Source organism: Streptomyces sp. NPDC008238 (assembly GCF_042956445.1).
Lineage (GTDB): Bacteria > Actinomycetota > Actinomycetes > Streptomycetales > Streptomycetaceae > Actinacidiphila.
The window spans coordinates 1-55,509 of record NZ_JBIBGK010000002.1 but is presented as its reverse complement, the minus strand read 5'-3'; the positions used below and the strand labels follow the sequence as shown (position 1 = coordinate 55,509).

General features: G+C 74.7%; 42 protein-coding genes and 1 pseudogene. 41 read left to right on the top strand and 2 right to left on the bottom strand.

Annotation, left to right across the window (positions count from 1 at the left end; all coding sequences use genetic code 11):
* From ACFZAU_RS05030 to ACFZAU_RS04840, 39 genes and pseudogenes are all read left to right on the top strand, one after another.
* Nucleotides 1-2,635, top strand: a 2,635-nt coding sequence (locus tag ACFZAU_RS05030; protein ID WP_500551153.1) for an SDR family NAD(P)-dependent oxidoreductase, incomplete at its 5' end; no start/stop codon positions are given.
* Nucleotides 2,636-2,685: 50 nt separating this feature from the next.
* Nucleotides 2,686-10,161 (top strand): beta-ketoacyl synthase N-terminal-like domain-containing protein, encoded by a 7,476-nt coding sequence (locus ACFZAU_RS05025; protein ID WP_500551152.1) that lies wholly within the window; start codon nucleotides 2,686-2,688, stop codon nucleotides 10,159-10,161.
* A gap of 28 nt (nucleotides 10,162-10,189) precedes the next feature.
* Nucleotides 10,190-11,812 carry a PfaD family polyunsaturated fatty acid/polyketide biosynthesis protein gene (locus ACFZAU_RS05020; RefSeq protein ID WP_500551151.1) on the top strand — a complete coding sequence of 541 codons (1,623 nt, stop codon included), beginning with the start codon at nucleotides 10,190-10,192 and terminating at the stop codon, nucleotides 11,810-11,812.
* 131 nt (nucleotides 11,813-11,943) lie between these two features.
* On the top strand, nucleotides 11,944-13,788 hold the full coding sequence (locus ACFZAU_RS05015; RefSeq protein ID WP_500551150.1) for an acyl-CoA dehydrogenase family protein: 1,845 nt from the start codon (nucleotides 11,944-11,946) through the stop codon (nucleotides 13,786-13,788).
* On the top strand, nucleotides 13,785-15,542 hold the full coding sequence (locus ACFZAU_RS05010) for an acyl-CoA dehydrogenase family protein (RefSeq protein ID WP_500551149.1): 1,758 nt from the start codon (nucleotides 13,785-13,787) through the stop codon (nucleotides 15,540-15,542). Before ACFZAU_RS05015 ends, ACFZAU_RS05010 begins: the two co-directional genes overlap by 4 nt.
* Nucleotides 15,543-15,564: 22 nt before the next feature.
* Nucleotides 15,565-16,335 (top strand): 4'-phosphopantetheinyl transferase family protein, encoded by a 771-nt coding sequence (locus ACFZAU_RS05005; RefSeq protein ID WP_500551148.1) that lies wholly within the window; start codon nucleotides 15,565-15,567, stop codon nucleotides 16,333-16,335.
* Complete coding sequence (locus tag ACFZAU_RS05000) at nucleotides 16,332-20,669, top strand: non-ribosomal peptide synthetase (RefSeq protein WP_500551147.1); 4,338 nt, start codon at nucleotides 16,332-16,334, stop codon at nucleotides 20,667-20,669. The genes ACFZAU_RS05005 and ACFZAU_RS05000 overlap by 4 nt, the downstream gene beginning before the upstream one ends.
* Nucleotides 20,666-20,926 carry an acyl carrier protein gene (locus ACFZAU_RS04995; RefSeq protein ID WP_499602618.1) on the top strand — a complete coding sequence of 87 codons (261 nt, stop codon included), beginning with the start codon at nucleotides 20,666-20,668 and terminating at the stop codon, nucleotides 20,924-20,926. Before ACFZAU_RS05000 ends, ACFZAU_RS04995 begins: the two co-directional genes overlap by 4 nt.
* Nucleotides 20,923-21,668: pseudogene (locus ACFZAU_RS04990) on the top strand (thioesterase II family protein). The gene ACFZAU_RS04995 and the pseudogene ACFZAU_RS04990 overlap by 4 nt, the downstream one beginning before the upstream one ends.
* Nucleotides 21,662-22,267 carry a LysE family translocator gene (locus ACFZAU_RS04985; RefSeq protein WP_500551146.1) on the top strand — a complete coding sequence of 202 codons (606 nt, stop codon included), beginning with the start codon at nucleotides 21,662-21,664 and terminating at the stop codon, nucleotides 22,265-22,267. The pseudogene ACFZAU_RS04990 and the gene ACFZAU_RS04985 overlap by 7 nt, the downstream one beginning before the upstream one ends.
* Nucleotides 22,268-22,542: 275 nt before the next feature.
* Entirely contained in the window at nucleotides 22,543-22,731 is a 189-nt protein-coding gene (locus tag ACFZAU_RS04980) for a lysine biosynthesis protein LysW (protein WP_499602613.1), read from the top strand.
* Nucleotides 22,728-23,618, top strand: coding sequence for a RimK family alpha-L-glutamate ligase (locus ACFZAU_RS04975; protein ID WP_499602611.1), 891 nt, complete (start codon nucleotides 22,728-22,730; stop codon nucleotides 23,616-23,618). The genes ACFZAU_RS04980 and ACFZAU_RS04975 overlap by 4 nt, the downstream gene beginning before the upstream one ends.
* A 26-nt stretch (nucleotides 23,619-23,644) precedes the next feature.
* Entirely contained in the window at nucleotides 23,645-24,280 is a 636-nt protein-coding gene (locus tag ACFZAU_RS04970) for a degT/DnrJ/EryC1/StrS aminotransferase (RefSeq protein ID WP_500551145.1), read from the top strand.
* Complete coding sequence (locus ACFZAU_RS04965) at nucleotides 24,277-25,596, top strand: DegT/DnrJ/EryC1/StrS aminotransferase family protein (RefSeq protein ID WP_500551144.1); 1,320 nt, start codon at nucleotides 24,277-24,279, stop codon at nucleotides 25,594-25,596. The genes ACFZAU_RS04970 and ACFZAU_RS04965 overlap by 4 nt, the downstream gene beginning before the upstream one ends.
* On the top strand, nucleotides 25,589-26,653 hold the full coding sequence (argC, locus tag ACFZAU_RS04960) for an N-acetyl-gamma-glutamyl-phosphate reductase (protein ID WP_499602607.1): 1,065 nt from the start codon (nucleotides 25,589-25,591) through the stop codon (nucleotides 26,651-26,653). Before ACFZAU_RS04965 ends, argC begins: the two co-directional genes overlap by 8 nt.
* A complete protein-coding gene (locus ACFZAU_RS04955; RefSeq protein ID WP_500551143.1) occupies nucleotides 26,650-28,512 on the top strand; it encodes a M20/M25/M40 family metallo-hydrolase in 1,863 nt (620 codons plus the stop codon). The genes argC and ACFZAU_RS04955 overlap by 4 nt, the downstream gene beginning before the upstream one ends.
* Nucleotides 28,509-29,321, top strand: coding sequence for a thiamine pyrophosphate-binding protein (locus ACFZAU_RS04950; protein ID WP_500551142.1), 813 nt, complete (start codon nucleotides 28,509-28,511; stop codon nucleotides 29,319-29,321). Before ACFZAU_RS04955 ends, ACFZAU_RS04950 begins: the two co-directional genes overlap by 4 nt.
* A 439-nt stretch (nucleotides 29,322-29,760) precedes the next feature.
* A complete protein-coding gene (locus ACFZAU_RS04945) occupies nucleotides 29,761-30,705 on the top strand; it encodes a transketolase family protein (RefSeq protein ID WP_500551141.1) in 945 nt (314 codons plus the stop codon).
* Nucleotides 30,693-31,946, top strand: coding sequence for an ATP-grasp domain-containing protein (locus ACFZAU_RS04940; protein ID WP_499602601.1), 1,254 nt, complete (start codon nucleotides 30,693-30,695; stop codon nucleotides 31,944-31,946). Before ACFZAU_RS04945 ends, ACFZAU_RS04940 begins: the two co-directional genes overlap by 13 nt.
* Nucleotides 31,943-33,292, top strand: coding sequence for a hydrolase (locus ACFZAU_RS04935; protein WP_500551140.1), 1,350 nt, complete (start codon nucleotides 31,943-31,945; stop codon nucleotides 33,290-33,292). Before ACFZAU_RS04940 ends, ACFZAU_RS04935 begins: the two co-directional genes overlap by 4 nt.
* Complete coding sequence (locus ACFZAU_RS04930) at nucleotides 33,289-34,512, top strand: MFS transporter (RefSeq protein ID WP_500551139.1); 1,224 nt, start codon at nucleotides 33,289-33,291, stop codon at nucleotides 34,510-34,512. Before ACFZAU_RS04935 ends, ACFZAU_RS04930 begins: the two co-directional genes overlap by 4 nt.
* Nucleotides 34,513-34,677: 165 nt before the next feature.
* Nucleotides 34,678-35,367 (top strand): RNA polymerase sigma factor, encoded by a 690-nt coding sequence (locus tag ACFZAU_RS04925; protein WP_499602596.1) that lies wholly within the window; start codon nucleotides 34,678-34,680, stop codon nucleotides 35,365-35,367.
* Between the two features lie 5 nt (nucleotides 35,368-35,372).
* Nucleotides 35,373-35,783, top strand: coding sequence for an acyl carrier protein (locus ACFZAU_RS04920; protein ID WP_500551138.1), 411 nt, complete (start codon nucleotides 35,373-35,375; stop codon nucleotides 35,781-35,783).
* On the top strand, nucleotides 35,776-36,198 hold the full coding sequence (locus ACFZAU_RS04915; RefSeq protein ID WP_500464650.1) for a hypothetical protein: 423 nt from the start codon (nucleotides 35,776-35,778) through the stop codon (nucleotides 36,196-36,198). Before ACFZAU_RS04920 ends, ACFZAU_RS04915 begins: the two co-directional genes overlap by 8 nt.
* The gene (locus tag ACFZAU_RS04910) at nucleotides 36,195-37,607 is read left to right on the top strand and encodes an aldehyde dehydrogenase family protein (RefSeq protein ID WP_500464651.1); all 1,413 of its coding nucleotides are present in this window, start codon (nucleotides 36,195-36,197) and stop codon (nucleotides 37,605-37,607) included. Before ACFZAU_RS04915 ends, ACFZAU_RS04910 begins: the two co-directional genes overlap by 4 nt.
* Before the next feature lie 75 nt (nucleotides 37,608-37,682).
* Nucleotides 37,683-38,147, top strand: a complete 465-nt coding sequence (locus ACFZAU_RS04905) for a DUF4188 domain-containing protein (RefSeq protein WP_500464652.1) — start codon at nucleotides 37,683-37,685, stop codon at nucleotides 38,145-38,147.
* A 17-nt stretch (nucleotides 38,148-38,164) separates the two neighbouring features.
* Entirely contained in the window at nucleotides 38,165-39,877 is a 1,713-nt protein-coding gene (locus ACFZAU_RS04900) for an acetyl-CoA carboxylase carboxyltransferase subunit alpha (protein ID WP_500551137.1), read from the top strand.
* Nucleotides 39,861-40,445, top strand: a complete 585-nt coding sequence (locus ACFZAU_RS04895; RefSeq protein WP_500551136.1) for an acetyl-CoA carboxylase biotin carboxyl carrier protein — start codon at nucleotides 39,861-39,863, stop codon at nucleotides 40,443-40,445. The genes ACFZAU_RS04900 and ACFZAU_RS04895 overlap by 17 nt, the downstream gene beginning before the upstream one ends.
* Before the next feature lie 12 nt (nucleotides 40,446-40,457).
* Nucleotides 40,458-41,831 carry an acetyl-CoA carboxylase biotin carboxylase subunit gene (gene accC / locus ACFZAU_RS04890; protein ID WP_500551135.1) on the top strand — a complete coding sequence of 458 codons (1,374 nt, stop codon included), beginning with the start codon at nucleotides 40,458-40,460 and terminating at the stop codon, nucleotides 41,829-41,831.
* Between the two features lie 28 nt (nucleotides 41,832-41,859).
* Nucleotides 41,860-42,846 (top strand): helix-turn-helix transcriptional regulator, encoded by a 987-nt coding sequence (locus ACFZAU_RS04885; RefSeq protein WP_500551134.1) that lies wholly within the window; start codon nucleotides 41,860-41,862, stop codon nucleotides 42,844-42,846.
* A 68-nt stretch (nucleotides 42,847-42,914) separates the two neighbouring features.
* Nucleotides 42,915-43,571 (top strand): cobalamin B12-binding domain-containing protein, encoded by a 657-nt coding sequence (locus tag ACFZAU_RS04880; protein WP_500551133.1) that lies wholly within the window; start codon nucleotides 42,915-42,917, stop codon nucleotides 43,569-43,571.
* The gene (locus tag ACFZAU_RS04875) at nucleotides 43,571-44,875 is read left to right on the top strand and encodes a methylaspartate mutase (protein ID WP_500551132.1); all 1,305 of its coding nucleotides are present in this window, start codon (nucleotides 43,571-43,573) and stop codon (nucleotides 44,873-44,875) included. Before ACFZAU_RS04880 ends, ACFZAU_RS04875 begins: the two co-directional genes overlap by 1 nt.
* A complete protein-coding gene (locus tag ACFZAU_RS04870; protein ID WP_500551131.1) occupies nucleotides 44,872-45,798 on the top strand; it encodes an amino acid ABC transporter substrate-binding protein in 927 nt (308 codons plus the stop codon). Before ACFZAU_RS04875 ends, ACFZAU_RS04870 begins: the two co-directional genes overlap by 4 nt.
* Nucleotides 45,799-45,830: 32 nt before the next feature.
* On the top strand, nucleotides 45,831-46,808 hold the full coding sequence (locus ACFZAU_RS04865; RefSeq protein WP_500551130.1) for a DMT family transporter: 978 nt from the start codon (nucleotides 45,831-45,833) through the stop codon (nucleotides 46,806-46,808).
* Nucleotides 46,805-47,863: an aspartate-semialdehyde dehydrogenase gene (locus ACFZAU_RS04860; RefSeq protein ID WP_499602578.1), complete on the top strand. Its 1,059-nt coding sequence runs from the start codon at nucleotides 46,805-46,807 to the stop codon at nucleotides 47,861-47,863. The genes ACFZAU_RS04865 and ACFZAU_RS04860 overlap by 4 nt, the downstream gene beginning before the upstream one ends.
* Nucleotides 47,860-48,963 carry an amino acid kinase family protein gene (locus tag ACFZAU_RS04855; protein ID WP_499602577.1) on the top strand — a complete coding sequence of 368 codons (1,104 nt, stop codon included), beginning with the start codon at nucleotides 47,860-47,862 and terminating at the stop codon, nucleotides 48,961-48,963. The genes ACFZAU_RS04860 and ACFZAU_RS04855 overlap by 4 nt, the downstream gene beginning before the upstream one ends.
* 3 nt (nucleotides 48,964-48,966) lie before the next feature.
* Nucleotides 48,967-49,962: a TauD/TfdA family dioxygenase gene (locus ACFZAU_RS04850; protein WP_500551129.1), complete on the top strand. Its 996-nt coding sequence runs from the start codon at nucleotides 48,967-48,969 to the stop codon at nucleotides 49,960-49,962.
* 495 nt (nucleotides 49,963-50,457) lie between these two features.
* Entirely contained in the window at nucleotides 50,458-51,501 is a 1,044-nt protein-coding gene (locus tag ACFZAU_RS04845) for a helix-turn-helix transcriptional regulator (RefSeq protein ID WP_500551128.1), read from the top strand.
* Between the two features lie 111 nt (nucleotides 51,502-51,612).
* Nucleotides 51,613-52,509, top strand: a complete 897-nt coding sequence (locus tag ACFZAU_RS04840; protein WP_499602571.1) for a LysR family transcriptional regulator — start codon at nucleotides 51,613-51,615, stop codon at nucleotides 52,507-52,509.
* A gap of 267 nt (nucleotides 52,510-52,776) precedes the next feature.
* Here ACFZAU_RS04840 and ACFZAU_RS04835 read toward each other — a convergent pair whose 3' ends face one another.
* Together ACFZAU_RS04835 and ACFZAU_RS04830 are read right to left on the bottom strand one after the other, a co-directional pair.
* Entirely contained in the window at nucleotides 52,777-53,481 is a 705-nt protein-coding gene (locus ACFZAU_RS04835) for a 4'-phosphopantetheinyl transferase family protein (RefSeq protein ID WP_500551127.1), read from the bottom strand.
* On the bottom strand, nucleotides 53,478-53,927 hold the full coding sequence (locus ACFZAU_RS04830; protein WP_499602567.1) for a RidA family protein: 450 nt from the start codon (nucleotides 53,925-53,927) through the stop codon (nucleotides 53,478-53,480). The genes ACFZAU_RS04835 and ACFZAU_RS04830 overlap by 4 nt, the downstream gene beginning before the upstream one ends.
* 119 nt (nucleotides 53,928-54,046) lie before the next feature.
* On the opposite strand from ACFZAU_RS04830, the gene ACFZAU_RS04825 reads away from it, so the two are divergent.
* Together ACFZAU_RS04825 and ACFZAU_RS04820 are read left to right on the top strand one after the other, a co-directional pair.
* Nucleotides 54,047-54,262 carry a DUF6296 family protein gene (locus ACFZAU_RS04825; protein ID WP_499514004.1) on the top strand — a complete coding sequence of 72 codons (216 nt, stop codon included), beginning with the start codon at nucleotides 54,047-54,049 and terminating at the stop codon, nucleotides 54,260-54,262.
* Nucleotides 54,263-54,447: 185 nt separating this feature from the next.
* Nucleotides 54,448-55,290: an acyl-CoA thioesterase gene (locus ACFZAU_RS04820; RefSeq protein ID WP_500551126.1), complete on the top strand. Its 843-nt coding sequence runs from the start codon at nucleotides 54,448-54,450 to the stop codon at nucleotides 55,288-55,290.
* Nucleotides 55,291-55,509: the final 219 nt, after the last annotated feature.

The window sequence follows — 55,509 nt, the reverse complement described above, 5'->3', positions numbered from 1 at the left end:
CATGGGGGCGTTGCAGGAGCGGTTCCCGGTGTCGGGGGACATCGATCCGGAGCGTCTGGGTGAGCTGCGGACCCTGGATGACATCGCCGGGTTCCTCGCCGGCGCGTCCGCCTCTGCCCCCGCCGCCCCGAGCCGTCCGGAGGCGCCGCTGACGGTGACGTACCCCGCCGCGCCCGGGATCGGCCGGACGTTCGCGGCGTTGCGCGAACTGCCCGCGCCGTACGCGGTCGTGGGGGCGTACGCAGAGCAGCGGACCGCGCTCGTGGTGGACGACGGGTCGACGCTGACCCGGCCGGTGGTGGCCGCGCTGCGCGCGGACGGCTGGCGGGTGGAGGTCGTGGGGCTGCCCGACGGGGTGGCGACGGCCGCCGAGGCCGACGACGTACGGTCGCTGCGGACCTGGGACGCCGGTGAGCTGGCCCGCGTCGTGACGGCGGACAGGCTCGACCTCGTCGTCCAGGTGGCGGCGGCGTCCGGGGTGGAGTGGGCCGACGCCGCCCGGCGGCTGGCGCACACCGTGCTCGTCGCCCGGCAGACGCAGCCCGCGCTGAAGGCCGCGGCCGCCGGTGGCACACGGGCCGCGTTCGTCGCGGTCACGCGGCTGGACGGGGCCGGCGGCTACCGCGGCGGCGCGTCCGGCGCGTCCGGCTCGGCGCTGCTGGGCGGGGTGAGCGGACTGGTGAAGACCCTCGCCATAGAGGTGCCCGAACTCTTCACCCGGACCGTGGACTTCGCGCCCGGCCTGGACGACCACGCGGTCGCGGCCCGCTTCCTGGGCGAGATCAAGGACCTGGCCGCCGACCTCACCGACGTCGGGCACGACGCCCAGGGCCGCCGCACCGTCGTGCCGTCCGCGGAGGCACCCGCCGGGCCCGCGGCGGCCGTGCCGGAGATCGGCGCGGACGACCTGCTCGTGGTGACCGGCGGGGCGCGCGGGATCACGGCGGACTGCCTGCGCGCGCTGGTGAAGGCCCGCCCGGCCGGGCTGCTGCTGCTCGGCCGCAGCGAGGCCGCCCCGGAGCCCGGCTGGGCGACGGGGCTGGAGGGCGCGGCGCTGAAGGGCGCGATCGCCCGGCGGATCGCCGACCGCGGCGAGAAGCCGACCCCGCGCGGGGTGGAGGCGGTCTACCGGGAGGTGGCGGGCAGCCGCGAGATCGCGGAGAACCTGCGCCGGCTGCGGGACTGCGGCGGCAGCGTCGAGTACGTCGCGGTCGACATCACCGACGTCGCCGCCGTGCGGACCGCCCTGGCCCCGTACGCGTCCCGGGTCACCGGGGTCGTGCACGGCGCGGGTGTGCTGGCCGACCGGCTGATCGCGGACAAGACGGCGGAGGAGGTCGACCGGGTCATCGGCACCAAGGTCGTGGGCCTGGGCAACGTGCTGGACGCGCTGCGCGGCACCGCCGACCTGCGGCACCTGGTGTTCTTCTCCTCCGTCGCCGGGTTCTTCGGCAACCGCGGCCAGTCCGACTACGCCGCGGCCAACGAGGCGCTGAACCGGCTCGCCGTGCGGCTCAAGCGGGAGCTGCCGTCGGCCCGGGTGACCTCGGTCAACTGGGGCGCCTGGGACGGCGGGATGGTCACCGACGACCTGCGCCGGATGTTCGCCTCGCGCGGGGTGGAGCTGGTGCCGGTCGCGACCGGCGCGGGCATGTTCGCCGAGCAGTTCACCGCGGGGCGCGGTCACGACACGGTCGTCGTGGCGGGCCCGCTGAAGCCGCTGTCGGCGCCGCCCGCGACCGGGTCGGACGCGCCGGTGTCGCTGCTGGTGGACCGCGGGCTGGACCGGCTGGCCGCGGAGGCGGTGCTGGCCGACCACGCGATCGGCGGCAGGCGGGTGCTGCCCGCCACCGCCGCGGTGGGCGCCCTGCTCAACGCCGTCGAGACGGCGACCGGCGGGACGGCCGGCGAGGTGAGCGGGTTCAAGGTCTTCAAGGGGGTCGTCCTGGACGGCGCCGAGGGCGAGGTCCCCGAGCGGCTGCGGCTGTTCGTGGAGCCCGGCCGCGACGCCGGCCCCGGCACCCTGGACGTGCTGGCCTCCGCCGTCGACACCACCGGGCGCAGCCGTCCCGCGTACGGCGGCACCGTCGGCACGGCCGGACCGGGCCCGCGTCCCGCGGACCGTACCGACCTGGCGCAGGCGGCCCGCGCGACGGGCGGCACCGACGCCGGCTACCTCTACCGCGACGGCACCCTCTTCCACGGTCCGACGCTGCGCGGACTGCGCAGGATCATCGCCTCGGACGAGCACCGGCTGCTGCTCGGCGCGCGTCTGGGCGACCCCGTCCCGGCGCACGGCGCGTACCACGGCCTGCGGCACAGCCCCGTCCTGGCCGACCTGCTGCTGCAGGCCGGGCTGGTGTGGGTGCGGCTGTTCCGCGGCCGGGCGAGCCTGCCGATGGAGGTCTCCCGGATCCGGTTCTTCGCCCCCCTCCCCGCCGACGAGGACTTCCTGGTCGCGGTGGAGGACGTCCGGCCGGCCACGACCGGGGTCACCTGCACGATCACCGCGCTGGACCGCGAGGGCCGGGTCCTGCAGGTGCTCGACGGGGTGACGTTGGTCGAGGACCCGGAACTGGAGGGCAAGTTCGGGCCGTCCGCACGGACCGGCGCGACCGCCGTCGTCCCGGTCTGACGACCGCCGACCCGACCGGACCGACTCGGACACTCGGAGGCTGACCCACCATGGGCAAGTACGCGATCGTCGGCCTGGCCTGCCTCTTCCCGGGGGCGGCGACACCCGACGACTACTGGCGGAACCTGACCGGCGGCGTGGACTCGCGCACCGACGGGGACAGCCGGATCTTCGGGCAGGACCCGCGGGTCCGCGAGACCGACCCCGACGACCGGCACCGCATCTACTGCACCCGGGGCGGGTTCCTCGCGGAGGGGGACGCGACGGCCTTTGACCCGAACGGATACCTGCTCCCGCCCGACTACCTGGCCCACCTGGACCGCTCGTTCCACTGGGCGCTCCGGGTGGCCGGGGACGCCCTGGCCGACGCGGGCTCTCCCCCCGGCGCCGCGGCCGGCCGGAGCGGACGGAGGACCGGGGTGGTGTTCGGGAACTACCCGTTCCCCACCCCGGCCTCCGGCAGGGTCGCCGGCGAGTTGTGGGACTCGGCGGTGGCCCGGGGACTGGCGGACGCCGGTCTCCCCACGGCGGCTCCCGGCGGCGACCCCGCCGGGGCCGCCGGCCCGGCGGGCACCGCCACCGCCCACAACCTGTGGGCGGGCGGCATGCCCGCCCAGGTGGTGGCCGCGGCCCTCGGCCTCGACGGTCCGCGCTTCACCCTGGACGCCGCCTGCTCCTCCGCGCTGTACGCGCTGAAGCTGGCCTGCGCCCACCTGGAGACGGGCCGCGCCGACCTGATGCTGGCGGGCGGTGTCTGCGCCCCCGACCCGACCGTCATCCACCTGTCCTTCTCCGACCTGCGGGCCTATCCGCCGGACGGGTTCAGCCAGCCCTTCGACGCCCGCTCGCGGGGCATCGTCACCGGTCAGGGCGCCGCCATGGTCGCCGTGAAGCGGCTGGCCGACGCCCGGCGCGACGGCGACCGGGTGTACGCCGTCGTCGACGCGCTGGCGCTCACCAACGACGGCCCCGGCAAGCACATGCTGGTGCCCAACGCCGCCGGGCAGCTCGCCGCGTACGAACTCGCCTACCGCGAGGCGGGCGTGGACCCCTCGGCCGTCCAGTACCTGGAGTGCCACGCCACCGGCACCCCGCTCGGCGACAGCACCGAACTCGGCGGCGTCGAGGCGTTCTTCGGGCGCGGGCCGCTGCTGGGCTCGGTCAAGTCCAACATCGGCCACCTGCTGACCGTCGCCGGCATGACCAGCCTCATCAAGGTCGTCCTGGGCCTGACGCACGGCGCGATCCCGCCGACCATCGGTGTCGGGCAGCCCCTGCCGGGCACCGTGGCCGACCGGGTCGTCCGCGAGGCGGTGGCCTGGCCGGAGCCCGCGGGCGGCGGTCCGCGCCGGGCCGGCGTCTCCGCCTTCGGCTTCGGCGGCACGAACGCGCACGTCGTCCTCTCGGCCCCCGGCCCCGACCGCGCCGTGGAGCCGGCACCCCCGGCGACGCCGGTGCCGCCGCTCGCCGTCATCGGCATGGGCGCGCACTTCGGCTCGTTCACCACCCTGGACGCCTTCGAACGCGCCGGGTACGAGGGCCTGGACGCCGTGCGCGCCCTGCCCGGACAGCGGTGGCGCGGCTTCGAGGACGTCGGGGGCGGCCCCCTGGACCGGGCCGGGCTCGCCGGCGCGCACGCTCCGCGGGCCGCGTACGTCGAGGAGTTCGAGGTCGACGCGACCTCGTACCGGATCCCGCCCAGGGACCTCGACCACTTCAACCAGCAGCACCTGCTGATGATGCGCGTCGCCGAGGAGGCGCTGCGCGACGCCGGGTACGAGCGGCCGCGCCCCGGCGCCGGCACGGACGCGGGGCCGCGCCGGGTCGCCGTCGTCGTCGGCATGGAGATGGAACCGAGCGCGCACGGCCACGGCTCCCGCTACGAACTGGGCCGCAAGATCGCGGACTGGTGCGCGGAGGCCGGTGTGGAGCCCGCCCCCGGGCAGCTCGCCGAGCTCACCCGGGCCGCCCGCAACGGCGTCCACGACTCCATCGAGCCCAACGAGGTGCTCAGCTACATCGGCAACATCATGGCCAGCCGGGTCTCCTCGCTGTGGAACCTGACGGGCCCCTCCTTCACGCTCTCCTCCGACAGCTCCGTGGGCGTCGACGCCCTCGACGTGGCCCGGCTGCTGCTGCTCGACCCGACCGTCGAGGCCGTCCTCGTCGGCGCCGTCGACCTCGCGGCCGGCCCCGAGAACACCCTCGCCCGCGAGCTGCTGGAACCCGGCTCGGTCCGGGACGGGCTGCGGGTGCTCGGCGAGGGTGCCGGGGCCGTCGTCGTCACCCGGCCCGCGTCGGTGCCGCGGGGACGGACCGTGTACGCCACCGTCGAGTCCGTCGCCGTCCACCACTCCGGCGACGTGACCCCCGGCGCCCGCCCCGAACTGGTCGCCCGCGCCGCCGAGGACGCGCTCGCCGCCGCCGGGCTCACCCCGGCCGACGTCGAACTCGTCGAGGCGGGCGCCGCCAGCGCCGCCGAACTCGACGGCCTGGCCGGGGTCTGGACCCGCGAGCGGGCCGGCGGCGAACTGCGCACCGCACTGTCCGGCGTCCACGCCTGCGTCGGCGACACCGGCTGCGCCTCCGCGCTCGCCTCCGTCATCCGGGCCGCGCTGTGCCTGCACCACGCCTACCTGCCGGCCGCCCCGGGCGGCGGATCCGTCCCGGCGCCTCCGGACGGCTCCGCCTTCTTCCTCCCCGCCGACTCCCGGCCCTGGCTGCGGGCCCGGCGCGAGGGACGACGCGCGGCGTCGGTGAGCGTCACCGGCACGGCGGGCAGCCACGCCCACGTCGTCCTGGGCGGCGCCACGGTGCGCGGCGAGGTCACCGGGACCGACTGGGCCCGCTCCGGCGGCGGCCTGGTCGTCCCCGTCGGCGCCGACGACATCGACGGACTGCTGCGCGGGCTCGGCGAACTGCGTGCCGCCCTCGACGGCGACTGGACGGCCCTCGCCGAGGACCGCCCGGTCCGGCTCAAGGCCGTCCTCGTCGCCGACGACACCGCCGGGCTCGCCCGGCAGATCGACCAGGCCGTCAAGGACCTGCCGCAGGTGTGGCGGTCGGGCGGGGAGTGGACCTCGCCCTCCGGCAGCCACTTCACCTCCCGGCCGATCGGCGCCGGGGCAGAGGCCGGGGCAGGGGCAGGAGCAGGAGCAGGGGCCGGCCCGGGGGCGGGCTCCGGCCCGGCGGCCAAGGTCGCCCTGGTCTTCCCCGGTGCCTTCAACTCCTACCTGGGACTGGGACGTTCCCTCTTCCGCGCCTTCCCCGGGCTGCTGCCCCGCTTCGAGGCCCAGGCCGAACTCCCGGCCGAACTCCTGCGCAGCGCCGCCCTCTACCCGCGCTCCCGCGAGCCCCTCGGGCGCCGCGAAATGATGCGGCGGGAAGGCGAACTCGTCGAGGACATCCCGCTGATGCTGGCCGCCGGCACCAGCTACGCGCTGCTCTCGACGGACCTGGTGCGGGAGGTCCTGGGCGTCCCCGTGCAGGGCGCGTTCGGCTACAGCCTCGGCGAGAGCAGCATGCTCTTCGCCACCGGCGGCTGGATCAAGAGCGCCCGCGGCGACGCGAAGATCAGCGCCTCACCGCTCTTCGACGACATGCTGCGCGGGCCCAAGCGCACGGTGCGCGAACTGTGGGGACTCGGCGACGACGTCCCCGACGCGCGGGTGTGGGCCACCCATGTGCTGCTGGCCCCGGCCGACGACGTACGGGCGGCCGTCGAGCGCTTCGACCGGGTCTTCATCACCCACGTCAACACCCCGCAGGAGGTCGTGGTCGCCGGCGACCCCGCGCAGTGCGAGGAGCTGATCGCCGCCCTGGCCTGCCGCAGCGCCCGCTCCCCGGCCAACCACGTCATGCACTGCCCGGTCGTCGACGGCGTCCTCGGCGAACTCGCCGACCTCAACCGCTACCCGACGGGCGACGTCGGCGGCCTGACGCTCTACAGCAGCCGGCACTACGCGCCCGTGACCGACCTCGGCGCGGACGCCGTCGCGGCCAACATCGCCGTCACGCTGCGGGAGACCGTCGACTTCCCGCGGCTGGTGCGGCGGGCGTACGAGGACGGCTTCCGCTGCTTCATCGAGGTCGGGCCGAGCAGCACGTGCGCCCGCTGGATCCACGAGACGCTCGGGGACCTGCCGCACGTGGCGGTCTCCGTCGACCGGCGCGGGGCACGCGGCGCCACCGACATCGCCCGCCTCGTGGCCCGTCTCGCCTCCCACGGCGTCCCCGTCGACCTCGGCGCGTTCGCGCCCCCGCCGTCCGTGTCCGCGTCCGCCGGGCGGCGCCCGGTCGGGCTGCGCACCTTCACCGTGGGCGGCGCGCCCGTCGCGCCGCTCGTCGCGGAGGGGGCCCGCCCGGTGGTGGCGGGGCTGCGGCGGGGTGCGGTCGCGGCCGCCGCTGGGGGGTCTCCCGCCCGGTCGCCCCTTCCCGGTGAGCGGGTGCCGGATGGCGGTGGACCCGTTCCGGTCGCCGCGGCAGGTCCTGCCGACCCGCCTGTGCCCGTCGCGGTGGAGCGCGTGTCCGTCGTGGCCTCGCCCGGGGGCCGGGCGCTTCCCGGTGCGCAGGCGCCGGACGCCGACGCCTCCGTGCCCACCGACGTGGGGCGCGTCGCACCCGCTTCCGCCGAGGCGCCCGTGCCCGTCGCGGGCAATACGCACGGCGGGACGGCCGGGCCGTCCGCCGAGAACGTCATCCCTGCCCCGGCGAACGCCGTGGGTGCCGAACCCGCCACGGAATGGGACACCGCGATGCCGATCAGCCCCGCCGCACAGCCGCCCGCACCAGCGCTCGTGCTGGAGCGGGAACCGATCACGATGATCCCGGCCGCCGCGACCGCGACCGCGGCCCCGGCCGCCCCGCGCCGGGAGCCGCACGAGCCGCCGGGGCCCGCCATCTTCGGGGCGCCGCTGCCCGTGCAGCCGCCGAAGCAGGAGACCACCGCCGCACTCGTGCGGGGGCTGCGCAGCGAGATGCTGGAGGCCCACCGCGAGGTGCTGGACGCCCAGCGGGCGCTGCGCGACCAACTGGCCGCCCTGCTGGCCGCCCCGGCCGCTCCCGCCGCGGTGGCCCCCGCCACCCCCACCGTCACGCCCCCCGCTCCCGCGCGTCCGCCCAAGCCGGAGGGCGTCGTCTGGGACGAGCACGACCTCCTGGAGTTCGCCACCGGGAAGATCGGCAACGTCTTCGGCCCGCGCTTCGCCGAGATCGACGCCCACCGCCGCCGCGTCCGGCTGCCCGCCCCGCCCTACCACTTCGCCACCCGCGTGACCGCGCTGGAGGCCGAACCCGGCGAGTTCAAGCCCTCGTTCATCCGCACCGAGTACGACGTGCCGCTCGACGCCTGGTACGCCGTCGACGGCCAGGTGCCCCCGGCGGTGACGATCGAGGCGGGCCAGTGCGACCTGCTGCTGATCAGCTACCTCGGCATCGACCTCACCAACCGCGGCGACCGCGTCTACCGCCTGCTCGACAGCAGCCTCAGCTTCGTCGGCGACCTGCCGCGCGTCGGCCAGACCCTGCGCTACGACATCTGGATCGACCAGTTCGTGCGGCAGGGCGACACGACGCTGTTCTTCTTCCACTACGACTGCTACGCCGACGGCGAGCTGATCCTGAAGCTGAACAACGCCTGCGCGGGCTTCTTCACCGACGACGAGCTGGAGAACTCGCTCGGCATCATCCAGGGCAGGGCCGTGCCGCCCAGGGGCGACGCCGCGTTCTCCGGGGCGAGCTCCTTCAAGCCCGTGCAGCCCACCTCCCGCACCACCCTGACCGCCGGCGACCTCGCCGCGCTCGCCGAGGGCCGGATCGCGGACGTGTTCGGCCCCGGCCACCGGCAGCCCGCGGGGTGCAACACCTCGCTGCGCCTGCCCGGCGAGCGGCTGCGCATGGCCGACGAGGTCACCCTGCTCGACCGCAGGGGCGGTACGCACGGGCTCGGCCGGATCGAGGCCGTCAAGCACCTCGTCCCCGACGGCTGGTACTTCACCTGCCACTTCCCGGACGACCCGGTGCTCGCCGGCTCACTGGTCGCCGAGGGCGCGGTGCAGCTGCTGGAGGTGTACGCGATGTCCCTCGGCCTGCACCTGTGCTTCCCCGACGCCCGCTTCCAGCCCGTCCAGGGCCTCACCACGGAGGTCAAGGTCCGCGGCCAGATCACCCCGGCCACCGAGCGCATCGAGTACCGCATCGACGTCACCGGGCTGACCCTGCTGCCCCGTCCGGCCGTCACCGCGGACGTGGTCGTGCTGCGCGACGGCAAGCCCTCGATCGGCGTCACCGGCCTCGGGATCCGCCTGGTCGAGAAGCCCGGCACCCCGTACCGCCCGGAGACCGGCGGCACGGTGCCGCACTTCCTCGGCCGGCTCAGCCCCGCGAGCGGGAGGCCCGCGCTGCTCAACGAGTTCCACATGGCGCACGCCGCCAAGGGCGACCTGGCCGTCGCGATGGGCCCCGAGTTCGAGGTGTACGCCGACAGCCGGGCCCCGTACATCCCCAACGGCGACTTCCTCTTCGTCGACCGCGTCATGGAGCTGGAGGGGACCCGCGGCGTGCTGAAGAAGGGCGCCGTCATGGTCACCGAGTACGACGTGCCGGAGGACGCCTGGTACTACGCGCACAACGGGCACCCCTACATGCCGAACTGCGTCTACATGGAGTCCAGCCTCCAGGCCGCCATCCTCCTCGGCTACTACCTGGGCGCCACGCTGCCCTTCCCCGAAGAGCAGTTCAGCATCCGCAACCTCGACGGCCGCGCCACCCTCGTCAAGGACGTCGACCTGCGCGGCAAGACGGTCCGGCACCGCTCGACGCTGCTGTCCAGCGACCGGATGCCCGGCTCGATCCTGCAGAACTACGCGTACGAACTCTCCGCCGACGGCGAGGTCTTCTACCGCGGCGAGTCCCTCTTCGGCTACTTCAACGCCAAGGCCCTGGAGAACCAGGTCGGCCTCGACAAGGGCGCCCACGTCCTGCCCTGGCTGGACCGGCAGCCGGCCCGCCCGGCCGGCGTCCGCCGCGTCGGCCTGGCCGCCCACCGCGCCGCCGAGGCCGCCCGCGGCACGACCCGGCTGGCCGGCGGCCACCTCGACCTCGTCGAGTGGGTCGACGTGCTGCCCGGCGGCGGCGAGCACGGCCGGGGCTACCTGCGCGGCCACCGCTCCATCCGCCCCGACGAGTGGTACTTCAGCTGCCACTTCCACCGCGACCCGGTGATGCCCGGATCGCTGGGCGTGGAGGCGCTGCTGCAGGGCCTGCAGGTGTACGCCGTCGAGGCCGGGCTCACCGACGGGCTGGTCAACCCGCGCTTCGCGCTCGCCGCCGGGACCGAGACGACCTGGAGCTACCGCGGCCAGATCCTGCGCACCGACCCGGACATGGAGTTCGACGTGCACGTCAAGGAGGTGCGCCGCGAACCGGGCCGGATCCTGCTGCTCGGCGACGCGAGCGTCTGGAAGTCGACCCTGCGGATCTACCGGCTGGGCGGCATCGGCATCGAGATCCACCACGACCAGGCCTGAGCAAGCGGCGAGCGACAGGAGACGCAGCATGACCACCGACCTCCACCGGCCGCGGTGGACCGGACCCCAGCCGCCCGCGGTCGGCGACACCGGGGTCTATGAAGCCCTGATGCGGCTCGACGAGCCCGTCTACATCCTCCGCGGCCCCCACGGCCTGGGCGCCGCCACCGGCGGCACCGTGGGCGCCGACGGCGAGCACGAGGTCGTCGCCGCCGCGCCCCCGCTCGGGCCCGAACGCCTGGGCAGCGCCGCCTTCCTGAAGGCGCACGGCCTGCGCTACGCCTACATGAGCGGGGCCATGGCCAACGGCATCGCCTCCGCCGACATGGTCGTCGCCATGGCCCGGGCCGGCTTCCTCGGCTCGTACGGCGCGGCCGGGCTGCTCCCGGAGGCCGTGGAGAAGGCCCTGGTCCGCTTCCGCGACGAGATCCCCGGCCTTCCCTACGCCTGCAACCTCATCCACAGCCCGAGCGAGGAGCGCCTGGAGCGCACCGCCGTCGACCTGTTCCTGACGTACGGCGTGCCCTGCGTGGAGGCCTCCGCCTTCCTCTCCCTCACCCCGCACCTGGTGCGCTACCGCCTGGCCGGGCTGCGAGCCGGCGGGCCCGGCGGCGTGACCGCGGGCAACCGGGTCATCGCCAAGATCTCCCGCCCCGAACTCGCCGAGCTGTTCATGCGGCCCGCCCCCGAGGCCATGGTGCGCGCGCTCGTCGCCCAGGGCGCGATCACGCAGGAGCAGGCCCGGCTCGCCGAACGCGTCCCGCTCGCCGACGACATCACCGTCGAGGCCGACTCCGGCGGGCACACCGACCGCCGCCCGCTGCCCGCGCTGCTGCCCGTCATCATCCGGCAGCGCGACGCCGTCCAGCAGGAGGAGGGCTACGCCGAGCGCATCCGCGTGGGAGCCGCCGGCGGCATCGGCACGCCCGAGGCGGCGGCCGCCGCCTTCGCCATGGGCGCCGACTACGTGGTGACGGGCTCGGTCAACCAGTCCTGCCTGGAGGCCGACACCTCGCCCCGCGTCAAGGAGATGCTGGCCCAGGCGGGCATCGCCGACTGCGAGATGGCGCCGGCGGCCGACATGTTCGAGATGGGCGTCGAGCTCCAGGTGCTCAAGCGGGGCACCTTCTTCCCGATGCGGGCCAAGCAGCTCCACGAGCTGTACCGGACGTACGACGGCATCGAGGCGATCCCGGCGGCGGTGCGGCAGAAGGTGGAGCAGCAGGTCTTCCGGCGCCCGCTGGACACGGTGTGGGACGAGACCGTCGCCTACTTCCGGCGGCGAGACCCCGACCAGCTGGCCCGCGCCGAGGGCAACCCCAAGCGGCGCGCCGCGCTGGTCTTCCGCTGGTACCTGGGCATGGCCTCGCGCTGGGCCAAGACCGGCGAGGCCGACCGCGCCGTCGACTACCAGATCTGGTGCGGGCCGGCCATGGGCAGCTTCAACGCGTGGGTCCGCGGGACGTATTTGGCGGCCCCCGAGCACCGGCGGGTCGCGGACGTGGCCCGGCAGATCATGACCGGCGCCGCCTTCCACCAGCGCCTCGCGTTCCTGCGGGCGGCGGGGATCGCCTTCCCGGCGGGCATCGCGACCCGTCCCGCCCCGGACGACGCGAACGCGCCCGGGCCCGCGGTGGAGGCCCGGCCGTGACGGCCCCCTCGCCCTCGCCGGGCGGTACCCCCGCGGCCCCGCACGCCGCCCCGCCGCCGTCCGCGTCCGCGGGGAACACCCGTGAGGCCGGACGGGGGACGGGGCGCGGCTTCCGGGCGGGCCTGCCTGGCGTGGCTTCTGTGTCCGGGCCGGACGGCCTCGCGGCGGCCTCGCCGGATGCGGGGGCCTCCGGCCCGGTGTCCGGAGCCGGGGACGTACCCGCGGAGCGCCCGCACGGGCCGTTCGCCGCCGCCGAGGTGCTGGACGCCGCGCTCGGGGACCCGTGGGAGCGGGGCAACCCGTACGGGTTCGCCGCGGGGGCGGCGCGGGACGCCGAGGAGGCGTACCCGGCGGGGTGGGAGGCACGGCTGCGGGGGGAGGACTTCCACGTCGCCTACCTCCCCGCGGCGCTGGGCGGGAGCCTGCGCACGCTGGAGGACACCCACGTCCTGGTCCGCGTCGCCGCCCGGCGGGACGTGAACGTCATGCCCGCCACCATGTTCGGCATCTCCGCCGTCATGACCGTGCTGGCCGCCGGCACGCCGGAGCAGCGCAAGACCGTCGCCGCGTGGGCGTGCGAGGGCCGGACCGTCGCGTTCGGGCTGTCCGAGGAGCACGCGGGCAGCGACGTGCTGGCGAACACCTGCCGCCTGGACACCGCCACCATGACGCTGACCGGCACCAAGTGGCTCGTGGGGCGCGGCGCGAGCGCCGACGCGGCCGTCGTGGTGGCGAGGACCGCCGACCGGGGTCCGGCGGCGTTCACGGCGCTGCTGCTGGGCCCGGAGACCATGGCGGACGCCCGCGTACGGCGGCTGCCCGCGTGCCGCACCACCGGGATGCGGGGGATCGACTTCGCGGACCTGGCCTTCGACGGCGTGCCCGTGCCCGCGGAGGCGGTGGTCGGCGGAGCCGGCGCCGGGCTCGCCGCGGCCATGCGGGCCCAGCAGATCGTCCGGCTGATGAGCACCGCGGGCTGCCTGGCGACCGCGGACACCGCGCTGCGCACCGCGCTGCGGTTCGCGCGGGCGCACCGCACGGGCGGCGAGCCCGTCGCGGACACCCCGTACGGGGCGCGGGAACTGGCGGTCGCCGCGGCGGAGTTGATCGCCGCCGACCTGACCGCGCTGGTCGCGGCCCGGTACGCCCACCTCGCCCCGGGCACCTTCGGCCTGGCCTCCTCCGTCGTCAAGCGGGTGGCGACCCGGCTCACCGCCGACTGCGCGGCCCGCGCCCGCGCCCTCGTGGGCGCCCGCGCGGTGCTGCGGGACGGCGGCGGCCCGGGCGCCGTCCTCGACAAGGCCGTCCGGGACAACGCCATGGTCGAGGTCATCGACACCAGCGCCCCGGCCACCCTGCGGGCGGTCGCGATGTTCCTGCCGGCGTACGCAACGCCCCGGGACCCGCAGCCCGGGCGGGAGCGCCGGCTCGCCGCCCTCTTCGGCCTCGGCGGCGCCGCCCTGCCGGAACTCGACCCCGCCGCCCTCGACCTGGGGGCCCGGCCCGGCGACGACGTCCTGCTCGGCTTCGCCTCGCACGCCGACACCATCGCCGCCGAGCTCCACCGCAGGGGCGCGACGCGCGCCGCCACGCTGGTCACCGGGGTGCAGACGTCCCTGGCCGGCACCTTCCGGGAGGCCGCCGCCGCGCCCCGGCAGCGGACCGCCCCCGACCTGCTCGACCTGGCCGACCGCCTGTGCCCGCTGTACGCGGCCGCGACCGCGGCCCTGGCCTGGTGGCACCACCGCGACCGCGGCGGGCTGTACGGCGAGCCGGAGCCCGGCGGCGCCGGATGGCTCACCGCCGTGACGGCGCTGCTGCTCGCGCTGGCCGAGGGCCGCGACCCGCGCACCGCCGGCCGGGACCTCGCGCCCGCGGGCCGGCTGATCACCCGACTCGACGCCGCAGGAGAGCTGTTCACCGCGCTGCCGGTACGGCTGTGCGACCGGCCGGGACCGGAGGACGAGGAGACATGACCGATCTGCCCGCGCTCATGGCCGGCCTGGAGCACCACCTGGGGAACCCCAACGACCCCGCCGGCCCGATGCCGTTCGCCCGCGTCCTCGACCTGGACGAACGTGAGGCGTACCCGCACGAGTTCGTCGACCTGCTCGCCTCCTGGGGCCTGTACGACTGGATCGTGCCCGCCGCCCACGGCGGCAAGGCCGTCGACGTCCAGGACGGCTACCACCTGTTCCGGCTCGTCGCCCGCCGCGACCCCACCACCGCCACCGCCATGGTGATCACCAGCATCAGCTACATGCCGCTGTGGATCGCGGGCAGCGACGAGCAGCGCACGGCCTTCGCCGGCCACGTCCGTGCCGGCGGCAAGATGGCCTGGGGCCTGTCGGAACGCCGGCACGGCAGCGACGTGCTCGCGGGCGAGCTGGCCGCGCGGCCCGTCGAGGGCGGCTGGCTGCTCGACGGGGAGAAGTGGACGATCGGCAACGCCACCCAGGCCGACGTCGTGATGCTCTTCGCCCGCACCTCGCCGCAGGGCGGCCCCGGCGGCTACTCGATCCTCGCCCTGGACAAGCGCGCCCTGACCCGGGGCAGCTGCGAGCCGCTGCGCGACGAGCCGCTGCACGGCCTGCGCGGACTGGACATGAGCGGGGTGCGGCTGCGGGACTGCTTCGTACCGTCCGCCGCGCTCGTCGGCAGGGAGGGGCAGGGCCTGGAGATCGCGCTGAAGGCGGGGCAGTTCGCGCGTGTCCTGATCAACCTGATCGCGCTGAGCACGGTGGACACCGCCCTGCGGACCACCCTGGACTTCGCCACGACCCGGGAGATCTTCGGCACGACGGTCGCGGCGATCCCGTACTCGCGGCGGCAGCTCGCGGAGTCCTACGCCGAGCTGCTGATCGCCGACGCCATGACCTCCACCGCGGTGCGCGCCCTGCAGTCGGCCCCGGCGCAGATCAGCATCTGGTCGTCGGCGGTCAAGTACTTCGTGCCCACCCTGCTGGAGGGCACGCTCGCCCGGCTGGGCGTGGTGCTCGGCGCCCGCCACTGGCTGCGCGACCACCCCCGGCACGGCATCTTCCAGAAGGCGCGGCGCGACTTCGGCGTGGCGGGGTTCGCCGACGGCAACACCGTGGTCAACCTGAAGAACATCGCGCTGCAGCTGGGACCGCTGCTCGCCTCCGCCGTCAGCCCGCCGCCGGGGCTGGTCGAGGAGGCCGCGGACAGGGTCGCCGCGCTCTTCGACCCGGACTCTCCCATGGAGCCCTACCGGCCCGCCGGCCAGCAGCTGTTCAGCCGCGGCGTCGACGACCCGGTGGTCACGCTGCGCGCCGCCGTGGCAGAGCTGCGGCGGGCGGCGGCGGCCGGGAGCGGCCGCGAGGCGGCCGGGCTCGCGGCCTGCGCGACGACGGCGGACGCCCTCGCCGGCGAGCTCGACCGGATCGCCGAGGAGCACCGCAAGCTGACCTCCGCCCTCGGCAAGGCCGCCGGCCAGTCGGCCGAGCTGTTCGACCTGGCCGAGCAGTACACCACGGTGTCCGCGGCCGCGGCCGTCGTCCACCTGCACCTGCGCGGCCGGGAGAGCCTGAGCCCGCCGCTGCGCTCCCCGGCGGTGCTGCTGCTCTGCCTGGAACGGCTGCTGCGGCGGTTCCACCCCACGCGCCGGGTGACCGGCCCCGAGGAGGTCGACGAGGTGGCCGCGGCACTGGAGGCGGCGCACCGCGACGGCCTGCTCTTCTCGTTCCGCGCGTTCCCCGTCAACTGGTGACCCACCGATGGAGGCAGTGCTCATGGACACCGCGGTACCGTCCGCCGACCCGCTCGCCGACAGCGCCGACGTGTGGCTGCTGGCCGAGGAGGACGTGGACCGGTTCGCCGAGGCGACGGGCGGTCTGGAACTGCTGACCGACGAGGAGCGCGCCCGGCACGACCGGCTGCTGTTCCCCGCCGCCAGGCGCCGCTTCCTCGGCGCCCGGCTGCTGTCCCGTCAGGTCCTGTCGCTCTACACCGACGAGCCACCGGACTCGTGGCGCTTCCGCAAGGGCAAGTACGGCCGGCCCGTGGTCGACGGCGCCGACTGGGGGCTGGACTTCAACATCACCCACACCAACGGGCTGATCGCCGCCATCGTCGTGCGCGGCCGCACCGCTGGAGTGGACGCCGAGACGACCCCCGCCCGGCCCGAGGCGATGCAGTTCGCGCCGAAGGTCTTCACCCCGCTGGAGAACGAGGTGCTGCGGCGCGACCGCGAGGACCAGCGCGGTCGCGCCTTCGCCGACTCCTGGGTCGCCAAGGAGGCGTACACCAAGGCCACCGGCATGGGCATGTGCCGGGGCTTCGACGCCTTCTCCGTGCACCGACTGCGCGACGGCGGCCTGGCCGTCGTCGACGACGAGATCCCCGAACCCGAGCGCCCCCTGTGGCAGGTGCAGGTGCTCCAGGTGTGGGACCGGTTCGCGCTCGGCGTGGCCATCCGCGCCAGCGAGGACGACCAGGGGCCGCTGCCGGTACGGCTGCGCTCCGCCATGGCAGAACTCCTCCCGGAGGGGACACCCCGATGACCGCGAACGACGACGCCAACGCCCCCTTCCCGCTGACCGAGATCCAGTACGCGTACTGGGTCGGCCGCGGCCCCAACTTCGTGCTCGGCAACGTCGCCCCGCACGCCTACTTCGAGCTGGAGGGCCGCCGCCTGGACCCGGCGCTGCTCTCCCGCGCCTGGACCCGGCTCGTCGCGCGGCACGGCATGCTGCGCTGCGTCGTCGGCCAGGACGGCCGGCAGCGCGTCCTGCCCGAGGTCCCCGCGTACGAGGTCCGCTGCACCGACCTGCGCGAGGCGCCGCCGGAGGAGGCGGAACGGCACCTGGCCGAGGTGCGCGAGCAGATGTCGCACCACGTCTACACCGCCGCCGACTGGCCGCTGTTCGACATCCGCATGTCCCGGCTGCCCGGCCACGACCGGCTGCACGTCAGCCTCGACCTGCTCATGGTCGACCTGGCCAGCATCACCGTGCTGTTCAGCGAGTGGGCGCAGCTGTGCCAGGACGAGGAGCGGGAGCTGCCGCCGGTCGAGGTGGGCTTCCGCGAGTACGCGCTCGCCCTGGAGCGCGGCGACGAGTCGCCGCGGCACCGCAGGTCCCGGGAGTACTGGACGGCGCGCGCCGCCACGCTGGCCCCGCCGCCCGACCTGCCGCTGGCGAAGTCGCCGGTCGCCGTCCACAAGCCGGTCTTCACGCACCGCGAGTTCCACCTGCCGCCGGAGGAGTGGAAGCGGCTGCAGGGGCGCTGCGAGGAACGCGGCCTCACCCCGACCGCGCTGCTGGCCACCGTGTTCTCCGAGGTCCTGGCGATGTGGAGCGGCACCCGCCGGTTCACCCTCAACCTCACCCTCTTCAACCGGCTCCCGCTGGTGCTCGCCGGGGACGGGGCCGGGCACCGCGGCGTCCACCCCCATCTGCGCCGGGTGGTCGGCGACTTCACGTCCATCTGCCTGCTGGAGACGGACGCGGGCGGCGGCGTCCCGCTGGCCGAGCGCGTCGGCCGGCTCCAGCGGCAGCTGCGCAAGGACCTGCGGCACCGGCACGTCAGCGCCCTCCAGGCCCTGCGCGAACGCCGCCGCCTCGGCCTGCAGAACGGCTTCGAGACGATGCCGGTCGTCTTCACCAGCGGCCTGGGCACCGCCGCGGACGTCTCGTCGGCGATGGACCACTTCGGCTCCATCACGTACCGGATCAGCCAGACCCCGCAGGTCTGGCTCGACCACCAGGTCGTGGACATCACCGGGAGCCTGGACCTGACCTGGGACGCCGTCGAGGAGCTCTTCCCCGAGGGCATGCTCGACGACATGTTCGCGGCCTACACCGGCGCCGTGGCGCGGCTCGCCGCCGACGACTCCCCGTGGGACGAGGAGCTGGTGATCACCCTCCCCGCGCACCAGCTCGCCGCGCGGGAGGCCGCCAACGCCACCGAGGGCGAACTGCCGTCCGGGCTGCTGCACTCCGCGCTGCTCGACCGGGCCGCGCGGCACCCCGCGCGGCCCGCCGTGATCAGCGGCGGCGGCACCGTGACGTACGGCGAACTCGCCGCGTGGGCCGCCTCCGTCGCCGGCGCGCTCCCGGGCGGCGACCTGCGCGACCGCACCGTCGGCATCACCCTCGACAAGGGCCCCGCCCAGGTCGCCGCGGCATACGGGGTGCTCATGGCGGGCGGCGCCTACCTCCCGGTCGGGCCGCAACTGCCCGCCCTGCGCCGCGAGCGCATCCTCACCGACGCCGGGGCGGTCGCGGTCGTCACGGACACCGGGGTGGACGCCCGGCTGGAGTGGCCCGCCGGCCTGCCACGCGTCCTCACCCGCCCGCCCGCCGGCACCCCCGGCGACGCCGCCGCGGGCGCCGCCGGGCCGCAGGGCCCGGCCGAGCCCGCCGACCTGGCGTACGTCCTCTACACCTCGGGTTCGACCGGCACCCCCAAGGGCGTGATGATCGAGCACCGGGCGGCCCTCAACACCGTCGTCGACATCAACGAGCGCTTCGGCATCGGCCCCTCGGACCGCCTCTTCGGCCTCGCCGACCTCGGCTTCGACCTGTCCGTGCACGACCTGTTCGGCACCTTCGCCGCGGGCGCCGCCCTGGTGCTGCCCGAGCCGGACCAGCGGGCCGAACCCGCGCACTGGGCCGAGGTGATGGCCGCGCACGGGGTGACGGTGTGGAACTCGGTGCCCGCGCAGATGCAGATGCTGGTGGAGCATCTGGAGGCCGTGGACGGCGGCGCGGACATCCCGCGGGACCTGCGGCTGGTGCTGCTCAGCGGCGACTGGATCCCCGTCGACCTGCCGGGCCGCATCCGGGCGCTGTGGCCGGACGCCCGGGTGGTCAGCCTGGGCGGCGCCACCGAGGTGTCGATCTGGTCGATCTTCCACCCGGTGGAGGAGGTCCCGGCGGGCGCGACGAGCGTGCCGTACGGCAAACCGCTGCGGAACCAGACCTTCCACGTCCTCGACGAGCGGTACGCGCCCTGCCCGGTGTGGACGGCCGGCGAGCTGTACATCGGCGGCCACGGCCTCGCCCGCGGCTACCGGGACGACGCCGAGCGCACCGCTGCCGCCTTCGTCACCCACCCGGTCACCGGCGAACGGCTCTACCGGACCGGTGACTTCGGCCGCTACCTGCCGGACGGCGGCATCGAGTTCCTGGGCCGCAGGGACGGCCAGGTCAAGATCAACGGGCACCGGGTGGAGCTGGGGGAGATCGAGGCGACCCTCGCCCGGCACCCGGGCGTGGACAGCGCGGTGGTGGTCAAGGCCGAGGGCGAGGCGGGCGCGGCACGGCTGCTGGGCTACGTCGTCCCGGCCAGGGACTCCGCCGGGGCCGGCGGGCTCTTCGTCACCGAGCACGCCGACCCCGACCGCGCCGGGGCCGACTGGCGGGCCCTGTGCTCCGCCGCCGAGGTGCCCGCCCCCGGCCCCTCCCCGCAGGAGTTGCGCACCGCCTGGGACGTGCTGGACGAGGTCTACGCGACCGCCGCCGGCACCGCCTTCCGCCGGCTGGGCCTGCCCGACAACGCCGCCGCGGGCGTCGCCCCGCGCTACGGGCGCTGGCTGGCCCGGGCCGCCGCGGCGCACCCGCCCGCCGCGGACGGCATCCCGGACGCGCTCGCCGCCCGCAGCCGCACCGTGCTGCGCGAGGTGCTCGGCATCCCCGAGGACGTCACCGACTGGATGCTCGCCCTCGCCGGGGACGTCGCCGGGGTCCTCACCCAGAGCGTGCACTCCGCCGAGCTGTACGCCTCCGACCGCACCCCCGGCGTCTACGAGCGGCTCTTCGGCCCGACGTACGCCGTCGCCACCGAGGCGGTGCGCCGCCTCGCCGCCGGATGGCCGGACGACCGGCCGCTGCGCGTGCTGGAGGTCGGCGCGGGCTACGGCTCGCTCACCCGCCACCTGCTGCCGCTGCTGCCCGCCGGCCGCACGGCGCCCACCGAGTACCTGTTCACCGACATCTCCCGCTACTTCACCGACCGGGCCCGCGAGGTCCTGGGCGCGCGGTACCCCTTCCTGCGCTGCGACCTGCTCGACCTGGACGTGCCCCCGCAGACCCAGGGCTTCGAGGACCACTCCGCCGACCTGATCGTCGCCGCGAGCGTGCTGCACGACACCCGCCACGTACGCCGTACGCTGCGCACCCTGCGGGGGCTGCTCGCGCCCGGCGGGACCTTGCTGATCGTCGAGCAGACCGCCTTCCACCCCTGGTTCGGCCTGGTGATGGGGCTCCAGCAGGGCTTCGACACCTTCGAGGACACCGAGCTGCGCACCACGCACCCGCTGCTCGACCGCGCGCAGTGGGCGGCCGAACTCGCCGCCGCGGGCTTCACCGGCAGCGCCGTGCTCACACCCGCCGACGGCGGCCCCGGCTCGGTCGGCTTCGATGTCCTCGTGGCACGCGGCCCCGACCGGTGCGGCCGCTTCGCCCCCGACGCGCTGCGCGACTTCGCCGCCGGTCACCTGGCTGCCCACATGGTGCCGGCCCAGCTGTTCGCCCTGCCGGAGCTGCCGCTCAGCGGCACCGGCAAGGTCGACCGCGCGGCGCTGGCGAAGGCCGGCGCCCGCACCGCCGCACGCGGGAGGCCCGCGAAGCCGCCGCGCACCGACCGGCAGCGCAAGCTCGTCGAGATCTGGCGCGAGGTGCTCGGCCTCGGCAGCGCCGACCTCGCCGACGACTTCCTGGAGGCGGGCGGCGACTCGCTGCTGGCGGCCCGGCTGGTCGCCGGCCTGCGGACCGCGTTCGGGATCACCGTGCCCGTCGGCACGGTCCTGCAGTACACGACGGTGGAGGCGCTCGACGGCCACCTGGAGGGGCTGCTCGGCCCGTCCGAGCCGCTGACGGAGGAGACACGATGACGCACGAGCAGATGCGGGAGTGGATCGTCGCCTTCCTGGCGGAACTCCTGGACGTCGCACCGCACGAGATCGACCCGGAACTGCCGCTGGACCAGCTGGGCTTCGACTCGGCCACCACCCTCGACCTGTGCGGGCGGCTGGAGGAGGAGCTCGGGATCGACACGACGCCCAAGGCGATCGCCGACCACCCGACGGCCGACGCCCTCGCGGCCCATCTCGTCGCCCGCCCGGCCGTCCTGGGGAGGCAGTCGCCGTGATCACCCGACTCTCGGCCCGCTGGCTGGTCAGCGGACCCGCCCGGCCCGGCGCCCCGAAGCTGTACTGCTTCGCCCACGGCGGCGGTTCCGCCGCCGAGTACGTCCGCTGGGCGCGCGCCCTGACCGGCGCCGAGCTGCACGCCGTACAACTGCCCGGACGCGGCTCGCGGTTCGGGGAGCCCCGCTGACCTCGATGGAGACCCTGGTCGAGGCGCTCGCCGGGCAGGTGGAGTTCGGCGCCCCGTACACGTTCTTCGGGCACAGCCTCGGCGCGCTGGTCGCGTACGAACTGACCTGCGCCCTGCGCGAGGCCGGCCACCGGCCGCCGGAGCGGCTGGTCCTGTCCGGCTTCCCGGCGCCCCACCTGCCGCGCACCTCTCGGGGGCTGCACCTGCTGCCGGACGACGAACTGCTGGCGGAGGTCTCCCGGCTGCACGGCGGCATCCCCCGGGAGGTGCTGGACGAGCCCGAGATGCGGGCGCTGGTCGCGGTGCCGCTGCGCGCGGACTACACGGTCGTGGAGACGTACCGGTGGCGGGACCGCCCGCCGCTGGACGTCCCGGTGACCGTCTTCGGCGGCCGCGACGACCGGGTCGGCGAGGACCGACTGGCGGCCTGGCAGGAGCTGACGACGGCCCCCGTGGACGTGCGCACGTTCCCCGGCGGCCACTTCTACCTGCGCGAGCACAACGCGGTCGTGCTCCGCGCGCTCGCCGCCCGGCTGCGGACGCCGTCGTGCTGACCTTCGCCGCCGCCTCGCTCGTCCTCATCGTGATCCCCGGCCCCGACCAGGCGCTGATCACCAGGAACGCCCTGGCAGCGGGGCGGACGGGCGGGCTGCTGACGATGGTGGGCGGGGTGCTCGGGCTCGGGGTGCACATCGCCTCGGCCGCGCTCGGCGTCTCGGCACTGCTGACGGCCTCGACGGTCGCCTTCACGGTCCTGCGGACCGCGGGCGCGGGCTACCTGCTGTACCTGGGCTTCACCACCCTGCGCGCCGCCCGCCGCGCCGGCCCCGCGGAGCCTTCGGACGCCGGATCGCCGCCGGCCTGCGCGGCCCAGCTGCGGCAGGGCTTCCTGTCCAACTCGCTCAACCCGAAGGTCGCGCTGTTCTTCGTGACCTTCCTCCCGCAGTTCCTGCCCTCCCAGGGCAGCGCCCTGCCGCGCGCGCTCCTGCTCTCCCTCGTCTTCGCCGTGCTGTACGTGACCTGGTTCGGCGCCTACGTCCTGGTGGTCGACCGGGTCGGCGCGGTGCTGCGCCGGCCCCGGGTGCGGGCCCGCGTCGAGCGGGTCACCGGTCTGCTGCTCATCGGCTTCGCGCTGCGGCTCGCGGTGCACTGAACACGCGGTGCACTGAACACGCGGTGCACTGAACACGCGGTGCACCGCGAGCGCCGTCCGCGCTGTTCCGGACACGCGGTGATTTCCCGTTCCCCATTGCGCGGGAACGGGAAATCCCGCGTGTCCGCATGCGTTCGGGACGGTCCGCTCCGTCATTGAGAATCCCGATGGCCGTATCACGAGAAGGGCGCCGATCCGGCTGGACCGCCGAGTTGTCGGCAGGGGATTCTGAAGTTGCTTTTTCCGCCCGGTAATTCAGTGGAAAGGAAAGAGAAATGACTGCTCCTGTCGCCGCGCTCCAGTGCCTGGTGTGCGACACGGACATCCCGGTCCAGCAGGACTGGCTGAGGGGCGAGATCACCGAGTGCGCGGCCTGCGGCCAGGAGCACGAGGTCGTCGAGAAGTCCGAGGCCGGCGCCCGCATCGAGCTCGCGCCCGAGGTCGAGGAGGACTGGGGCGAGTGACCGGGTCCGACGCCGGGTTCGAGGTGCTGCTGTCGGCCACCGTCCTGCGCCCCGACGAGAAACTCCTCCTGGAGGCGCTGCGTTCACGGGGGCTCGCCGTCCGCCCGGTCCTCCTGGAGGACCTGGCGGGTCTGGTCACGGGCCGCAAGAAACCGCCCGCCCTCGCGCTCATCCGCAATCTCTCGCACCGCGAGGCCGTCAATGTGGCGCGCCGGCTGGAATTCAGCGGAGTGCCCGCGCTGAATCGCGCGACGACGATCGAGACCTGCAACGACAAGGGCCTGCAGGCCCTCCTTTTCGGCCGCCACGGCGTACCGCACCCGGAGTCCTTCCACGCGTTCAGCTACGCGCAGGTCCGGGAGTCGGTCGGTCAGGTCGGGCTGCCCGCCGTCATCAAGCCGGTGAGCGGCTCCTGGGGCCGCGGCGTCTCCCGGATGACCAGCGGCGAGTGCGTCGAGGCCTGGATCGGCGGCCGGGAGTCCGCGGACGCCGCGGGCAAGCTCTTCCCCGTCCTCGTCCAGCGGTACGTCGACAAGCCCGGCCACGACCTGCGGGTCGTGGTCGTCGGCCGCACGCCCGTCGTCGCCATCCGGCGGGTCTCGCCGGACTGGCGCACCAACACCCACCTCGGTGCCGAGGTCGTACGGGTCCCGGTGACCCGCGAGATGGAGAAGCGCTGCAGCCAGGTCGTGGACGTGCTCGGCGAGGGCTTCTACGGGGTCGACCTCGTCGAGGACCGCACCACCGGCGAGCTGATGGTCCTGGAGGTCAACGCGAACCCCGAGTTCGCCCGCTCCTCCGCCAAGCACGGCGTGGACGTGGCCGGCCACCTCGCGGACTACGTCGCCGAGACCTACCGGCCCGAGTCCGCCGCCCCCGCCGCGTAGCCGGCAGACGGAGGAGAACCCCACCCATGGAAGCGTTCGACACCGCCACGGTGCTCACCCGGGTCCTCACCTCGGGCGTCGTGATGAGCATCGAGAAGAGCGACCGGGAACTGCCCGGCCTGGAGCGGTTGCTCACCAAGCGCACCGGCCGGGCCAGGGCGGCGCTGTTCAACAGCCGCAGCGGCGCCCTGCACGGGGCGCTCGCCGGCCAGGGCATCGGCCACGGCGACCGGGTCGCCGCCCGGGCCGGCGCCGGCGACCGGGAACGCGCGTTCCTGGACTGGCTGGGCGTCACCGCCGACGCCGCCGCCCCGGGCCCGGCGCCGTACGACCTGGTCGCACTCGACCCGGGCAACACCCACGACCTGACCCGGCTGGCCGCCGCGGGCACCGCGCCGGTGCTCGTCGCCGACCTCACCGGCCTCGGCTTCGGCCCGGCCGCCGCGGTCCTCACCGACGACCCCGCCGTGTGGGCGCGCGCCGAACGCCTCAAGATCTTCGGCGCGTACGACCTGCGCACCATGTGGACGCAGGAGGAGGCCGACCCGCGGCTGGTGCCCGGCGTGCAGTTCAACTACCGGCTGAGCCCGCTCGTCGCCGCCTGCGTCCGGATGGCGCTCACCCAGGCCGCCCGGCCGGCCCTCTCGGGAGCTGACTCATGATCACCGACTTCCCCGCGGCCCCCCTGCCGCTGCCGCGACCCGGCGACGTGACCGCCGAACTGGCCGCCCTCGGCGGCGAGGCGATCATCCCCGGCGACCTGCGCCGCACCCTGTTCCCGGTCATCACCAAGGAGGACGTCTTCAACCTCCTGCTGGCCCAGCGGCAGGACCCGGACAAGGTCGTCGCCGACTTCGCCGAGGCCTACCGGTCCTACGTGGGCGCGGCCTTCGCCCTGCCCACCGCCAGCGGCACCTCCAGCCTCCACATGGCGCTGGTCGGTGCCGGGGTGCGGCCCGGCGACGAGGTGATCGTCCCGGCGTTCACCTTCATCGCCACCGCGCAGGCCGTCGTCGCCGCGCACGCGATCCCCGTCTTCGTCGACGTCGACCCGCGTACGTACTGCATGGACCCGGCCGCGGCCGAGGCGGCCGTCACCGAGCGCACCCGCGCCCTGATGCCCGTCCACGTCCACGGTCTGCCCGCCGACGTGGCCGCGCTGCGCGCCCTCGCCGACCGCCGCGGCCTCGCCCTGGTCGAGGACGCCTCGCACGCCCACTCCGCCCGCGTCGGCGACCGCGTCGCCGGCTCCATCGGGGACGCCGCAGGGCAGAGCTTGATGGCCGACAAGAACTTCCCGCTGGGCGGCGAGGGCGGCATCGCCTTCTTCGCCGAGCGGGAGTCCCACGACCGGGCCGCGGACTACCTGGAGCGGCACGGCATCGACTACGGCATGGCCTGGATCGCCGCCGCCTTCGGCGCGAGCCAGCTGCAGCGGCTGCCGTACTACGACGCGGTCCGCGCCCGCAACGCGGCGCTGCTCGGCGAGGCGCTGGCCGGCACCGGCCTGTTCACCCCGCCGTACGTGCCGGACGGCCACGTCCACGCCTACAACATGTACCGGGTCACCCTGCACCCCGAGGCGGTCGGCCTGGCGGACCTGCCCGCGTACGCGGTCAAGGAGGCCGTGCACGAACTGCTGGTCGCCGAGGGCGTGCCCGCCCGCGAGTGGCAGAACACGCCCATCCCCTGCCACCTGCCCTTCGTCCACCGGGCCGGCTTCGGCGGCGGCCACCCCTTCACGCTCAACCCGGACGCCGTGCGCGACCACACCCCGCAGGACTTCCCGGTGGTCCGGCACATGCTCGACACCACGCTCGTGCTCTGCCGCGAACTGCGCTCCCCGGTCGAGTACGAGCGCATCCTGCGCTACGCCGACGCCTTCGCCAAGGTGGCCCGGCGCCCCGACGCGATCCGCAAGCTCGTCCAGGAGGGCGACTTCCGCCGCCCCTACGAGAAGGCGGCCCGCCTTGGCTGACACCACGCCCGGCACGGTCCGGGTCGCCGTCGTCGGGGCCAGCGGCTACAGCGGGGGAGAGGTCGTCCGGCTGCTGCTGGACCACCCCGGTGTGGAGCTCGCCTTCCTGTCCGCCGAGCGCGCCGCGGGAGCCGCGCTCGGCGCCGTCCACCCGTGGCTGCGCAACCACCCCCGCGCCGCCGGGCTGACCCTGCGCCCGCTGCGGGAGCTCGCCGACGCCGGCACGGACGTCGACGTCGCCATCTGCTGCCTGCCCACCGGCACACTGCCCGGACTGCTGCCGCTGCTGTCCGGGCACGCCAAGCGGATCCTCAACGTCGCCGGCGACTTCCGGCTGCGCGACCCCGGCGAGATCCGCGCCCACTACCCGCGCACCGCCGAGCACCCGGCCGCCGAGGACTTCGCGTACTACGTCCCCGAGCTGTCCCCGGCACTTCCCGAGAGCCGCTTCGTCAACCTGCCCGGCTGTATGGCCGTCGCGTCCGTCTACGCCCTGCACCCGCTCTTCGCGGACGGGCTCGCGCTGCCCGAGGTCGTCGTCGACGCCAAGACCGGCTCCACCGGCGGCGGACGCGACAGCGGCGAGCACCCGGCGGAACGGGCCGGGAACTTCCGCATCCACAAGCCCTTCGGGCACCGGCACGCCCCCGAGATCCGGCAGGCCCTCGCCGACCTCACCGGCACCACGCCGGAACTGCGCTTCACCAGCCACAGCCTCGACGTGCCCCGCGGCATCCTCGTCACCGGCTACGCCCGGCTGCGCGAGGGCACGACCGGACTGGACGTCAAGCGCGCCTACGCCCGCGCCTACAAGGGCCGCCCCTTCGTCAAGGTGCGCCCCGCGCCCAGGGCGCCGCAGGACTTCCCGATGCTCAAGGCCGTCGTCGGCTCCAACGTCGCGGAGGTCGCCGTCGTCGTCAAGGACGACCAGGCCGTCGCCGTCGCCGCCCTGGACAACCTCGTCAAGGGCGCCGCGGGCCAGGCCGTCCAGGCCGTCAACCTGCTGTGCGGACTCGACGAGACCGCGGGCCTGCCCCGGACGGCGGTGGCGCCGTGACGGACCCGTACCGGCCCCTGTACGTCGTCAAGGTGGGCAGCGCCACCCTCGCCCGCGGGGCGATCCTCCACGAGCTGTCCGACCTCGTCGCGCGCGGCGCCCGCGTGCTGCTCGTGGCGGGCGGCGCGGTCGGCATCGAGCGGCACTACACCGCGATCGGGCGCGCCATGCCCGAACTGCGGCTCGCCGGCGGCGACACCGTGCGCTACTGCCCGCCCGAGGAGATGACGCACATCGTCGACGCCTACGAGCGGGTCACCCTGCCCGCGGTCGAGGCGGGCCTGCGCGACCTCGGCCGCACCGTCCACACCACCGTCGCGGCCCGCGGCGGACTGGTCGGCGGGCGCGCCAACCGGCCGCTGAAGACCGTCACGCCCGAGGGCCGCAGCCGGGTCGTCCGCGACCACCGGGCGGGAGTCCCCGAGGACGTCGACACGAGGGCGCTGCGCGCGCTGCTCGACGCGTACGACGTGGTGTGCGTCTCGCCGCCGGTGCGCGACCGCGACGGGGGCGCCCCCCTCAACGTGGACGCCGACGTGCTGGCCGCCGCCCTCGCGCGCGCCCTCGGCGCCGACCACCTCCGCCTGGTCACCGGCACCGCGGGGCTGCTCACCGACCCCGCCGACCCGGCGTCCACGCTCCGCCACGCCCACGCCGGCGAGGCCGCGCGGTACGCGGGCGGCCGCATGCGGCAGAAGGTCCGCGCCGCCGAACTCGCTCTCGACGGCACCGGGGACGTCGCCGTCACCGGCCCGCACACCATGGCGGAGCCCGCGGGCTGGACCCGGTTCTGGCGCGCGGCGCCCCCCGCGGAGGACCTGACCCTGCTCAGCCGCGCCGCCGGCATCCCCTCCGTCTCCGGGGACGAGCACGAACTCGCCGCGTACCTGCGCGACTGGTGCGCCGACCACGGCGTCGACGCGCACCTCGACGCCGCGGGCAACCTCGTCGCCACCCGCGGCGACGGACCGCGCCGCCTGCTGCTCCTCGGCCACCTCGACACCGTGCCGCACCACTGGCCCGCCGGCTGGCGGGACGGCGAGCTCTCCGGCCGTGGCACCGTCGACGCCAAGGGGAGCCTCACGGCCTTCCTGGAGGTGCTGGCCGCGGCCGACGTCCCAGGCGACGGCCAACTGCGCGTCGTCGGCGCCGTCGAGGAGGAGGTCTCCTCCGCCAAGGGCGCCTTCCACGCCCGCGACCACTACCCCGCGGACGCCGTCGTCATCGGCGAACCCAGCGGCTCCGGCACCCTCACCCTCGGCTACTTCGGCCTGTTCAAGCTCCGCCTCACGGCCACCGCCGCCAGCGGCCACTCCGCGGGCATGGGCGCCGTCACCGCGCCCGACCTGCTGCTGCGCGCCGTGGCCGGCATCCGCGCCGCCGTCGCCGCCCACGCGCCCGACGCGCTCAGCGCCCTGATCGACGTCCGCACCCACGACGCGCGGGAGGCCCAGCGGGCCGGCGGCACGCTCAACTTCCGCGTCCCGCCGGACGCCGACCTCGCCACCGTCCGCAAGGCGGCGCTCGCGCTGGACGCCCCCGGCGACGGCCTCGCCGTCGAGGTGCTCCGCGCCACCCCGGGCGTCGCGGGCGGCCGCGCCACCAGCGTGGCCGCGTCCTTCGGCCGGGCCTTCGCCAAGGCCGGCATCCGGCCCCGGCACGTCGTCAAGAAGGGCACCTCCGACATGAACACCCTCGCCACGACCTGGCACGGCGTCCCCATGGTCGCCTACGGGCCCGGCGACGCCTCCCTCGACCACACGGACGCCGAACGCCTCCCGGCCGACGAGTACCGCCGCGCCCGCGGCGTCCTCGCCGACGCCGTCCGCCACTGGTTCGCCTCCGGCGGTGCGGCGTGACGCCCGCGACCGCCGTACGGGAGACCGCGTACGCGCCGCTCGCCGAACGGGCCCGCCGCGCCCGCGAACTCGTCGTCGACATGGCGGCGAGCCCCCGCGGCTGCCACCTGGGCGGGAGCCTGTCCGTCCTCGACATCCTCGTCGCCGCCCTCGACCACGCCACGACCGCCGGCGACGGCACCCAGGTCGTCCTGAGCAAGGGCCACGCTGCGGCCGGCCTGTACGCGGCGCTCCACGTCACCGGCGTGATCCCGGAGGACCCCGCGCCGCACTACGGCCTGGCCGGCCGGCCCTACACCGGCCACCCGGGCCCCAAGGTGCCCGGCGTGCTGTTCCCGACCGGCAGCCTCGGGCACGGCGTGGCCTACGCCGCGGGCTGGGCGCTCGCCCAGCGGCTCGGGGGCGGCACGGGCAAGGCGATCGCCGTCGCGGGGGACGGCGAACTCCAGGAGGGCCTGGTCTGGGAGACCTGCCAGGTCGCCGCCGCCCAGCGACTCGGCGGCCTCGTCCTCGTCGTGGACCGCAACGGCGGCCAGAACGACGGCATGGTGGCCGACATCTCGCCCCTGCCCCACCTCGCGGACCGCTTCGCGGCCTTCGGCTTCGACACCGCCGAGGTCGACGGCCACGACCTGGCCGCCCTGTCGGCCCTCTTCGCCGCCGACCGGTCGGCCGCCACCCGGCCCCTCGCGGTCGTCGCCCACACGGTCAAGGGCAAGGGCGTCCCACCCGTCGAGGGCAAGGCCGCCTCGCACTACGTGACGATCGACGCCGCGCGCGCCGCCAAGTGGAAGCGACTGATCCGATGACGCCCCCCACGCCCCGCCCCGCCCCGCACGCCCCGCCCCGGCGGTCCGGGCCGCCCGGTGCACCCGTGGCGCGCGCCGCCGGGGACGGCGCTCCGTCCCTCCGGGCCGTCAGGTCCGGCAGAGGCCGTCCCGGTCGTCCCGGGGGCCACGTCCGCGACCGTTCCCGGCGGTTGTCGGTCGGCGCGTTCCCGTCCGCGGTGCTCGCCGCAGCGGACGACGGCGTCCTGTGTCCGCGGGCCGCCCGGTCCGGTTGCGGCCGTCCCGCGTGCCACGTCCCGTGCGTTTCCCGGCGGTTGACGGCCGGCGTGCTCTCCTCCGCGGTGCTCGCCGCCGGGGACGGCAGCGGCCGCGCCGGCCACGCTCCGGGCGTGCCCACCGGGTCGCCCGGGCGCGGGGGCGGCGTTGCCGTGCGCGCCGACGAGGGGAGGCGGGGGATCCGATGACGTTGTCCGGGCGCGACGCCTACCGCGCCGAGCTGACCGCGCTCGCCGTCGAGGACGACCGGGTGCTGTGCCTGGAGGCCGACCTGGGCGGCAAGGGGCACCCGTTCCAGCAGGCCCACCCCGGGCGGTTCTTCAACCTGGGCATCGCCGAGGCCGCGATGGTCGACATGGCGGCCGGACTGGCGGCCGCCGGCTGGAAGCCGTTCGTGTCGACCTTCGCCCCGTTCGCCGCGCTGCGCGCCGCCGAGAGCCTGAAGCTGGCCCTCGGGTACCTGCGCGCCGGGGTCACCGTGGTCGCCCCGTACGCGGGCGTGTCCGGGGCCTGGTTCGGCACGACGCACCACTGCCTGGAGGACCTGGCCGTCCTGCGCAGCGTCCCCGGCGTGACGATCGCCGCGCCGTACGGGGAGGCCGAGATGCGCTCCGTGGTGCGCGCCGCGGTCCGCTCCGGCCGCCCGCACTACATCCGCACCGGCCGCAACGCCGCGTACGAGAGCCTGCGGGCGCCCGTCGCGGAGGGCGGAACCGTCACCTGGGAGCACCACGGCTCCGGTGCCGCCGGCGAGCCGTGCCTGGTCTCGGTCGGCGAGGAGGGGACCCGGCTGGCGCTGGCAGCCCGCGCGGAGCGCCCCGGCACCGCGCACGCGCACCTCACGTACCTGGACCACGCGCACCTCTCCCGCGCCGCCGCCGAACTCGCCCGCCACCACCGCCGCTTCGTCGTCGTCGAGGAGCACCGCACCGAGGGCGGCGTCGCCGAGGCCCTCGCCCTGCTGCTGCCCGCCTGCGAGGTCACCTCCGTGGCCGCCGGCCACGGCTGGCCGGCCGAGGGCGGCGACCACGGGGAGGTGATGGCCGCGCTCGGCCTCCACCTGCCCGCCGTGCTCTCCGCACTGAATCCGATCCCGCACCAACCGAGGGGGTTCTCATGCACGTACTGATGGTCGAGTGCAATCCGAACGGCGTCGCCGGCATCGCCAACGCCCTGTCCCTGGGCCACGAGGTGACCCTGGTCAGCGCCGACCCCGGCTTCTACCTCGCCGCGTCGCCGCTCGCCGAGCCGGCCTTCTCCCACCCGCGCTGCCGGGTGATCACCAGCGAGTCCGCCTTCTCCATCGACGCGCTGGAACAGCTGGCGAAGGAGGTGAACGCGCAGAGCCCGGTGCACGGCGTGACGACCTACAGCGAGTACCACACCGTCCACACCGCCTCCGTGGCCCGCGCCCTCGGCCTGCCCGGGATGAGCGTGGAGGGCGCCCTCAACGCCCGCCACAAGCACCGCACCCGGCTCACCCTGGCCGGCACCGACGTGCGCCAGCCGCGCTTCGCGCACGCCCGCGCCCTGGACGAGGTGGAGGCCGCGATCCGCGAGGTGGGCTTCCCGTGCGTGGTCAAGCCCTCGGACGGCACCGCGAGCCTGCACGTCCTGCACCTCACCGGCGAGGAGGACCTGGCCGCCTACCTGGCCGACCTGGCGCAGGTCGCCGACTACGGGCGGGGCGTCACCCGCATCCCGGACGTCGTCGTCGAGGAGTTCGTCGAGGGCGAGCTGGTCTCCGTCGAGGCCGTGGTGCTGGCCGGCGGGGAGATCGTCAACCTCGGGATCACCGACCGCTGCCTGAGCGGCTTCCCGTACTTCATCGAGATGGGCGCGACCTACTTCCGCGGCCACCCGCTGCAGGACGAGCTGTTCGAGACGAACGAGAAGGCGCTGCGCGCCCTCGGCATCGACTTCGGCTTCATCCACGCCGAGTACATCCTCTCGGCCGACGGCCCGGTGCTCTGCGAGGTCAACGGCCGGCTGATCGGCGGCATCGTGCCGCAGCTGATGAAGATCTCCAGCGGGGTGGACCCCTACCTGGAGGTCATCCGCCAGGCGCTCGGCGAGACCCCGGAACTGCCCTTCCCCGGCACGGTCACCGCGAGCGGCCGCTGGTTCGGCTCGCCGGTCGAGGGCGTCCTGCGCACGGTGGACTTCACCGCCCTCAACGAGCGGCCGGGCTTCGTGGAGGCCCTGACCTACCGCGCTCCCGGCACCACGGTCGCGCGGCTGTCGAAGAGCAACTTCGACTGGCTGGGCCACGTGATCTTCACCGGCGCCGGCCGCGAGGAGGCCCGGGGCCGCTGCGAGTCGGCGCTGGACCGGATCGCCGTCGACCTCTCCGTCCAGGTCGCCCGGTGAGCGCGCTCCGGCGCGTCGCCGTCCCCCTCCTCGACCCGGAGACGCTGTACGACGTGGAGGTCGCGGAGGGGGTCTTCACCCGGATCGAGGCGGTCGCCGACCGGGACGTCCGGGCCGGCGGCGAGCCGGAGCTGTGGCCGGGCTTCGTCGAGGCGCACGCGCACCTGGCGCTGCCGGCCAACTTCGACGACTCCCTCGACGACGCGCGGATCTCCGCCCTGTCGTACCTCTTCCACGGCGTCACGCACGTCGTCGACATGTTCGGCTTCCCGCTGGTCGCCGACGCCTGGGAGGCCGGCCGCGCCACCTCCCCGGTGCCGTACCCGCGGCTGGCGCACTGCGGCTACGCGGCCACGTCCATGCGCGACGGCGAGGGACTGACCGGGCACGGCGTGGAGTTCCCCGCGCCGGTCTTCATGCTCGGCACCGGCGACGACCTGGAGCCGCTGATCACCGCGAACCGGGCACGCGGCGCGACCTTCCTCAAGGTCATGTTCACCGACGGCACCGAACAGCCCGGCACGGACCGGCGCTTCTCCCGGCTGCCGGGGCCCGTCCTGGAGCACGTCGCTCGGGTGGTCGGGGCGCACGGCCTGCCCGCGATCCTCGACTGCAACACCCGCGCGGAGGTCCTGCAGGCGTACGGCTACGGCTTCCGGCTCTTCGCCCACCCCGTGCGCGACCTGGAACTGACCGCGCAGGACTGGCGGGACCTGGAGGGGGCGCGCTTCGTCTCCACCCTCGGCGGGCTGTACCCGATGGTCATGGACCGGGAGGACTTCCTGCGCGAGTACGGCCGGCCCGGCTTCCGCGAGACCCAGGACCCGGCCAACCTCGACTTCGCCGCCGGCGTCGAGGAGCCGTTCGGCATCCGCTTCGGCTGCCAGGACACCCGTACCGCCGCGCTCGCCGCCATGCGCGCCAACAGCCTCGCGGCCCTGTCCCGCCGCCGCATGCTCGTCGGCACCGACTGCGGCAACACCGGCGCCTTCCACGGCTACAGCCTGCTCGGGGAGCTGGACCGGCTCGCCGGCGACGACCCGGGCGAGCGGGCCGCGCTGCGGCACGACCTGCTGCGCGCCGCCACCGTCGACAACCGGCTCTTCTTCGACGAGGTGTCCGGCTCGGCACCCTCGCCGGATCTTCTTCACGAAGGCGCCCCCGCGACCTTCAACCTGCTGCCGGCGGCCGCCAAGGGCGAACCGCCGTCCGCCCTGCCGGAACTCACCGTCGCGGCGGGCGTGGTCGTCGACCGCCAGGCCGTGGCGCAGGAGATCAGGTCCCTGCGGGCGACCCCCACCGGAGGGAAGGTCGCCCTGCACCACGACGAGAGGTCGGACTCGTGAACGCAACGGCGAAAAGGACGCTCGCCGGTGTCTGCGTCGGCATCGCGCTGGCGCACGTCGGCAACTACATCTACTTCCCGCACCTCGTCTCCACCCTGGGGGTCGAGTACAGCGGTTTCTGGGCCGGGTTCGTGATGTTCCTGACCTACGTGGGCCGGCTGTCGTCCACGTTCTTCTACGAGGGGCTGGGCGTCCGCCTCGGCACCCGCGGCAGCGTCGTCGCGGGCATCGCCCTGGAGGCCGTCGCGCTCGGCCTGATGGGCTTCGCGGACGGGCTCGTGGCGTACGGCCTGTGCGCCTTCTTCGTCGGCTTCGGGTCGGGCATGTCCTTCCCGGGCCTTAAGAACATCCTCGGCGCACTGCCCGAGGAGCACCGCACCAAGGCCTTCTCGTACTTCCAGATGGCCTGCCAGACCGGTGTCATCGCCGGCGCGGTCGTCGGCGGCCTGTTCCTGTGGGCCGACATGCGGGTGCTGTTCGGGGTGGTCTTCGCGCTCTTCGCGGGCTACTGCCTGGCCGCGGTCTTCGTCATCCCGCGCGACGGGGAGCGGGACCGGGCGGCCGCCGCGTCGACCCGCCTGGTCAACTTCGCGGTCCTGAAGGGCCTGAAGGCGGGCGCGGGCACGCGCTACTTCTTCCTGTCCAGCCTGTTCTGGATCATGTCCATCAGCTTCCTGGTCGGCATGCCGCTGTTCATGGAGGAGTACGTCAGGGGGCTGCCGGTCTCGGCGCCGTTCTGGATCAGCGGCATCACGCTGATGGCGCTGCAGTACCCGGCCTTCCGGTTCATGATCAAGCACTTCCGTCCGGGGCAGGTCATGGCGGTCGCGTTCGGCGCGATGGCGCTGGCGTTCGTCATGTTCGGCGCGGGTCGGAACGTGCTGTGGGTCGTGGCCGGCTGCTTCGTGGTGGTCTTCGGGGACATCCTCTTCACGCCCTCGTTCGACCTGTGGGTCACCAGGCGGATCCCGGCGGACCGGCTGGCGCGGGCGATGGGCGCCATGCACTTCTTCCGCAGCTTCGGCAACATGGCCGGCACGCTGGTCGCGGGCGCCCTGTTCGACCTGGCCCGCAACACCGGTGTCCCCGGGCTCAACTGGTACCTCACCGCCGCCCTCGCGGCCGTCTGCGCCGTGGTCAGCCTCGGCGTCTCGGCCCGCGAGCGCACGGCCGAACCCGAGCCCGACACGGCCCCGGCCCCCGCGGCCTCGGCCGCCTGACGTACGGACGCACCCGGCCCGGACGCGGCGCCCCGCGCGCCGCTGTCCAGGTGCGGCCGGACCGCTTGCTGACAGCGGCCGCGGCTTGCCCGAAAACCCCTGCGCCGGGTTGCATGGAATACGCACCCGTCGAAAGACCGGCGATTTCCGGACGGAGGAATCCCAATGACCCGGAAGGGGAATGCGGAGCTTCTGGCGGGGTGTGTGCGAGGGGAACAAACGGCCTGGGACGAAATGGTCGAGCGATTCGGCCGGCTCGTCTGGTCCGTCATCCGGAGCCATCGGATGAACGACGTGGACGCCGAGGACGTACGGCAGCTCACCTGGTTCCGGCTGGTGCAGAACGTGGACCGCATCCGCGACCCGGACCGGATCGGTGACTGGCTCGCCACCGTGGCGAGGCGTGAATCCCTCAAAGTGGTCACACGGGGAAAGCGGCTCGTCATGGTGGGGGACAGCGAAACCCTCGAGGTGCTGTCCGGCCACCACGAGAGCCCCGAGCAGATCACCCTGCGGGCGCACCGCAAGAAGGAGGTCCTGCGGGCCATCGACGGCCTGTCGGACCAGTGCCGCGGCGTGCTGCTGATGGCCCTGGAGGACCCGCCGGCCTCGTACGAGGAGATCTCCTCGGCGCTGTCGATGTCGCTGGGCTCGGTCGGCCCCATCCGCACCCGCTGCCTGCGCAGACTGCGCCGCGCCCTGGCCGCGGCCGAGGAGGGCGAGCCCGTGCCGCCGTCCGGGGCGGCGCCCTGCGGGCGGTGCCCGGCGGGGGACGTGTCCGGTCCGGGGCGGCCGGTGGATCTGGTGGGGGACGGCCCCGAAGCCGCGGCCGGCCGAGCCACCGGATGGGAGTGATGCGCATGCCTCGCTATGACGTCGAGGAATTGGTGCGGTCCGTCGTCGTCGAGGCGACGGGAATCGAACCGGAGAAGTACCACCTCGATCTCGCCTTCGCCGCCGACCTCGGCATGGAATCACTCGACCTGCTCGACGTGTTCTTCCGGATCGAATGCTGCGTCCCGGTGGTCCTCTCCGTCGAGAAATGCGGCCGGTACCTCCAGGGCGACGTCCCGGACGAGGAATTCTGCGACGCGAACGGAACCATCGCCCGGCGCGGTCTGGAAAGGCTGGCGGTCGTCATGCCGCAACTCGATCCGGAGGTCTGGGCGGGGAAACTCACCCTCGACCGGATGCTGGAACGGCTGACCGCAGGAAACCTCGTCACGATGGTCGAGCACATGCTGGCCGAAGGGCGGCCGGTCCGTGCCTGAGGGAGCGGCGCGGCCGGCCGGCCGGACCAGGACCGTGGTCCGGGTGGGCAGTTGCGACGTCCACGTGGACACCTTCCGCAGACTGGTGGCCTGGCACGGCCCCGAGGCGCTGCGGCTGCCGGCCGGCGGCGCCTGCCCGGTCGGCTGGTCGCTGCGGCAGGCCGCGCTCCGCGCCCTGGCCGCGCCGCCCCGGGTGGGCGGCCGCTGGGGCGACATCGACGTACGGGGCCCCGAGGGCGGGCCCTGGACCCTGCTGTTCAAGGGCGAACTCGCCCGCTTCGCCGAGACCGTGCTCAGCGGCGACGTCAACGTGACGGTCACCGCCGGCGCCGGCCGGGTCACCGCCTTCGCGGTGCTGACCCGCCGCGAGCACCCCGCCGCCCCCACCGACGACGAGACCGAGGTACGCAGGTGAGCACAGCGACCGAGACCGGGCTGCTGGTCAGCCGCGAGATCATCACCGGCGAGGAACTGGGCGGCGTCCCGCTCGCCGGCCCCGGTGCCGTGGCCTCGGCCGCCCGCCGGGCGGCGGCCGCCGCGCCGGGCTGGGCGGCACTGCCGGCCGCCGACCGGGCCGCGGTGCTGGAGCGCGCCGCCGATGTGCTCGTCGAACGCGCCCAGGAGGTCCAGGACCTGCTGGTCCGTGAGGGCGGGGCGATCCCCGGCAAGGCCTTCTACGAGGTCCACGCGGGCGCCGGGGAGCTGCGGCACGCCGCGGAGCTGGCCCGCGAGCCCGAGGCCCCGCACGGCCCCGGCTCCGACCCCGCCCGGCGGAGCGAGGTGCGGCGGGTCCCGCTGGGCGTCGTCGGCGTGATCGTGCCCTGGAACTTCCCGCTGCTGCTGGCCCTGCGCTCGGTCGCCCCCGCCCTCGCGCTCGGCAACACCGTGCTGCTGAAGCCCGACCCGCACACCCCGCTCTCCGGCGGGCGCGTCCTGGCCGAGGTCCTCGCCGCCGCCGGACTGCCGGCCGGTGTGCTGGAGGTGGTGCACGGTGACGCCGTGACCGGCCGGGCCCTGGTGCAGGCGCCGGACGTGGCCATGGTCTCGTTCACCGGCTCCACCGAGGCCGGCCGGGAGATCGGCGCGGCCTGCGGCCGTCTGCTGAAGCGGGTGGTGCTCGAACTCGGCGGGCAGAACGCCTTCGTCGTCCTGCCGGACGCCGACCTCGAACAGGCCGCCTCCGCCGGCTCCTGGGGCTCCTTCCTGCACCAGGGCCAGATCTGCATGGCCGCCCGCCGCCACCTCGTCCAGCGCGACGTGGCCGCGGAGTACACCGCGGCGCTCGCCCGGCACGCGCGGGCGCTGCGGATCGGCGACCCGTACCGCGAGGACGCGCAGATCGGGCCGGTCATCGACCAGCGGCAGCTCACCTCGATCGCCGCCGCCGTGGAGAACGCGGTCGCCCAGGGCGCCCGGCTGGTCACCGGGGGCCGGGCCACGGGGCCGTACTTCCCGCCGACCGTCCTGGCCGACGTCACCCCGCGGATGGACATCTTCAGGACCGAGGTCTTCGGCCCGGTCGCCACCGTCACGGCCTTCGCCGACGACGGCGAGGCGGTGGCCCTGGCCAACGCCTCCGACCACGGGCTGACCGCCGCCGTCTACACCTCCGACGCCGCGCGCGGGCGGGCGCTGGCCCGCCGGATCCGCTGCGGCGTCGTCCACGTCGGCGACCAGACCGTCGGGCACGACCCCCGGCTGCCCTTCGGGGGCGTCGGCGCCTCGGGCAACGCCTCCGGGTTCGGCGGCCGGGCGAGCCTGGAGGCCTTCACCCGCTGGCACACGCTCACCAGCAGCGAGCCGCCGCGCGGTTACCCGTTCTGACCCCGCACGCCGTTCCGCCCGCACCGCCCCGCACCGCCCTGTTCCCAGCCGAGCAGATCCGAGAGGAGCGCCCCCGTGGCAGGCAAGGTCGAGACCGTACCCCAGGTGGCGGACCCGCCCGAGGGCACCGTCCTCTTCCTCATCGGGATGAGGATCAACAGCTTCTGGAAGGTGCACCGCTGGGTGCCCTCCTTCCTCGCCATGTTCCCGATGCTGATCGAGCTCAACAAGCAGAAGGAGCACGGCTTCCTGGGCTCGCGCACCTGGCTCAACCGCACCGTGATCATGGTCCAGTACTGGGCCAGCATGGACGACCTGATGGCGTACTCGCGCAACACCGAGGCCGCCCACCGGCCCGCCTGGGCCCGCTTCAACCGAGCCGTCGGCAACAACGGCGCCGTCGGGATCTACCACGAGGCCTACGTCGTCGACCCGGCCCGGATGCACACCGTCTACCGCAACATGCCGCCGTTCGGCATCGCGAAGGCCACCGCCGGCCGGCCGCAGCGGCCGCTCGCGCAGGTCACGGACCGCGGATAGGGGAGGAGGACACCGCCGTGACACAGCAGCAGGGGCCGGTGCGGGCCGGCCAGGACGTCCAGTGGCGCAGGTGCGGGGCCTGCGGCGCCTTCATCTACGGCAAGCGGCTGGACCGCAACCGCAAGGTCTGCCCCGAGTGCCAGTTCCACTTCCGGATACCGCCGCACACCCGGATCGAGCAGCTCGCCGACCCGGGCAGCTTCCGCCCCTTCCCCGACGACCACATGCCGCGCGACCTGCTCGGCTTCACCGACAGCAAGCCGTACCGGGACCGGCTGCGCGACGCCCAGGCCAGGACCGGCCGCAACGACGCCGTCCTCGCCGGGCGCCTGACGATCGAGGGCCGCCCGCTGATCGCGGCCGTCCTGGACTTCAGCTTCATGGGCGGCAGCATGGGATCGGTGGTCGGCGAGGCCATCGCCGCCGCCGCCCGGCACGCGCTCGCCGAGCGGCTGCCGCTGCTGCTGGTCGCCGCCTCCGGTGGCGCCCGCATGCAGGAGGGCGCGCTCTCCCTGATGCAGATGGCGAAGACCTCGCAGTGGATCGCCGCCCTGCGCGAGGCGGCACTGCCGGTGATCAACCTCAACACCGACCCGACCTTCGGCGGCGCCAGCGCCTCCTTCGCGATGCTCGGCGACGTCATCCTCGCCGAGCCGGGCAGCCTGATCGGCTTCGCCGGGCCGCAGGTCATCCGCAACACCATCCGCGAGGAGCTGCCGCCCGGCTTCCAGAGCGCGGAGTTCCTGCTGGAGCACGGGATGATCGACGCGGTCGTGCCGCGCGAGAACCAGCGCGAGCACCTGGCCCGGCTGCTGACCCTGCTCGGCCCCTCGGTGCCCGAACTCCCGGAGCCGGCGGGCGCCGAGCCGCTCACCGAACCCGTCCCGGCCGTGCGCGGCACGCGCGAGACGGTGGCGCTGGCCCGCACCATCTCGCGGCCCACCACGCGGGAGTACATCGGCTACGTCTTCGACGACTTCGTCGCGCTGCACGGCGACCGAGCCTTCGCCGACGACCGGGCGCTCGTCGGCGGGGTCGCCCGGCTCGGCGGCCAGAGCGTGGTCGTCCTCGGCCACCAGAAGGGCCACGACACCGCCGAGCTGGTGAGCAGCAACTTCGGGATGCCCAACCCCGAGGGCTACCGCAAGGCGCTGCGGCTGATGCGGCTCGCGGAGCGGTTCGGGCTGCCGATCGTCGCCTTCGTCGACACCCCCGGCGCCTTCCCCGGCATCGGGGCGGAGGAGCGCGGCCAGAGCCTGGCCATCGCCGAGTGCATCCTCGAACTCTCGCGGGTGCGCGTGCCCGTGGTCTCCGTCGTCACCGGCGAGGGCGGCAGCGGCGGGGCGCTCGCCCTGGGCGTCGCCAACACGGTGCTGATGCTGCAGAACGCGTACTACTCGGTGATCAGCCCGGAGGGCTGCTCGACCATCCTGTTCGGCACCGCCGAGCAGGCCGGCCGGGCCGCCGACGCCCTCCGGCTCACGGCCTCGGACCTGCTGCGCCTCGGCGTGGTGGACGCCATCGTGCCCGAGCCGCCGGACGGCGCGCACACCGCGCCGTACCCGACGGCGCTCAACGTCAAGACCGCCCTGGTACGGGCGCTGGCCCCGCTGCTCGACCTGCCGGGGGACCGGCTCGTCGAGGTGCGCCGGGACAGGTTCGACCGCTTCGGGCACCCCGAACGTCAGCCGGTAGTGGACTGGGAGAAGCGTGATGAGCACGAGCACTGAGGCCACGACGACGCCGAACGGCGTGGGCACCGCGGACAGCGCGGACAGCGCGGACACCGTGACCGGGCCGGAGGCCGGCGGCGTGACGACGGTGGAGGAGCTGCGGGCGCAGACCCGGCTGCTCGCCGGTGAACTGCCCGGCACCCTGCGGCGGATCACCCTGCGGGCCGGCGGGCTCAGCGTGGACGTCGAGTGGGAGTCCGCCGCGGTCGCCGCCCCTGTCCCCGCCCCGGTACCGGCCGGGGCGGCCCCCGCGCCGCCCGCCGCCCCCGCACCGGCTCCCGCCGCACCGGCCGACGCCGGGGCGCAGGCCCCGCCCGCCGGGCTGGTCAGCGTCACCGCGCCGCTGGTCGGCACCTTCTACCAGGCGTCCTCGCCCGGCGCCGAGCCCTTCGTACGGGTCGGCGACGTCGTCGAGCCGGGCCGGCAACTGGCCATCATCGAGGCGATGAAGCTGCTCAACTCGATCACCGCCGAGACCCGGGGCCGGGTGCACGCGATCCACGTCCAGGACGGCGAGGTCGTCGAGTACGCCCAGCCGCTGATCGACCTCGTCCCCGTCGACTGAGAGGGCACAACCGTGTTCGACAAGGTGCTCGTCGCCAACCGCGGGGAGATCGCGCTGCGCATCATCCGCTCCTGCCGCGACCTCGGCGTGCGCACGGTGGCCGTGTACTCCACCCCCGACGCCGACGCGCGGTTCGTCGCGGCCGCGGACGAGGCCGTGCACATCGGCCCCGGCGCGCCCGCCCGCAGCTACCTCAACATCCCCAACATCATCGGCGCCGCCGTCAAGACCGGCGCCGAGGCCATCCACCCCGGCTACGGATTCCTCTCCGAGGACCCCTACTTCGCCGAGATCTGCGCCGACGACGGCATCACCTTCATCGGCCCGCCGCCGGACGTCATGGAGAACGTCGGCGACAAGGCCACCGCCCGCAGGCTGATGACCGAGGCCGGACTCCCGCTGCTGCCGGGCACCATCGAGCCGGTCGACTCGGTGGAGGCCGCCGAGGCGGTCGCCGCCGAGATCGGCTACCCGGTCATCATCAAGGCCGCGGCGGGCGGGGGAGGCCGCGGCATCACCGTCGTGCGGCGCCCCCAGGACCTCCGGGACGCCTACACCGCCACCCGGGCCAGCGCGCAGGCCGTCTTCAAGAACAGCGCCGTCTACATGGAGCGCTACCTGGAGAAGACCCGGCACATCGAGATCCAGGTCGTCTGCGACGACTTCGACGGCGCCGTGCACCTGGGCGAGCGCGACTGCTCGGTGCAGCGCCGCCACCAGAAGCTCGTCGAGGAGTCCCCCTCGGCCGGCGTCTCCCCGCAACTGCGCGAGCGGCTGGGCGCGGCCGCCCTGGCCGGTGCCCGCGCGGTGGGCTACCGGGGCGCGGGCACCGTGGAGTTCCTGCTGGAGGCCCGTGACGGGGCGGGTGACGGCGGCGAGGACGTCTTCTGGTTCATGGAGATGAACGCCCGCATCCAGGTCGAGCACCCGGTCACCGAGCTGGTCACCGGCGTCGACCTGGTCGGTGAGCAGCTGCGGGTCGCCTCCGGCAGCCCGCTGTCGGTCAAGCAGGAGGACGTGGAGATCCGCGGCCACGCCATCGAGTGCCGCGTCAACGCCGAGGACCCGGCCAGGTCCTTCGCCCCCACCCCCGGACTGCTGGAGCGCTACCGCGTCCCCGGCGGCCCGTGGGTCCGGGTGGACACCGACTACGTCCCCGGCGCGCGCGTCAGCCCGTACTACGACTCGATGATCGGGAAGCTGATCGTCTGGGGTCCCGACCGCGGCAGCTGCATCGAGCGCACCCTGCGCGCGCTGTCGGAGTTCGAGGTCTCCGGGCCCGGCGTGCACACCACGATCCCGCTGCACCAGGAGATCCTCGGCCACCCCGAGTTCCGCCGGGGCGACGTGGCCACCGACTTCCTGGAGCGCCACTTCGCCATGTGAGCAGCACGACCAGCAAAGGGGAGCCGCCGTGTCGGACCAGGAGCTCACATCCCAGGACGTCGGCGTCTACCGGCACCTGCTGCAGGTGTCGCCGGACGCCGGCCACTGCGCCTCCGAACTCGGTCTGCCGGCGGACGAGTTCGACGAGTCGGTCAAGCGGCTGATGGCGCACCGGCTGCTGCACCCGGACGGTCCCTGCCGCTACGAGGTCGTCTCGCCCGGCCTCGCGGCGGCCGAACTCACCGCCTCCCTCAGCCTGCAGGCGCACCAGCTGCTGCGCCAGATCGACACCACCCGGCGCGACCTGGGCCCGCTCGGCGCCCTGTACGACGCCCACCAGCGGCAGCGGCTGGCCGGCACCACCACCGAACTGCTCACCGACGGCGACGCGGTACGGCACCGGCTCTCCGACCTGTCCTCGCAGGTCCGGCACCGCGTGCTCACCGCCCACCCCACCCTCGGCGGCCCGCAGACCCTGCGGGCCGCCCTCGACCTGGACCGGGACCTGCTCGACCGGGGCGTGCGCTACCGGACCGTGGTGCCGCACACCGCCCGCCGGCAGCGGGAGGCGCTGCGGCACATGACGCGACTGGGCGACCTGGGCGCCCAGTTGCGCACCGCGGCGGTCATCCCCGGCCGGATGATCCTGCTGGACGGCGTCGTGGCACTGGTGTCCACCGGAAAGGGCGGCGGTGCGGCGCTCTTCCGCGACCCGACCGTGGTCTCGTTTCTCGAAGTGATATTCGACCACATCTGGGAGCACGCGAAACCGGTCGGCGGCGATTTCGACGGCGACGTCTTCGAGGACGTCGAGGTGGCCATTTTGCGCCAGCTGGAACTCGGCAGGTCGGATGAATTCATTTCCCGGCGGCTGGGTATCTCCACCCGTACGCTCCGCCGCTACCTGTCGGGCATGTGCGAGAAGCTCGGTGTGGAGACCCGCTTCCAACTGGGCATGGCGGCGACCCGGCTGGATCTGTTCGGGAACGGGGACGATCCGGACAGTGCGGGATAGAAATTCCTGATCGCGACCTTCGGGTATTTCCACCCGGCACCGCTGGACCCTCCGGCGGTGCGCCGCGGATGATTTCCCCGGCCCACTCCACATTCCTACCGAGGGAATCAATGACTGGCATGGCTGCCGCCTCCCGGAGGCGGATCATTGTTTCCGGTGTCTCCTCCGACGCACACATGTGGAACCTGGTGTTCCTGCAGTTGCTGCTGGAGGAGCACGGTCACGAGGTGTCCAACCTCGGCAGCCTCACCCCCGACGCGGAGATCGCCGGCGCCTGCCGCGCGCTCCGCCCGGACCTGCTGGTCATCGGCACCGTCAACGGCCACGGGCACCTCGACGGGCTGCGGCTGATCCGCGCCCTGCGCGCCGAACCGGCCCTCGCCGCCCTGCCCGTCGTGATCGGCGGCAAGCTCGGCGTCCACGGCCGCGACGACACCCGCCCCGCCGCCCGCCTGGCCGCCGCGGGCTACGACGCCGTCTTCGACGACGGCGACGACACCGGCGGCGGCGCGCTCGCCCGCTTCGAGACCTACCTGCGGGCCCTGCGCACCCCGCCCGCCCCGGGCCCCGTCGCCGGCGGCGTCCCCTTCCCGGCCGCCGCCCGGCGGCACCCCCGTCCCGCGTCGCCCGCCCGGCTCCTCGCCGCGGCGCCGGACCGGCCGGCCGGCCCACGACGAGGACGGGACTCCGCCCCGCGCCGCACCGCGCCCGGGGAGGTGGCCTGATGCCGCACAGCGCCGACCGCTTCTCCGCGTTCGTCCGCCGGGCCCGTGCGGCCGGACGGCTGGTCGTCCAGCCCCGCATGGGCTTCGGCGACCTCGGCCGGATGCGGGCCGGACTGCGCGCCGTCCGCGGGGCCCGCGCCACCACGGCCGGCACCATCACCCTCGACAGCTACACCCGCTGCCACGACTACGCCGCCGCCCGCCGCGCCCTGCGCGACCGCCCCGCCGACCTCAACGGCTTCCCGCTGCTCGCCCACGGGCCCGCCGCCGTACGGAGGTTGCTGGCGGAGACCGCCGCCCCCGACTTCCCCGTGCAGCTCCGCCACGGCACCGCCCTGCCGCTGCGCCTGCTGCGCGCCGTGGCCGCGGCCGGGATCGACGCCACCGAGGGCGGCCCCGTCTCGTACTGCCTGCCCTACAGCCGCACCCCGCTCGCGGCGGCGGTGCGCGAGTGGCGGGCCGGCTGCGAACTCCTGGCCGGGCAGCCCGTCCCCCCGCACCTGGAGACCTTCGGCGGCTGCATGCTCGGCCAACTGTGCCCGCCCTCGCTGCTGGTGGCCCTCAGCGTGCTGGAGGGGATGTTCTTCCGCGAGCACGGGCTGACCGGCATCTCGCTCAGCTACGCCCAGCAGGTCCACCCCGGCCAGGACCTGGAGGCCCTGGCCGCGCTGCGCCGGCTGGCCGCGGAACGGCTGCCCGGCACCGACCGGCACGTCGTGCTCTACACCTACATGGGCGTCTTCCCGCGCACCCCGATCGGCTCCTACCGGCTGCTGGAGCACAGCGTCCGGCTCGCGGTGCGCGGCGGCGCGGAGCGGCTGGTGGTCAAGACGCCCGCCGAGTCCCGCCGCATCCCCACCGTCGAGGAGAACGTCGAGGCCCTGGAGTTCGCACACGCCGTGGCGGAAGCGGCCGCCCGCCCCGACACCGCCGCCGGGCCCCGGCCCACCGCCACCGGCCTGTACGAGGAGGCCGGGACCCTCGTCGACGCCACCCTCGCCCTCGCGGACACCGTCGGCGACGCCCTCGTCGCGGCCTTCGCCCGCGGCGTCCTCGACGTGCCGTACTGCCTGCACCCCGGCAACGCCGGCCGCGCCCGCGCCGCCGTCGACCCGTACGGCATGCTCCGCTGGACCGAGGCCGGCGCGATGCCGGTGACCACCGCCCCGGCCGGCGGCCCCGCGGCGCCCGTCACCCCGCTCACCGCACGCGGCCTGGGCGAGATGCTCTCCTTCAACGAGCGCCGCTACGACCGCGAGGACCTCACCGGCACCGCCCGCCCGCTCCACGGGTACGCCTCATGACCGCCCCCGCACGCACGACGCCGGTGACCCTGGACGCCGTCCGCGCCCGCGGCGTCCTGCGCGCCGCCGTCTCCCTGGGCATCCGCGGGCTGTCCCTGCGCACCGCCGACGGCCGCTGGACCGGGCTGGACACCGACATCGCCCGCGCCGTGGCGGCGGCCGTCCTCCACGACCCGGAGGCCGTCGACTGGCGCCCCGTGCGGGCCGCCGACCGGCTGTCCGTGCTCGCCGCGGACAAGGCCGACCTGACGGTGTGCAACCTCACCTGGACACTGGGCCGGGAGGCCGCCCACCCGGTGCTCTTCGCCGGGATCACCGCCTACGACGGCGAGGGCTTCCTGGTGCGCGCCGCCGACGGCATCGACGACCCGGCCCGGCTCGCGGGGCGGCGGCTCGCCGTCCACACCGGCTGCACCACCCCGGTCAACCTCGCCGCCTGGTACGGCCCGCGCGGCCTGACCACCGTCCCGGTCGGCTTCGACGACCCCGCGGGCGCGCTGGCCGCGTACGCCTCCGGCGACTGCGCCGCCTACGTCCTGGACCGCATCGCCCTGGCCGGGGCCCGCGCCGGGCTGCCCGACCCGCGGGCCCACCGCATCCTGCCCGCCTCGATCTCCCGCGAGCCGATGGCGGCCGCCGTCCGCGACGCGGACCCGCACTGGTTCCGGCTGGTCCGCTGGGTGCTGCAACTGCTGCCCGCCGCCGAGCACGAGGGCACCGGCAGGGCCGCCGCGCTGGCCGGCCCGCACGGCCCCGCGGTCGGACTGGACGAGGGCTGGGCCGCCCGCGTGCTGGCCGCCGTCGGCAGCTACGCCGACGTCTACGAGCGCAACCTGGGCGCCGCGTCCGGCCTCGACGTGCCGCGCGGCCCCAACGAACTGTGGACCAGGGGCGGGCTGCACTACGCCGTCCCCCTGCACTGACCCCCGTCCGCCGCGGAAGGAGCCGACAGCGCATGAGCAGTGACGCCACACCCGCCGCACGGGCGCGCCGGGGCGCCCTCGAACTCACCGCGGCCATGGGGCTCTCCGGCACCCTCGGCGTCTTCGTCCTGGAGTCCGGGGTCTCCTCCACCACCGTGGTGCTCTTCCGCTGCGTCTTCGGGGCGGTGGCGCTGGCCGCCTACTGCCTGCTGCGGGGCCACCTCAGGAACACCGGGCTGACCCGCCGCACCTTCGCGCTCGCCGCCCTCGGCGGGGTGTGCATCGTCCTCAACTGGGTGCTGCTCTTCGACGCCTACCGCCGCACCTCGATCTCGGTGGCCACCGTCGTCTATCACACCCAGCCCTTCTACGTGGTGCTGCTGGGTGTCGCGCTGTTCCGGGAACGGCTCGACCGGCAACGGGCCGGCTGGATCGTGCTGGCCTTCGCCGGGGTGCTGCTCGTCGCGGGCCCGCCGGGGGCCGGCCCCGGCGGGGGCGGCCGGCCGCTCGGCATCGCCGAGGCGCTGGCGGCGGCCCTGCTGTACGCCTTCGCCACCGTGATCGCCAAGCGGCTCACCACCGTCCGCCCGCAACTGACCGCGCTGATCCAGGTCCTGGTCGGCATCCCGCTGCTGCTGCCGTTCGCCCGGCTCGGCGAGACCGCCGGGCTGGGCGCGCGCTGGGGCTGGCTGGTGGGCCTCGGCGTGATCCACACCTGCCTGATGTACGTCCTGCTCTACTCCTCGTACCGGAAGCTGTCCACCGACCGCATCGCGGTGCTGTCGTTCGTCTACCCGGCCGTCGCGATCCTGGTGGACCTCGCGGTCTACGGGCACCGTGTCGGGCCGGTGCAGGCCCTCGGAGTGCCACTGATCGCCGCGGCGGGACTCGGCGTCAACCTCGGCTGGCGGCTGCTGCCGCGGCGCCGTCGTCCCGCCGCGGCCGGCGGCACCGGACCGGAAGCCACGGCACCCGCGGCCGGGCTCGTCCAGATCGGAGATCCCCGATGACCCTCGTTACCGATCCCGCCGCCCCGCGCATCGCCATCGTCGGCGCGACGGGGGCCGTGGGCAGCACCCTCATCGAACTGATCGAGGAACGCGGACTGCGCTACCGCGAGGTGCACCTCGTCGCCTCGGCGCGCAGCGCGGGCCGCCACGTGGCGGTCGACGGGCGCGCCCGCGAGGTCGTCGCCCTGGAGGACTTCGACTTCGGCCGGGCCGACATCGCGTTCTTCTCGGCCGGCACGGCGGTCAGCGACAAGTGGGCCAAGTCCGCCGTCGCCCAGGGCGCCCTGGTGATCGACAACACCAACGCCTTCCGCATGGACCCCGACACCCCGCTCGTGGTGCCGCAGGTCAACGCCGCGGAACTGCACCGCCGCCCGGGCGGCGGGATCGTCGCCAACCCCAACTGCTCCACCATCCCGCTGGTCCGCGCCCTGCTGCCGGTGCAGCGCCGCTGGGGGGTCCGCCAGGTGGTGGTCAGCACCTACCAGGCCGCCTCCGGCCAGGGCCACCAGGGCATCGAGGAACTCCTGGAGGGCAGCGAGGTCGCGCTGCGCGACCCGGACGCCGACCTGCCCTCCGAGCGCTTCCGGCCCGCCCTCGCCTTCAACGTCGTCCCCTCCATCGACCGGCTGCTGGACGACGGCTTCACCCTGGAGGAGCAGAAGATGCTCCAGGAGTCCCGCAAGATCCTCGGGCTCCCGCACCTGGACCTGACCGCCACCTGCGTGCGGGTGCCCGTGGTCAACTCCCACTCCGAGGCGGTCTGGGTGGAGGCGGGCGCACCCGTGGACCGCGGGGAGCTCGTCGCGCTGCTGGCCCGGCTGCCCGAGGTCACCGTCCACGACCGGGAGCACCCGGGCGGCTTCCCGACCCCGCTCACCGCCGGGCACCCCGACCACGTCCACATCGGGCGGATCAGGGTCGCCCCGCACAACCCGCGGGGCTTCTGGATGTGGCTGGTCTCGGACAACCTGCGGGTCGGCGCGGCCCTGAACGCCGTCCAGATCGCCGAGTACGCCCTGAGCCGCGGCTTCCTGGCGGGAGGCGCGCGATGACGGCCCCGGCGGTACTGAAGTTCGGCGGGTCCACCTTCCGCACCCCCGCCGCGTACCACGACCTCGCCGCCGGCCTGGACGAGCGCATACGCCGCGAGGGCCGGCCGCTGGCCGTGGTGGTCAGCGCGATGCAGGGCGAGACCGAGGGGCTGCGCGGCCGCCTGCACGAGGTCAACCTCCGCCCCGAGGACGCCACCGCCGCGGGCATGCTCTGCACCGGCGACCTGCTCAGCGCCCACCTGCTGGCCAGCGCCCTGCACCGGGCGGGCCGCAGCGCCACCGTGCTCGCCGGGCACCAGGTCGGGCTGGTCACCAACTCCTCCTTCCTGTGGGCCCGGGTGGTCAGCACCGACCCCGGCCCGCTGCGCAGGGCGCTCGAGCGGCACGAGGTCGTCGTCGTCCCCGGCGGCCAGGCCGTCGACGGCCAGGGCCGGCCCACGTGGCTGGGCAAGAACAGCTCGGACCTGTCGGCGCTGGCCGTCGCCCGCGCCGTGGAGAGCCACGTCTGCGAGATCCACTCCGACGTCGACGGCATCTACACCTCCGACCCGCACCTGGTCACCGGGGCCCGCCTGCTGCCGCAGGTCTCGTACAACATGGCCGCCCTGATGTCGCTGTACGGGGCGAAGGTGCTGCACCGCCGCGCCGTCCAGCTCGCGCTGCGGCACCGCATCGAGATCGTGCTGCGCTACAACCGGGCCCCGTACTCCCCGGGCACCCGGATCAGCGCGGTCGGCAACCAGATGGCCGCCGTCGTCCTCGACCGGCGCTCGGTGGTGCTGGACTTCCCCGACGACGCCCACGCCGACGCCGCGCACAACGCCTTCCACGTGGCCGGCATCGACACCGTGCGGCTCACCGGCGAACCCCGAGTGGCCGTCATCGGCGGCTTCGTCGACCTGGAGGCCGTCCAGCTGCGGCAGGGCGTCACCCCGGGCCGGCGGGTGGGCGTGCCGGTGGCGGAGGTGCGCGGCAGCAAGGTCACCACCCACATCGCCGAGAGCGCCGAGGACGCCCTGCACCTCGCGCAACGGCTGCACGACCGGCTGGACTTCGCGGCCCCCGCCGGTGCCCCCGACGCCCGCCTTGTAGGAGTGTGAGCCGTGCAGGACACCTTCGCCGAGCTGGAACTGCCCGACGCGGTACGGGACGACATCGGGGAGCGGCTCGCGGCGCTCCCCGACCCGGCGCGGGACATCGACCGGGCGATGACCCGCTACCACCGGATCTTCGCCGCGCTGCCCACCGCACTGCTGCAGCGCGTCCTGGACTTCGGCCGCCACGTCGACACCCCCGGCGTAGCCCTGGTGCGCAACCTGCCCGTGGACCGGGAGCTGCCGCCCACCCCGGTGGACGGCGGCCCCAGCCGCGCCAAGCGGGGCTTCGTCGCCGAGGGGGTGCTGCTGGGCCTGTCGGGGCTGCTGGGCGAGCCGGTCGGCGTGCTCACCGAGAAGGAGGGGCGGCTGATCCACGACGTGGTGCCGGTCCCGGGCGGCGAGAGCACCCAGACCAACCAGGGCTCCGCCGTCTTCCTCAACTTCCACAGCGACATCACCCACGACCCGGCCGGGCGCTGGGACGTGGCCAACCCGGACTTCCTGGTCCTCAACTGCCTGCGCGGCGACCCCTCCGGGACGGCCGCCACCTACTACGCGGACGCCCGCGACATCTGCGGGCAGCTGGCGGACAGCGCGCTGGAGACGCTGCGCAGTCCGCTGTTCCGGCTCAACGCGCCGGGCAGCTACACCCGCGATGTCGCGGGCGGTGCGGAGGTCCTGTCGGACCCGGTGCCGATCGTCAGCGGCTCCCGGGACTTCCCCGGGATCGCCGTCTCGGCCAACGGCGTGCGCCCGCTCACCCGCGGGGCCGCGGCGGCCCTGGAACTGCTGCAGGAGGCCTGCCGCGCGTCGGCGCACGCCGTACGGCTCGAACCGGGCACGGCCCTGCTGGTCAACAACCGCAAGGGCGTGCACGCCCGCTCGCGGTTCACCGCCCGCTACGACGGCCGGGACCGCTGGCTCCAGCGCACGTACGTCCGGCGCAACCTGTGGGACATCAGGTACCGGGTCACCCCGGGCGACCGCCGCGTGCACCACTGAGCAGCCGGGCCCGGCCGGGGCGGCGGCTAGCGCGGCCGCCGCGGCCAGTGCAGAGTGCCGGATTCCTCTTCCGGGCCGCCCGGGGGCGTGGTCATGGGTTCATTCGACGACATGTTTTCTCCTTCAACCAATTACCGTGACGAATCAGGCGTGGTGGTCGCCGGCTGAATGCGTGTCGGCGCCACCGATCGGAGCCTCGTCCCACTTGTCATCCGCCAGCGTCGTGTTCCGCGGGCCGTCGCCGGAAACGACCGCGGTCCCCGGAGCGGCGGAGTAAACAACTCCGGCTGCCAGGACGATCACCGCGAAGCCCCGGGCGAGTAAATGACGAGTGCTCACCATCGTGGATCCCCCCACATCGCTTGTCTGCCGCGCCCTTTGTGGGCACCAGAACAAGGTGTCAGTTCCGGAGATCGAGTTCGACCCGCCGGAAGTGTCCTATGATGGAGCGGCAACAAGTGGATAGCGGCAAAACGGGCATGGGGTGGGTGATCGGTGGACGAGCATCGCCTGTTGGACGACCTTGCTGTTGATGCATACGAATGCGCTCTGCGAGCCGGTGCCTTCAGGGATGACGAGATCGCCGCCGAGCTGGGCGTCGACGTCGACCTGGTCGCCGAGGCCCGCAAGACCCTGGAGGAGCTGCGGCTGCTCGGCCGCGTCGGCGCCGGCCGCTCCGTCGTGGCGCTCGACCCGGACGTCGCGGAAGCGGAACTGGTGACTCCGCTGGAGCTGTCCATCGCCCACCGCCGGCAGGAGATCGCCGGGATACACCGTCAGTTACGGGCGCTGTCCGCCGTCTACCGCACGAGCGACCGGGCCGCCCCCGACGACGTGCCGGTCAGGGTGCTGGACGACTTCGAGGAAGTGCGCAGGGAGATCGACCTGGCGCGGCGCCGCTGCACCGAGGAGCGGTTGAGCCTGCAGCCCGGCGGCGGTCGCAGCGCCGAACTCCTCGAGCAGGACCTGGTGCAGACCCTGGAGATGCGGCGCCGCGGGATCCGCATCCGCACGCTCTACCAGCACACCGCCCGCACCAGCCTCGCCACCCGTACCTACGTGCGGCAGATATGCGAGGGGGGCGCCGAGGTCCGCACCGCCGAGGAACTCTCCGAGCGGCTGATCATCTACGACCGCAAACTCGCGTTCATACCGAAGGAGCGGAAGGGAAAGGAACCGCCGGGTGCGGCGATTGTCTCCGATCCCACGCTGGTCGCCTATCTGTGCCGGTCGTTCGAGTCCATATGGCAGGCCAGTCAGCCCTTCGACGTGGGCCGGACCGCCGAATACCACCAGGTCACCGAGGACTTGCGGCTGTCAATCCTGCGCTTGATGGCCATGGGATTGAAGGACGAGGTGATCGCCCGGCGGCTCGGGATGGCGACCCGTACATGTCGTCGCCACATATCCGTAATCATGGAGGAACTCGGCGCCACCAGCAGATTCCAGGCGGGATTGCTGATCGGCCGCCAGGGATTGATCCCCGACGGCGACGTCGTTCCGGCCGATCCCGGCGAGGACGATGTGTCCCCATGCTGACGGGGGTTGTCCTCGATCAGACAACCCGGAGTTCTGGCGCCCGGCACCGGCCACTTGATTTCCTGTGGAGGGAGTATTGATCCGGCGTGAGCCGAACCACGGGAGGGGTCAATGGACATTCGGCAGCTGGCGACGTTCCACAAGGTGGCGACGCTGCTCAGCTTCACCCGGGCGGCGACGGAACTGAAGTACGCGCAATCCAGCGTCACGGCCCAGATCAAGGGGCTGGAGATGTCGCTCGGGGTCGACCTCTTCGACCGTCTCGGGGGCCGCATCCAGCTCACCGAGGCCGGCCAGCGGCTCCTGCCGTACGCCGAGCAGATGCTCTCGCTCGCCGGGGAGGCGCGCGGTGCGACCCTGGGCTCGGAGGAGCCCTCGGGAGTGCTGACGATCGGTTCGATGGAGAGCATCACCTCCTACCGGATGCCCCCCTTGCTGGAGTTCTTCCACCACCGCTACCCGGCCCTGCACATCGTGCTGCGCCCCAGCCTCTGCGCCGAGACCTGCCACGCGCTGCGCCAGGGCATGTTCGACATGGGCTTCCTGATGGAGGCCGAGACCCAGCACCCCGGCGTGCAGACCGAGGTGCTCGGCTCCGAGCCGCTCACCGTGGTCGCCGCGCCCGACCACCCGCTGACCGGGTTCGACAAGATCACCACCGATGACCTCCGGCAGGTCCAGGTGATATCCGCCGAGGCGGGCTGCGCCTACCGCGAGTTGTTCGAGGCCGAGCTCAACGACGGCACGGGCGAGTCGCTGCCCTTCCTGGAGTTCGGCACCATCGAGTCCATCAAGCGCGGGGTCGCCGCGGGCCTGGGCATCAGCCTGCTGCCCACCGCCACCGTCGTCGACGCCCTGGAGGCCGGCACCCTGGTGACCCTGCCGTGGCCGGTGCCCTTCGAGGTGCACACCCAGATCGCCTGGCGGCGCGGCAAGAACCTCTCCCGCGAGATGCGGGTCTTCGTCGACCAGACGATGCGCTTCCTCGCGGAGGAGTACGCACGCTAGGGCCTGTGTCGAAAGTAGCGTCGGCCGCCCGGAGGGCGGGTCCCGCGGCTCCCCCAGCTTGCGCCGGGAAGTGCCCCCTGGTGCGGTGCATCGCAAGGCGGAGAGTCGTCCTCGTAGTGGGCTACTCGGACGATTCGACAACGCAGCGTGGGGGCACCTCCCAGCGCAGCTGGGGGAGCGTCGCGGGACAGGCGGGACTTTCGAAACGGGCCCTGGAACCGGTCCCCGGGCAGGGGTGAACGGGAACGGCCGCGGGGCCGGAGGGCGTCAGCCCAGTCGTACGGCGACGGCCGCCCGGTGGCCGTCCCCGACGGCGACGTCGGAGAGCGACCAGCCCTCGGGGCCCGCGGCGGGAGCGGGGCCCGAGCCGACGTAGTCCTCCGACAGGTCCCTGGCCAGGCCGGTTCCCAGACCCTTCAGGTACGCCTCCTTGCGCGCCCAGGCCCGCGCGAAGGCCTCCCGGCGCTCCACCGGCGGCAGCGCCCCCAGTTCGGCCACCTCCGCCGGGTGCAGCGAACGCCACACGCCGTCCACGGCCTCCTCGCCGGGCAGCGCCTCCACGTCCACCCCCACCGGGCCCGCGGCGATGGCCACCAGCGTCAGCTCCCGGGAGTGGGAGAGCGAGAAGTGCGGGGCGCCGCCCTCCACCGCGGGCCGGCCGTGCGGGCCGCCGCAGGCCGGGCAGTCCTCCCGGACCAGCGGCACCGAGCCGGGCGGGGTCCCCAGGTACGCCGCCAGCAGCAGGCGCAGCGCCACGTGCGCGGTGACGTAGCTGGTGCGGTCGCGGTCGAAGTGGAACGCGGAGGCCCGCTCGCGTTCCTCCCGGTCCAGCAGCCCGGGCGCCAGGTGGACGGCGGCGGCCGCGTTCGCCGCCGTGTCCACCAGGCAGACCCGCGGCGGGTCGCCGGGCCCCGGCGGGGTGAGCCGCCGGGCCGCGGCCGTCACGGAGAACCGCTCCGGGACCAGGGTCACGGCCGGTCCGCCCCTCCCGCGGACGCCGCGGGGACGATCGCGAACGCCTCGACCTCCAGCAGCAGTTCCGGTCGGAAGAGCGCGGCCACCTGCACCGCCGAGCTGGCCGGGGGCCGCTCGGTGTCGACGTACGCGTCGCGCGCCTCGCGGACCGCGGGCAGGAAGGCGACGTCGGTGACGAAGAAGGTCAGCTTGACCACGTCGCCCCATCCCGCCCCGGCGGCCGCCAGGCAGCGGTCGAGGTTGGCGAAGACCTGCCGCGCCTGCGCCGCCGGGTCGCCCGGCCCCACGAGCCCACCGTGCTCGTCCACCGCGATCTGGCCCGAGACGGCGACGAACCGGCCCTCGCCCCACACGACGTGGCTGTAGCCGGTGCCCGGGAGGACACCCTCCGGAGCGGCGACGTGGGTGAGGTGCGGCACGTGTTCCCCCTTGATGATCGACACCGCTCCATGCTCTCCCACGGGGTCGATCCCGCGCCACAGCGGACGTCATGACCGGTGTCATTGGCCAGTGATTCTCTGGGCATAAATCGTCATATGGGCGGAGACAGGAGGTTCCCCTCATGAGTCATGCCGAAACCTACGATCTGACCTTCCCCGTCTCCGGCGACACCGTGGTCGTCAAGCGCACCGAGCGCAAGGGTGCCGGGGGACACCCGGTGTACAGCGACGACACGGGCATCGTCCAGGCGGAGATCAGCGACCGCGGGGAAGTCCGCATGCTCGCGACGGGCGGGCACCAGCACCACGACGTCCCCTCGCGGGCGACGCCGCACTGAGCCTCCCGCCGCCCGGCGCCCTTCCGCCGCGCCCGGCCCCCGTCGCTGTGCGTGACCGTACGGACCGGACCCGTCGCCGCCCGCCCGGCCGACGTCGCCGGCCGGGTTCCGACTCGATTTGAATATCCAACCCACTGCACTACCGTGGACCGGGACACCGCACCCACACCCCGCAGGGGGACGTCATGCCCGGCCCGACCACCGACACGGGCGCGGACACCGCGGATGCCCCCGGCACCGCGCCGTCCGCGGACGACGGCACCTTCCGCATCGACCGCTCCTGGTGGTCCTGGAACGGGGCGCAAGGCGGCTACGTCGCCGCCCTCGCACTCGCCGCCATGTGCGACGACCTGGCCGCCCGCACCGGCGAGCGGCCCCCGGTCCGCACCCTCGGCGCGCACTTCCTGGCCCCCGTCGACGAGCGCCCGCTGCGCCTGGCGGCCAGCCCCCTGCGCGAGGGCCGCCGCACGTCCGTCTCCTCGGTCACCGCACTGCAGGACGGCTCCGCCGCGCTCACCGGCAGCGCCGTGTTCGGGCGGAGCGAACCCGGCCCCGCCCACGCCGCCACCCCCGCGCCCGCCGTCCCCGGGCCCGGTGTGTGCCCGCCGCTCACCCTGCCGCGCTCGCTGGCGGCGTTCGCCGCCCACCTGGAGATCCGCCCGGCCGGCGACGCGCGCCCCCTGGCCGGCGGGGAACGGGCCGAACTCACCGCCTGGATGCGCTTCGCCGACGGCCGGCCGCTGGACCCGCAGGCGCTGGTCGTCCTCGCCGACGCCCTGCCGCCCGCGCTGTTCGCGGTGTGGACCGAGCCCCGTCCGGTGCCGACGGCCGAACTGACCGTCCACTTCACCGACGTCCTGGACGCCGGGCCCGCACGGGGCTGGGCGCTGGTCCGCAGCCGCACCGAGCACGCGGGCGGCGGCTGGGCCGTCGAGGACAGCGCCGTGTGGGCCGAGGACGGCCGGCTGCTCGCCCTCGCCCGCCAGGCGCGCGCCGTACGCGACTTCCGCCCCGGCCGGCGGGGCTGACCGGCCCGGCTCCCCGCGCGTCACCGTCCGTCCCCACACCCACGGCGGGGGGGGGGGGGGGGGGGCGGCCCGGGGGGGGGGGGGGGGGGGGCGGGGGGGGGGGGGGGGGGGGGGGGGGGGGGGCCCGGTGTCACGGGCGGGTCGGCGTCGTCTCGTCGGGCTTCCACGCGCTGACGCCCAGCTTGCCCGTCGTGCCGAGGTCGAACTCCGGGGTCAGCG

Coding starts and splice junctions, on each gene's coding strand:
- ACFZAU_RS05025 (WP_500551152.1), top strand. CDS start 2,686: ATGGGCAAGTACGCGATCGTCGGCCTGGCCTGCCTCTTCCCGGGGGCG.
- ACFZAU_RS05020 (WP_500551151.1), top strand. CDS start 10,190: ATGACCACCGACCTCCACCGGCCGCGGTGGACCGGACCCCAGCCGCCC.
- ACFZAU_RS05010 (WP_500551149.1), top strand. CDS start 13,785: ATGACCGATCTGCCCGCGCTCATGGCCGGCCTGGAGCACCACCTGGGG.
- ACFZAU_RS05005 (WP_500551148.1), top strand. CDS start 15,565: ATGGACACCGCGGTACCGTCCGCCGACCCGCTCGCCGACAGCGCCGAC.
- ACFZAU_RS05000 (WP_500551147.1), top strand. CDS start 16,332: ATGACCGCGAACGACGACGCCAACGCCCCCTTCCCGCTGACCGAGATC.
- ACFZAU_RS04995 (WP_499602618.1), top strand. CDS start 20,666: ATGACGCACGAGCAGATGCGGGAGTGGATCGTCGCCTTCCTGGCGGAA.
- ACFZAU_RS04980 (WP_499602613.1), top strand. CDS start 22,543: ATGACTGCTCCTGTCGCCGCGCTCCAGTGCCTGGTGTGCGACACGGAC.
- ACFZAU_RS04970 (WP_500551145.1), top strand. CDS start 23,645: ATGGAAGCGTTCGACACCGCCACGGTGCTCACCCGGGTCCTCACCTCG.
- ACFZAU_RS04965 (WP_500551144.1), top strand. CDS start 24,277: ATGATCACCGACTTCCCCGCGGCCCCCCTGCCGCTGCCGCGACCCGGC.
- ACFZAU_RS04945 (WP_500551141.1), top strand. CDS start 29,761: ATGACGTTGTCCGGGCGCGACGCCTACCGCGCCGAGCTGACCGCGCTC.
- ACFZAU_RS04940 (WP_499602601.1), top strand. CDS start 30,693: ATGCACGTACTGATGGTCGAGTGCAATCCGAACGGCGTCGCCGGCATC.
- ACFZAU_RS04925 (WP_499602596.1), top strand. CDS start 34,678: ATGACCCGGAAGGGGAATGCGGAGCTTCTGGCGGGGTGTGTGCGAGGG.
- ACFZAU_RS04920 (WP_500551138.1), top strand. CDS start 35,373: ATGCCTCGCTATGACGTCGAGGAATTGGTGCGGTCCGTCGTCGTCGAG.
- ACFZAU_RS04895 (WP_500551136.1), top strand. CDS start 39,861: ATGAGCACGAGCACTGAGGCCACGACGACGCCGAACGGCGTGGGCACC.
- ACFZAU_RS04880 (WP_500551133.1), top strand. CDS start 42,915: ATGATTTCCCCGGCCCACTCCACATTCCTACCGAGGGAATCAATGACT.
- ACFZAU_RS04875 (WP_500551132.1), top strand. CDS start 43,571: ATGCCGCACAGCGCCGACCGCTTCTCCGCGTTCGTCCGCCGGGCCCGT.
- ACFZAU_RS04870 (WP_500551131.1), top strand. CDS start 44,872: ATGACCGCCCCCGCACGCACGACGCCGGTGACCCTGGACGCCGTCCGC.
- ACFZAU_RS04865 (WP_500551130.1), top strand. CDS start 45,831: ATGAGCAGTGACGCCACACCCGCCGCACGGGCGCGCCGGGGCGCCCTC.
- ACFZAU_RS04860 (WP_499602578.1), top strand. CDS start 46,805: ATGACCCTCGTTACCGATCCCGCCGCCCCGCGCATCGCCATCGTCGGC.
- ACFZAU_RS04855 (WP_499602577.1), top strand. CDS start 47,860: ATGACGGCCCCGGCGGTACTGAAGTTCGGCGGGTCCACCTTCCGCACC.
- ACFZAU_RS04840 (WP_499602571.1), top strand. CDS start 51,613: ATGGACATTCGGCAGCTGGCGACGTTCCACAAGGTGGCGACGCTGCTC.
- ACFZAU_RS04825 (WP_499514004.1), top strand. CDS start 54,047: ATGAGTCATGCCGAAACCTACGATCTGACCTTCCCCGTCTCCGGCGAC.
- ACFZAU_RS04820 (WP_500551126.1), top strand. CDS start 54,448: ATGCCCGGCCCGACCACCGACACGGGCGCGGACACCGCGGATGCCCCC.